The following is a 57671-nucleotide window of genomic DNA, read 5'->3' as shown; positions in this document are numbered from 1 at the left end:
CAGCAGGGCGGCGGCCGGCACCGGCTGCCCGCGCGGCCCCGCGCTGCGGATGTCGATCACGGAGCTGGACCCGCCCACGCACACCGCCATCCGCACCCTGGTGGGCGGGTCCTTCTCGGCACGGCAGGTCGAACGGCTGCGCCCGCGCGTCGACGACCTCGCCGACCGGCTGCTCGCCCGCCTTGTCGACAGTGGACGGACCGTGGACCTGGTCGCGGACTTCTGCGCCCCGCTCACGTTCCACAGTCAGTGCGCGTTGCTCGGCGTGCCGGAACACTGCCGTGCGGCGATCCGCCGGCGGTCGGACCAGCGGATCGGCCTGCCCGGCGCGACCGCGGCCGACACGTATTCCGCCGAACTCCTGCTACACGACGAGGTCGTCAGGATGATCGCCGACCGAGACCGGCCACCGGGCGGCCTGATCGCCACGCTCATCGCGGGGCACCTTGACGAGTCGGCGCTCACCGGGCTCGTCGCGTCGCTGTTCTTCGACGGCCACCTGCTGTCCGCCGCGCAGATCGCCAACACCGTGCTCCTGGTGCTCACCCACGGCCTGGTCGACCGGCTGCGGACCGACCCGGCGTTGCTCGACGACGTCATCGAGGAAACCTTCCGGTACTGCCCCTCGGTCAACCTGAGCATGCCCCGGGTCGCCACCGCCGAAGTGTCGCTGGGTGACGTCCAGGTCCGCGCGGGCGACCGGGTGGCCGCCGCGATCACGCTCGCCGACCGCGACCACGCGATGTTCGCCACCCCGGACCGGTTCGTGCCCGGTCGGCCCACCCGGCACCTGGCATTCGGCTACGGAACGCACCACTGCATTGGTGCGCACCTGGCCCGGGTTCAGGTCCGGGCCGCGATGCTCGCCCTGTTACGCCGCACGCCGAACCTCGCCCTGGCCACTCCCGAACAGGAGCTGGCCTGGGTCGTCTCGCCCACGGTCCGCAGGCTGTGCCGGCTGCCGGTGCGTTTCCGGTGACGTCCTGAGGGCGACAGCCAGGTATCCGGCCGTCGCCCCCAGGACCTATGGCTCAGTCGACCGCGGTCGCCTCCAGCAGGACCTTCAACTGGGGCGCCGCCAGCCGCGCGACACCGAGCACGCTGGTCGCGAACCGGTTGCCGCCGAACCGCTCGGTGATCAACGGGAAGTGCTTGAACAGCTCGTCGACGTCGGTGCTGTACACGTTCAGCCGGACGACGTTGGCCAGGGTCATCTCGGCGCCGTCCAGGACTTCCTGCAAGTTGTCCATGGCCAGCTCGATCTGCGCGGCCATGTCGTCCGGATGCAGTGGGGTGCCGTTGGCGTCCACCGCGTCCTGGCCGCTGCACACCAGCTGCCGCCGGTGCCCCTCGACGAGGGTGGCCTGGTCGAATCCCAAGGTGACGGACCACGACCAGGGATTGATCGGCGTTCGCTCCATCTGGATAACCTTTCCCATGTGGACAAATGACGCTGCCGTACAAATGTCACTGTTTCGCCGGCGCGGAGCACGGGCGAGCGAAAGTGGCTCAGTTCTGTTGAGTCCGTCTCATCGTGGCACTGTCACGCCGAGCCGGCTACTTCGAGATTGCTCTCCTGCAGCGCGTCGCCTTGTGCCATCCGGCGCAGCGCGGTGATCGCGGCGTCGCCCAGCACAGTGCCGACGACCATCTCCTCCGCGAACCCGCCGAACGACCGGATCTCGACCCCGGCGAAGTCCGCACAGGCCACCGCGTACTTGTCGATCAACGCGAGAAAGTCCTTGCGTCCCAACTGCGCGGCCGTGACCAGCACACCGGCCAGCGCCCGCGCGGACGGGTGGTCGACACGGATTCGCCAGCCACGGCGGGCGATCAGCTGCGCGACCGCCGCGTCCGCCCAGTTCCGTGTCCCGTCGTCGGTGCCCGGCGGCACTGTGACCACCTGCATCTCGCTGAGCATGGTGTGGACGTCCGCCGCGGTCAGCAGCCGCCGTACCGCGGCGATCGACAGGCCGCCCACCTCGATGAGCGCGCGGACAAGGCGAAGTCGCCGTTCGTGCGTCTCGTCGTAGGTCGACTGGTTTCGGCTCGTGTGCGCACCAGCAGCCAGCAGCCCTTCACGCAGGTAGAACTTGATCGTCGGCACGCTGACCCCGGACCGACGGCTCAACTCCGCGATACGCACCAGGAAAGCCTGCGGTCACCGCTCAGCGGGCGCTTCTCCCAGCGTGCCGGGTTGGAACCGGCGGAGGCGCATGCTGTTCGACACCACGAACAGCGACGAGAACGCCATGGCGGCACCGGCGATGAGCGGGTTGAGCAGGCCCAACGCGGCGACCGGGACCGCCGCGACGTTGTACCCGAACGCCCAGCCGAGGTTGCCGCGGATCGTTCGCATCGCCTTACGGGACAGGGCGACGGCGTCGACGACGGCGGTCAGGCTGTCCCGGACGAGGATCACGTCGGCGGCGGCCAGGGCGACGTCCGTACCGGTGCCGATCGCGATGCCGAGGTCGGCCGCAGCCAGTGCGGGGCCGTCATTGACGCCGTCGCCGACCATCGCGACGCTCCGGCCCGCGGCCTGCAGTGTTCGGACCAGCTCGACCTTTTCGTGCGGCAGCATTCCCGCGTGCACCTCGTCGACGCCGATCTCGTCGGCCACCGCTCGCGCTGTCGCGGCGTTGTCGCCGGTGACCAACACCGGCTTGAGCCCCAACGCGCGCAACTGGCGCACGGCCTCCGCCGCGCTGGGCTTCACCTCGTCGGTCAAGGTGATCAGGCCACGAACCCGCCCGTCCCAGCCGACCACCACCTGGGTCTCCACGAGATCGTCAGGCACCACCCAGTCCCGCTGCCGGAACACTTCAACCCGACCGACGAGCACATTGTGCCCGTCCACCACACCTTCGGCACCCAGACCGGGCAGCGCCCGAAAATCCTCCACAGCAGGAAGATCTCCGCACTCGACGCGGGCGTACTCGGTCACCGCGTGCGCGATCGCGTGTTCCGACGCGGACTCCAGCGCACCCACCAGCCGCAACAAAGACGACCGGTCGGTGCCGACCAGTTCGACTTGGCACACCTGCATCTTGCCCACGGTGACCGTGCCGGTCTTGTCCAACAGCACAGTGTCCACCGCGCGGGTGGCTTCCAAGGCTTGCGGCCCGCGCAGGAGTATGCCCAGCTGCGCGCCGCGGCCGGTGGCGACGAGCAGCGCGGTCGGTGTCGCCAGGCCGAGGGCGCACGGGCACGCGATGATCAACACCGCCAACGCGGCCGTAAAACTGTCCTGTGTGGACCCACTGGCCACCAACCACACCGCCAGGGTGACGGCCGCGAGCACCAGGACCACCGGGACGAACACCCCGGCGACCCGGTCGGCGATCCGCTGCACCCCGGCCTTGCCCGACTGCGCCTGTTCGACGAGCTTGGCCATCTGCGCCAGCTGGGTGTCCGCGCCCACACCCGTCGCCAGGACCAGCAGCCGGCCGCTCAACGACACCGAGCCACCGACCACGGCCGTCCCCGGCTCGGCTTCCCTGGGCACGTGCTCGCCGGTCATCATGCTCGTGTCCACAGCGGAGCGTCCCTGTTCGACGACACCGTCGGTGGCGATCTTCTCGCCGGGCCGAACCACGAACCTGTCCCCCACGCGCAACGCCTCGACCGGCAGCAACGTCTCGACGCCGTCCCGCAGGATCGTGACGTCCTTGGCGCCCAACAGGGACAATGCCCGCAGCGCGTCACCCGCCGTGCGCTTCGCCCGTGCCTCGATGTACCTACCGGCCAACACGAACGTGGTCACACCCGCGGCGACGTCCAGATATATGCCACTTCCCGCATCGGGCGTCGCGAAGATCGCGTACACAGACCAACAGAACGAGGCGAGCACACCGATCGACACGAGGGTGTCCATGGATGCCGTGCCATGCCGGGCGTTCTTGACCGCGGCCCGGTGGAGTGGCAGCGCCGAGTAGAACACCACAGGCACGGCCAAGGCGAAGCAGACCCACTGCCACCCCGGGAACCGCACCTGCGGCAGGAACGACACGGCGAACGACAGGTCGCCCAACGGGAACGTGAACACCACGGCGATCACCAGCCGCCGCCACAACTGGCGAACTGGGTCGGCCGCTGGTGACCGCTCCGCACGGACCTCCGCCGCGGTGTAACCGGCATTGGACACCGTATGCACAAGGTCGTCAATATCCACAGTGGACGAAACGTGGACACTGGCTCGTTCGGTCGCGTAGTTGACCGACGCTTGCACGCCGTCGAGCTTGTTCAGCTTCCGCTCGACGCGGGTGGCGCACGCCGCGCACGTCATCCCGCCGATGACGAGCTCCACCTGCGATGTCTCGGTCACTGTCTCCTGCTTTCGGCGAGCTTGGCCAGCATCGCGTTGTAGGCCGCCAGTTCGTCGTCCGAGCCGGGGCTGCGGTCGTGCCGCCGCGCGGCTCTCTCGTCCGCACGTGACCACTGCACAAGCAGCGCGATCACCACGACGAGCACCGGCAGTTCCCCGGACGCCCAAGCGATTCCGCCACCCAGGCGTTGGTCGGCCAGCAGGTCGCCGGACCACGGCAAGGACAGCGACCGGTAGAAGTTCTCCGCGATGACGTTCTGCGACGACATCAGGATCACCCCGAAGAAGGCGTGGAACGGCATCACCGCGAACAACGTGCCCAGCCGGCCGAGGTGCGGCAGCCGGCGCGGCCCGGGATCGATGCCGATGACCACCCAGTAGAAGACGTAGCCGGTGCCCAGGAAATGGATGTTCATCAGCACGTGCGCCCAGTGATACCGCAGGGCCGACGCGAACAGGTCGGTCATGTACAGCGCGTAGTACGATCCGACCAACAGTACACATGCGACAAGCGGATGAGTCACCTCGCGCGCCACCCGGCTGTGCAGCAACGACATCAGCCATTCCCGTGGGCCAGGTGGCAGCACTCTGAGGGCGAGGGTCGCCGGGGCGCCGAGCACCAGCAACGCCGGAATGAGCATGTTCAACAACATGTGGGTGACCATGTGGATGCTGAACGCTCCCGGCGCGTACCGCCCGACACCGGAGGACGTTGTCAGCAGCAACACCAAGCATCCCAACAGCCACGACACTGTGCGACCGCGCGGCCAGGCGTCGCCGCGACGACGCAACGCACGGATACCGGCCAGATAGCCGACGGCGAGCACGATGGCCGCGGTGCCGAGGACGAGGTCGAACCGCCACGCCGTGAGCAGTTGCCAGAATCCCGGCGGCGTCAGGATGTCGTAGCCGATCAACGCGTCCAGTGCGCTCTGCTCAGTGCTCACGAAGGCGGGCGGCGGCTGGCGCACCATCGCGACCGACACGCCGAAGGTCACGCCGAGCAGCAGGATGTCCACACCGGCCAACCGCCAAGGCGACGGTTTTGACATCACAGCCCGGCGGCGCGCCCACACCCCGACGACACCCAACAACCCCAGCAGCACGACCTTCCCGAGCGACATCAGTCCGTACCGTGTGGACAGTACGTCCGACAACGGTACGAGCACCAACCCCTGCACCACTCCGGTGAACGCCAGGACGACCCAGCACACCAGCGCGACAGTGCGATACCGCCGGCAAGCCAGTTCCGCGTACTCGGTGCCGCGACGCACGTGTGCCACCAAGACAACGAGCGTCCCCGACCAGACAGCCGCCGCCACCACGTGCCCGATGGCCGCGTTGGTGGCCAGGTCATGGCCGTTGCCGACCGACACGTGCCCGGCCACCACTGGAGGCAGAAGTCCCACCGCGGCCACGACCGCCAGCCCGACGACCGACCGCCACGACAACGCCACTCGGCAGCCGATCACCACCACCAGGGCGAGCACGGCCGTGACCGCCCACGCCTTCGGCGTCTCCAACGCCTCGAACTGCCCGGCCACCCCGCTGGCGTCCATTTCGGACAGTGGCTTCCCGGAGGCGTCGGCCGTGTCCAGCACGATCATGGCGGCCGACGTGACCAGCCACAGCACCGCCGACCATCCCGCCGTGCGAACCGCCGCGTATCCCCCGACCCGCAGAATCCCGTCCCGCCTGGACGGAACAAGCAGCGCGGCGAACACGAGAGCACCCGTACACACCGCGCCCGAGGCGTCCGCGAGCACCCGCACCAGCCCGGCACCGAAGCGCACGAACGGCCCTGGATCGGTGTCGCCGAGGAGCGCGTGCCCGGACGTGCCGATCACCGCGACCGCGACCGTCACCACAACGACGGCCGCCAGCCCAGCTATGGCCACCCAGACCCACACGCGCACACCCACCAGTCGGCAGGCAGCGCCAAGAAGTTCCCGCTGTGACAGTAGTCACGCTACATATGCGGGCCGGGTCAGCACCCACTCGGCCCGCATTTCCACGGCTCCACCAGCGGCCGCTCGGTGCCGTGCCGGGTGACGGACACGTTGAAGGCGGGAAGCGGTGCGGATCGGCAGAGCGAGAACCTGGTCGACAGTCATGTCGGGCGGTGGCGCGGGTTTGTCGAGACAGTGCCAAGCGGCGCAGCCGCCTTCCACACCGTAGATCCGCACACTGGGATCCGGAGACGACGACTGGGCCGCGTCCTGCGATCTCGTGAACCACACTATGACCGCCACATCGCCGGCCCCGGACCGATGTGACACGTACGGCCATTCGGGCTAACCGCATGCCGGATCGCCAGGCCCAGCCGGGCCTGGCGATCCGGTGCGAATCACCGGACGGAGTTGACCTTGCCGATGAAGTCCGCGGTCTGCTCACGCAGCGCGGACGACGGCACCGCGGCTGCTGCCGCGGCCTGGGCGCGCGGCTGCTTCACCGGGCCCGCAACCGGGAAGACCTGGGTCTCACCCGGCAGCGGAACGCCTGGGCAGAGCGAGTTGCCCGGCCGCGAGTTCCGCAGCAGGTACACGTTGACCATGCCGTCGACGCACGGGTTGCCCTGGATCGCGTACTGGCCGTGGAACGCCGAGTCGTCCACCGACACCAGGCTCACGCCGGGTGCCGCCCGCACCGCCGCCTGGGCCTGCTCGTAGCCGGTCTGCGGGTCGAACTCGCCCTGGATCACCAGGACCTTCCCGGCCGCCTGGGGCGGCAGGTTCGGCAGTGTCTGCTGGGGCGCGTCCGACCAGAAGCCGCACGCCTCCGACAGGCCGTACAGCCAGCCGAACAACGGATAACGCGGACCCTGCTGGTCGCTGAGGCGCTTGTAGAACGCGGACGACTTCGTCGGCTGGTCGCTGCACGCCACCGCGTACCGGGTCAGGCCCACCGGGATGTAGTCCGGCTGCAAGGCCGCGGCGATCTTCGCGACGGTCAGCTGTTCGAGCGGAACCCCGTACGTGGCCCGCGCCTCAGCGTCCAGCTGGGCCTGCAGGTCAGGCGACTGGGCCGTGACGGTTCCGCCCTTGAGCCCCTTGGCGCCCTCGGTGAGCACCAGTGCCGCGTTCCGCCAGCTGTTCGCGTTGCCGTTGCCCACGAAAACGACGTCGTAGTCGTCACCCGAGACACCTTGTGACTTGTAGAAGGCGCGGACGTCCTCCCAGGTCTTCTTGGCCGCGTCCGGGGTGCTGCCGACCAGGTCCGGGAACTGGCGGCTGGCCCACGGCAGGAACACGTCGTCGAGCTGGCGCTGGTCGGTCACGGGGAAGAACTCGAACGCGGCGTCCAGCCGGCCCTGCCAGTTGGTGCTGGAGTCCAGGATGATCTTGCCCGCGCTGGCCGGGAACAACGACGTGTACTTCGCACCGAGCCACGTACCGTACGAGTAGCCCAAGTAGTTCAAAGTGGACTCGCCGAGCAGGATCCGGATGAGCTCCATGTCGTGCGCGGTCTGCCACGTCGTGATGTACGGCGTCACCGCGACGCTCTGGCACGCCTCGGCGATCGCCCTTGGCGCTTTCTGGTGCTCGGCGATGCTGTCCGCGGACCGGTCCCGCGCGTCCAGATCGGTCCGCGTCGACAACCGACCGGTGGGGATGTTGCATACGGACGGTGTCTGCCCAGGCGCCGTACCGCCCGCGAATCCGGTACCCCGCGGATCCATCCCGATGAAGTCGTAGACCTGGCTGACCGAAGGCTCCAACGCGGCCAGCAGCCCGGCCAGCGGGGTGCCCTGTCCACCCGGCCCGCCCGGATTGGTCAGGATCACCCCGGTGTGCTGCCGGGTGGCCTTCACCCGGCTGATGTTGACCTGCAGATCCACCCCGGAGTCCGGCCGGGCCCAGTCCCGCGGCACGGTCACCGACGCGCACTCGGCCACACTGGCCTGCGGGCTGGGTCTGAACAGGCAAGGTCCCCAAGCCAACTGCTGGTGGCTGTAGGTGTCGAACGGGTCCGTGGCGGCTTGGGCGACCACGGCGGACTGGGCGACAACCAGTCCCGCGGTCAACGTCGTCACCACGGTTCTGACGAAGCGCACGGCACTCCCTCCGAGAAAGTGTTGTTGACCCAGTTGATCCTGTTCACACCGAACAGTCGCAGCTACCGCCTTTGGTAGGTATTCACCAACCCAGAAACGCCCATCCAGGACCAGTTGGCATCGGCGGGTGCTGTATGTTCAGCCGCCGACAAAGGCACCTATGTGATGTTGATCTCTTGGGGAGGCGACACATCATGTCGAGCGCGGCGGAACCACCGCTGGACGACGGCGACCTGTTGTACATCGAGAAGACCCTGCGGCACGCCCCGACGGATCTGTTGCTGGACGACTATGTCTCCGGTGAGATTCTGCGGACGACGTGGTGGCGGTCGGTCAAGGTGGCCCTCGGCACGTTCGTCCTGTTCGCGTTCATCTGGCTGGGCAGCGGCGGCGGCCCCTTCGCCCGGTCGGCGAAGGACGAGAGCAGCAGCGTGCTGGTCATCGGGCTGCTTCTCGGCATCGCGCTGTTCGCGGTGACCTGGATCAGGTTCCTGCGGAGCGAGAAAAAGGAAGCGGTCGGCGAATGGAACACGTTGCTCGCGGGCAAGGCCGGCGCGGCGGACTCGGTGTACAGCCATATCGCCGGCCGGTTGCGTGACCGCCAGCTGCCGATCCACAATTATCTGGTCAAACGAACGCCGACCACCTTCGGCACCACGGGCAACCGCCTGGTCCTGATCGACGGCTACCACCATGTCTATGTCTCGGTGTTCGCGTACGGCACCGGCCTCTATCTGGGTTGGACAATGTGGCGGATCCGCCGGGGAAGCGTGTTGTTCCAGCAGTACTTCAACATGCCGGGACGCGGTGACAACTTCGACTCGGTCGGGAGAATCCTGAACCTCGAACGCCTCAAGGCGATGCGTGAGGCGGTGCACGCCGTGTGCCGCGAGGCACTCCACACCGCGGTGAAAGGTATCGCGGTGGCCGAGACCTACGGTTTCCCGTCCGGTATGCCGGCTATCGAGCGCCTCCCGTTCACCAGCGCACCGCCGGCCGTCGGCCCGAACGCCCACGCGCGACCGCGAACCGGCCCATGACGGGTGTGGTCGCCGCGTCGGGTGGGGACACGTGGTGGGCTTGGGCGGCGAGCCATCTCATGCCGGCCGGCGTGTCCCCCAACGCGGAAACCCCTTACGCTGTCCCGTCTCCTGAGCCGGCCACCGTCCATAATCAACACACCGGACCGGCCCACAACGTCGTGCAGGCCGGCCAGATCCACAGCCTGCACATCCACGGTCCGCAGCAGGCGCCGGACGACTCGGCCTGGTTGCGGTCGTGCTGGGACATCGTGGCCACGGCCGGCGCGACCGTCGAGATGCGGTATCTCACGCGAGACGGGAAACGTCTCGACGGTTTCCTGCTCGTCCGCGTCGAAGGCAGGGACCGCGACGAGGTCGGACATCGGGTCGCCGCGGTACGTGACCAACTCGGTGCCATGCCCGGTCACGTCCGCGCGGCGGCCGTCACGGACGAGGCCCGGACCCGCTGGATACTTGAGCCGTTCCAGCCGCACCACGAAGGAATCGTCGAAGTCCGCAAGCGACTGACCACCCAGCGGTCCAGCCGTGCCGACGCCCACCACCCGTGGCTGGCCGCGGTCACCCCGTTGATCCACCGGCGACAACCGTGGCAACCGCTGTGGTCGGCACTCGCCGACCTGCCGTTCCCCGCCATGCTGTCGGTCGGGCTCGCCCCCTTCCAGGTCGGCCCCGGGCTGCGGTCACACCTCACCGCGCGGGCCGCCGCGCTCACCCGGCTGGCCCAGCAGGGTCCGCCCGCCACCGGCCTGTGGAACGTTCCCAGCCCGCCCGACGAGTTCGCGATCGCCGCGCTTGCCCTCGTCTCGGACGCGGTGCGGCGATACACCGACCGCGCGTTCGTCGCCCGGATGTCCTTGGCCGCGGCCGGCCCGGTTCCGGGCCTCCTCGCCGAACTGCTGGCCGAGACGGTGTCGGCGCGGACCGTCAACCAGGGTTTCGCCGGCGCCGGTCCCGTTGTCGTGCGGCCGGATCCGGCGGACATGCCGACCGCGTCGAGCAACCTCTCGACCCTCAACTTCGCGCCGTTGGCCGCCTACGCCCAGGGCAACCTGCCGGACGCCGTCGGCGAACTGGAACGGGTCCTCGGCGCGATCGTCGATCTCGACGAAGCCGCCGCCGCTTTCCGCCTGCCTTACGAAAGTGCGGTCTTCGGATAGCTGGACTGGGCACACCCGACAACCGAACAATGGTCGGATGCCACGGCCGGAGCGTCCGCTGGATTCGGACAACGACGTTTTGCGGGAGTTCGCCGCCGGCCTGCGCCATGTGCGCGAGGACGCCGGCCAACCGACATATCGTGAGCTCAGCCGCCGGGCCCACTATTCGCCGGCCACGTTGTCCGAGGCCGCTTCCGGGCATCGGCTGCCGAGCCTGGCCGTGACTATGGCGTACGTGCAGGCCTGCTCCGGCGATACGGCCCTGTGGAAAGATCGTTGGCATCAGGCGTCCGACCTGCTGGCCGATCACGCCGTCGCCATTCGGGCCAATGACGCGGCGCCATATGTCGGCCTTGCCGCTTTTCAGGTGTCGGACGCGGACTGGTTCTTCGGCCGGGACCGGCTGGTCGCCGACATTCTCGACCGAGTGCGGGAACGGGGATTTCTCGGTGTTTTCGGCGCTTCCGGCTCCGGGAAGTCGTCGATTCTCCGGGCCGGGGTGGCGGCTCGGTCCGGCGCGGTGGTCTTCACGCCGGGACCGCATCCGGTCGACGCGTACGCGGCCGCTGGAACAGCGGATCTGGTGGTGGTCGACCAGTTCGAGGAAGTCTTCACGTTGTGCGCCGACGAAGCCGAACGGGCGCGGTTCATCCACCAGTTGCTCAGTGCCGACACAAATGTGATCATCGGTGTGCGCGCGGACTTCTACGGCCATTGCGGCCAGTACCCGGACCTGGTCGCCGCGCTGGGTGACGCGCAGGTCCTGGTCGGGCCGATGACCGTGGACGAGTTGCACGACGCGATCGTCCAGCCGGCCACGGCCGCGGGCTGCCGGGTGGAGGCCGGGCTCGTGTCGCGGCTCGTCGCCGACGCGGCCGGACAACAAGCCGTGCTGCCGTTGATATCCCACGTGCTGCTGGAGACCTGGCGGCGGCGACGCGGGATGACCATGACGGTCGCGGGATACGAGGCCGCGGGCGGCATCCACCACGCCATCGCCCGGACCGCCGAGGCCGAGTACACGTCGATGGACGCGACCCAGCGGCAGCTCGCCAAGGAGACGTTCCTGCGACTGGTCGCCGCGGGCGACACCAAACGACGGGCCAGCCGGGCCGAACTGGACGACCCGGTCGTCGAACGGCTCGCCGCCGCCCGGCTGCTCACCCTGGACCAGGACGACGTCGAGATCACCCACGAGGCCCTGATCCGGTACTGGCCGAGGCTGCGGACCTGGCTGACCGAGGACGGCGACAGCTTACGGGTGCGTCGCCAGCTCACCGAGGCCACGGACACCTGGGAGTCCCTCGACCACGACTCCGACGTGCTGTACCGGGGTATCAGGCTGGCCGCGGCGCAGGACCTGATGGCCGGCGGCGCCAAGATCACCCCGCGCGAGCATCGGTTCCTGGACGCCAGTGTCGCCGCTCAACGCCGCAAAGTCAGGCGGCTGCGGCAGTTCGTCTCGTTGGCCGTCGTCCTCGCGTTGGCCGCCGGCGCCGCTTTGGTCTTCGCGGTACGGTCCCAGCTCGCCGCCGACGAGCAGCGCACCCTCGCCATCTCGCAGAAGCTGATCGCGCAGGCCGACGCGCTGCGGACCGCGAATCCCGCACTGGCCGCCCAGCTCAGCCTGGCCGCGTACCGGCTCGCCTCGACCCCGGAGTCGCTCAGCGGCCTGCTCAGCACGCCGGCCGCGCGGTACGCCACCATCCTGGACGGGCACACCGACCGCGTCCACGGTGTGTCGCTCAGTCTGACGGGCCACATGTTGGCCACCGCGAGCGAGGACGGCACCGCCCGGCTCTGGGACGTCGCCGACGCCCACCATCCCCATGAGCTGGCCACCCTGACCGGGCACACCGCGACCGTGTACTCGGTGGCGTTCAGCCCGGACACGCGGCTGCTCGCCACGGCCAGCTGGGACAGCACGGTCCGGCTCTGGGACATCACCGACCCACGGCATCCCCGGACCGTCGCGGTCATCTCCGGGCTGGACGACCGAATGTACGGGGTGTCGTTCAGCCCAAGCGGGCACAAACTCGCGACAACCGGTCGGGAAGTCCGGGTGTGGGACGTGGCCGACCCACGGCACCCGACTGTCCTCAGTGTCCTGTCGGGGCACACGGACACCGTGTTCTCGGCGATGTTCAGTCCGGACGGTCGGGTGTTGGCCACCGCGAGCGCCGACCACACCGCCCGCCTGTGGGACCTGGTCGACCCACGCCATCCGACGATGCTCAGCGTCATCACCGCACACGCGGACGCCGTCAACGCGGTCGCGTTCAGCCCGGCGGGAAACGTGTTGGCCACAGGCAGTTCCGACCACACGGCCAAGTTATGGAGTTTGGCGGACCTACGGAACCCCAAGGAGTTGGCCACGCTGAGCGCGCATACCGGCGCGGTGCTCGCGGTCGCGTTCAACGCGGACGAGGACACGCTGGCCACAGCGGGCGACGACCGGACCATCAAGCTGTGGAACATCTACACCGCTGGTCGCCCACAGGCGGTGGCCACCCTCGACGGGCACACCAACACCGTCGCCGGACTGGTTTTCAGCCCGGACGACACGTTCATCGCGTCCGGCGGTTTCGACCACACCGTCCGGCTGGACGACCTGCCGGAGCCAGCGGTGACCGGCCATCTGGGCGCGGTCACGTCGGTCGCCTTCAGTCCGGACAACCAGACACTCGCCACCGCGAGCGCCGACTGGACAGCACGGCTGTGGAACATCACAGATCCGCACCGCCATGCGCAACTGGTCACCCTCACCGGCTACACCGGCGCCGTGTCGTCTGTCGCGTTCAGTCCCGACGGCCGGCTGCTGGCCACCGCGGACCAGCAACTGCGGGTGTGGGACGTCAGCCGCCCGAACTGGCCCGTCACCGTCCTTTCCGGACAGGGCAACGAGATCACCTCGGTGGTCTTCAGCCCCGACGGCCGGCTGCTGGCCGCCACCGGCGGCGACAACACGGTCCAGCTCTGGCGGGTCACCCCGCCGGGGCGGCTGGTCGTGCTCGCCGGCCAGGCCAGGCCACCCACCGCGCCGGCCAGTGTGTTCACCTCGGCCGCGTTCAGTCCGGACGGCCACATCCTGGCCACCGGCAGCGACGACTACACCGTCCGGCTCTGGGACGTCACCGACCCGACCAGGACCGCCGTGCTGCCCACCCTTTCCGGGCACGGCAACACCGTCCGGTCGGTGGCGTTCAGCCCGGACGGGCACACCCTTGCCAGCGGCAGCGACGACCACACCATCCGGTTGTGGAACGTCACGGATCCCCGCCGGCCGAGCGAACTGGCCACTCTCGTCGGCCACACCAACACCGTTCGCGCGGTCGCCTTCAGCCCGGACGGGCACACCCTGGCCTCGGCCAGCGATGACCGGACCGTCCGCCTATGGGACGGCGTAACACCCACGGCGGTTCTCACCGGTCATTCCGCCGCCGTCAACGACGTGACGTTCAGCTCCGACGGCCGCACCATCGCCACGGCGGGCAGTGAGGGCACTGCCCGCCTGTGGTCGATCGACCCGACAGCCGTCGCGGCCGACATCTGCGACCGCGCACAGCCACGGATCACCCAGGCGGACTGGGACCGGTACCTGCCGGGCATCCCGTTCCAGCCGCCCTGTCAGTGAGCGTGTCAGTGCCCCTGGAACGCCTCCTCCAGCCACCAGGAACCGTGGTCGGCGGTGACTTTGGCGTCGATCACCACTGGCTTGTCCCTGGCCCCGGCCAGCCAGGCGGTCAGTCCGGTCAGATCCTCGGGTCGCCGCACGGTCAGGCCGTCGCAGCCGAATCCCCGACCGATCGCCGCGATGTCCGTGTCGGGGAACCGGACGGTGTCCAGAACGTGCCCTTGCGGCCCGAAATGGTGCACTTCGGCGCCGTAGCCAGCGTCGTTGTAGACCACGATGACCATCGGCAGGCCGAGCCGGACCACGGTCTCGAGGTCGGCGATGCTCATCAGGGCGCCGCCGTCGCCGAGCGCGGCGACGGGCAGGCGGTGCGGTTGGGCGAGGGCCGCGCCGATGGTGGTGGCCAGGCCAAGGCCGATCGACTGGAACGCCTGGGTGAAACAGAAGCCGAGCTCGTCCGGCACGGCCAGGTACCCGCTCGGGTAGCCCATGAAGTTGCCCGAGTCGACGCCGACCACGCGGTCCGCCGGCAGCAGGTCGTCCAGCCGGATCGACAGGGTCCGCGGATCGATGCGGTCGCCGTCGGACTCGTCGGTGAACGGCACGTCCCGCCAACGTCCTTCCTTGGCGAGCCGGGCCGCCACTTCGGCCGTCCGGTAGCCGGGCGCGGGGGCGACAACGTCCAGCAGTGCCTCGGCGACCGCGCCCACGTCGCCGACGACACCGACGTGCACCGGCCGATGGGCGCCGATCGCGTCGGGATTCACGTCGACCTGAGCGACCCGCGCGTCCGGGCCGATCAACGTGCCGTGCCGCATGGTCCACATGTTCAGCCCGCACCCGAACCCGACGATCAGGTCGGCCCCGGTGATCAGCTCCACCGCGAGCGGCGTGGCGAACCCGCCCGAAATGCCCACTGACCACGGGTTTCCAGCGAACAGGCCGTTGGCGACCGCCGAAGTCGCCAGCAACGCGCCACAGTGCGACGCCAGTTCCGCCAGTTCCGCGGCGGCGTGCCGGGATCCTCGCCCTGCCACGAACACCGGCCGTTGCGCCTTTGCCAGCAACGAGGCCAACTCCGTGACGTCCACTGGCGAGCGTGTGGCGACCGGCAGATCCGGCAGAGTCCCGGCGGCGGGCTCCCGCTGGACGTCCAGCGGGAGATTGAGCAGTACTGTCCGGTTCTCCCGGGCCAGCCGAACCGCCCGCGCGACATCCTCGTACACGCTCTCCGCTCGAACCCGGAGCGGAACCGCGCCGACCGCGGTGGCCAAGGAAGCCTGGTCCACGAAGAAGTTCGAACGCCGCGCGGTCGCCTCCGCCGCCAGGACGATGAGCGGCGTCCCGCTCTTGGCCGCCTCGGTGATCCCGGTCATCGCGTTGGTCAGCCCGGGGCCCTGGTGCACCGACAACACACCGAGCTTCCCGCTGGTGCGGGCGTACGCGTCGGCCATCGTCGCCGCGCCGCCCTCGTGCCGTGCCGCCACGAACCGCGCGCCACCGGCCACAAGGGCGTTGGTGACGTGGAAGTTCCCGCTGCCGACCACGCCGAAGACGTGGTCGACACCGAGCTGCGCGAGCGCCTTGCCGACCGCCTCCGCGACCGTCATCGCTCGACCAGGGCCAACACCCGTGTCGGGCTGCCCGAGCCGCCCACGATCGGCAGCGGCGCCGCGAGCACCACCACGCCGGTCGGCGGCAACGCGGCCAGATTCCGTAGCTGGGTCAGGCCGTACTTGCCGGCCCCCAGCAAGAACGAGTGGCACGGGAACGCGGGCTCGAACGAGTGGGCGGCGCCGGCGTCCGTGCCGACCGTCTCCACACCGACACCGATAACCGGCGTCTCCTCCGCGAGCCACTTGGCGCACGCCACCGAGATCCCCGGGCTGTGCCCCTGGTTGAGGAACTCCGCCTGGTCCTCGCCGCGGGCGTCCCACCCGGTCCGGTACAGCAGCCAGCCGCCGGCCGGCAACGCGCCGTGCTCGCTCTCCCAGGCCTTGACGTGCTCGATCTCCAGCAGGAAGTCCGGATCCGCGGCGGCCTGGTCGGCGAAGTCGAGCACCGCCGCGGGCGCGATCAGGGTACGTGGCGAAACCTGCGACACGTCCTGGCCGTCCCGCGCGGTCACCCAGTGCACGGGCGCGTCGAAGTGGGTGCCGGTGTGCTCGCCGGTGTGGATGTCGTTCCAGTACCACGCCGGGCCGCGGTCGTCGTACCGGCTGATCTCCTCCAGCCGGAACGAGATCGTGTTCGCGAACGGCTCGGGCAACTGCAGCAACGGGGTCCCCGAGTGCAGCGGGGCGGTCAGGTCGACGACCTCCACCTGGCCGGTGCCCAGTGCGTCGAGCAGGTTCTCGAGAACTGCCATGTGTCGCTCCTATCCCAGTTGGCGAAGCCGGAAACGCTGGACCTTACCGGTGGACGTCCGCGGCAGGGCGTCGAGGAACCGCACCACGCGCGGATACTTGTACGGCGCGATCCGTTGCTTGACGAAGTCCTGCAACTCCTTGACCTTCCTGTCGTCGCCGGTCACTCCCGCGCGGAGCACGACGTACGCGGTCACCAGGCTCCCTCGCTCCTCGTCCGGCATCCCGACCACGCCGCACTCGGCCACGTCGGCATGCCCCAGCAGGGCCTCCTCCACCTCCGGCCCGGCGATGTTGTACCCGGACGAGATGATCATGTCATCGCTGCGGGCCTGGTACCAGAAGTAGCCGTCCCGGTCGCGGACGTAGGTGTCGCCCGTGATGTTCCACCCGTCGCGCACGTAGTCGCGTTGTCGGGGGTCGGCCAGGTACCGGCACCCGGTCGGGCCTTTCACCGCCAGTCGCCCCGGCATCCCGTCCGGCACCGGCCGGCCGTTGGCGTCGAGCACGGCGGCTTCGTAGCCGGGGACCGCGCGGCCGGTCGAGCCGGGCCGGATGTCGTCGTCGGCCGCGGCGATGAAGATGTGCAGCAACTCGGTGGCGCCGATCCCGTCGATGAGCCGGATTCCGGTGGTGTCGAAGAAGTCCTGCCACAGCGAGCGGGAGAGCGCCTCGCCCGCGGAAACGCACCGGCGCAGGCCCGTGAGCCGGTCCGCCAACCCGTTGGCCAGCATCGAACGGTATGCGGTGGGTGCGGTGAACAACACCGAAACGCCGTTGTCCCGCACAGCTTCGGCGAGCTCGGCCGGGGTGGCCCGCTCCAGCAGCAGCGTCGCCGCGCCCACGTGCAGCGGGAACACCACCAGGCCGCCAAGGCCGAACGTGAACGCGATCGGCGGGGTGCCGGTGAACAGGTCGTCCGGTTCGGGTTTGAGGACATGACGGGCGAACGTGTCCGAGTTGGCCAGCACGTCCCGGTGGAAGTGCATGGTCGCCTTGGGTTTCCCAGTGGTGCCCGAGGTGAACGCCAACAACGCCACGTCGTCGGCCGCGGTGGCGACCGGCTCGAACTCCGCCGGCTTGTCGGCGCATCGAGCCGCCAGCTCGTCGAAGTCCAGCAACGGCAGGTCGACACCGTCGGTGAACCGCGGATCGCACAACGCCAAGGACGGCCGGCAGACCTCCGCGATCGCCCGCAGCTCGCCCGACCGTAACAACGACATGGTGGTGACAGCGACCGCGCCGGCGCGCAGCACGCCGAACCAGCAGGCGACCAGCCACGGGTTGTTGGGCGCCCGCAACAGAACCCGGTTGCCGGGGACGATTCCGTAGTCCGCCACGAGGACGTGCGCGACCTGGTTGGCGTGCCGCAGGAGGTCGCCGTACGACCACGTCAGCTCGGGCGACACCAGGCACCGCCGGTCCGGTCCGAACCGTTCGATGGTGTCCTCCAACAACACCCGTGCGCAGTTCAACGTGTCCGGATAGGACAGTTCAGGCAGGGCGAACCGGAACTCCGGCCACTCGGATCGCGGTGGCAGGTGGTCCGCACAGAAGGTGTCGACGTGCGCGGTCATTACTCGACCGGGATGTTCTGCGACGGGCTGCCGGCCGGGGTGAACACGCCGAGCAGCCGGAGGAACCCGGTGTCCAGGTTCTCGACCCGGTGGTGCACGCCCGCGGGCAGGTAGAAGCAGCTGCCGGGGGTGAGCGTGGACGTCTCCCCGGCGATCTCCACCCGGCCGGACCCGCCCACCACGAACGCCATCTCGCTGTACGGGTGGTAGTGCATCGGCGTGCGGATCGTCGGGATGTAGCCGAGGAACTGCGTCACGCCTGAGCATCCGACAGCCGGGTCGAACAGCACCTGGTACTCGCGCTGGCTCACGGCGTCCTGAGTGGACTGGTCGGCGAGGTCCACGGTCGCCCGGTAGTCGCCGCACTCGACCGACGGCTGGACGTCGGCGGACACCGACACCAGCACCATCTCTTCGAGAGCAGTGATCTCGTACGAGTCCTTGCCGACGATGAGCGACGCCAACTCCGGCCGCAGCGGATGGTCACCGTCCTCGCGATGCAGCGTTCCCGTTCCAGACAGCACGTACAGCGTCTCCAGGCGTCCTTCGCCGGGTGACCGTGAACTCGACCTGCCCGGCAGGCACCGGTAGATGGCCTGATGTAAGCCGTTCGCATCGTCTTGGTGTGTCTCGTGCACGGCGATAGTGTCTACTTGAGACGGTGTGACGTCGCGGTAGTGGAAGACCTTGCTCATGACACCTCGACCTTCAGGGTGACGTCGGCGTTGTAGAGCAACCGGACCGGGCAGGTGCGTTCGGCCTGCTCGGCCAGCTCACGAACGACCTCGTCGGCCAGTCCGGGCACGCTGACCGTGCAGGACAGCTCGATCGTGGGGATCCGGAAACCTTCGTCGGTCTGCACCAGGTGCACGAGCGCGGTGGCGTCGATGGACTCGGCCGGCGTTCCCCGCTCCTCACACAGGTTCGCCAACGACATCGCGAAACAGCCCGCCAGCGCGGAGCCGAGCAGCTCCTCCGGGTTGGTCGCCGGCTCGTCGCCGACCCGGCTGCGCAGGCTGAACGGCAGGTCCGGGCCCCGCCGGCCCAGGCTGAGCGTGCCGGACCCGGTGGAAGCCGGCCCTTGCCAGCGGGCCCTGGAGGTCTTGCGGACGTGCAGCACGGGTTCTCCTCAGTTCTCAGTACGGTAGTCCGCGATCGCCGCGCACACGGCGTCCACATCGGACTCGTTGGTGAAGTAGTGGAACGACAGCCGCAGCACGTTCCCGCGCGGCGCGGTCGCGATCCGGCGGCTGGCCAGGTAGCCGGCCAGTCGGTCAGGGTCGTCGTCGACCAGGGCGACCTGCGGGCCCAGTCCGGTCGGCGGCGCCCACAGCCGTTCGCCCGCCGCGAGCAGCCGTTCGCCGGTGAGCCTGGCCAGGTCGACGACGTGCCCGCCGACCTCCTTCATGTCCACTCTGGACAGCAGGCGCATGCCGGCGTTGGCCGCGTACACGGCCGGGATGCCCGGTGTGCCGGTCTCGAACCGGCGGGCCTGGGTCGGGTAGTCGACCGTCCGCGGGTCGAACCGGAACGGGTCCACCCGGCCGAACCAGCCGGTCAGCTGCGGCGGCAGATCGTCGGCGACGCCGTCCCTGGCGTAGAGGAAGGCGACCCCGGGCAGGCCGAGCATGTACTTCAACGCCCCGGACACGAGGTAGTCGCAGCCCAGCTCCCGTACGTCGACCGGGAGCACCCCCATCGCCTGGTAGGCGTCGACGAACACCTTCGCGCCCACTTCACGCGCACGGGCCACCGCGGCTTCGACGGGCATCCGGGCGCCGTTGCGGTAGGACGCGATGGGCACCGACACCAGGCCGGTGCGTTCGTCGATCGCCGCGACGAGTTCGTCCGGGTCGACCGTCGCGGCCCGTTCCGGAACGTGCACCACCTGGGCGCCACGGGCCGCCTGCGCCACCCACACGTGCCCGACCGACGGGAACTCCATGTCGGTGGTGACGATCGTGGGTCGACTCGACCAGTCCTTTGTGGACGCGATCTGGTACGCGCCGTCGGACGCGCAGTGCACGATCGCGATCTCGTCGGGGGTGGCGCCGACCAGGTCGGCGAACCGGCGGCGGGCCTCGTCGACCTCAGCCATCCACTGCGCCCACGGCGCGCCGTGCTCCCGCATGCTGTAGGTCAGCTCGGACAGCGCGGTCAGCAGTTCGCCGGACAGCGCGCCCTGGCTGCAGCTGGCCAGGTGGACCGTGTCGGCGAGAACAGGGAAGTTCTCCCGGAACTGGTCGCTGGTGAGTTTCGCGATCATCAGCCCTCGCTAAAGACATTTAGTAGGACTAAACGATGGTAAGAACCGCCTCCCAGTCGAGTCAAGGTGAACCGGGTCAGTGAGATCAGTAACTCGGCGGCGTCACGGCCAGCAGGAACCGGACCGGCTTGCTCGTCTCGTTGAGGTAGCGGTGCGGGTTGCGGGAGTCGAAGGTGGCGCTGTCGCCGGTCTTCAGGTCGTACCGGGTACCGTCCACTTCGACCACCAGACGCCCGGTGAGCACCACCACGCACTCGTCGGACGGGTGGCTCCAGCCGGTGTCCGACGACGCCGCGCCCGGCTCCAGTAGCCCCTCCAGCACCTCGATCTTGCCCGCGCCGGACGACACCCGCTGGTACACGATGCCGCCCTGCGGGGACCGGATGTCCATCCTGCGGTCCCTGCGCACCACCGCGACCGGCTCCGCGTCGACGTCCTGGAACAGGCTGAACACCGGGGTGTCCAGCACCCGCGCGATCCGCCGGACGGTCTCCAGGCTGGGGTCGGTGATCCCCCGTTCCACCTGGCTGATCATGCCGACCGACACGTCGGCCGCCTTGGCCAGTTCGGTCGCCGTCATCGACTTCGCGGTCCGGAGCTCGCGAATCCGTTCGCCGATCATTCCACTCCCCTGTCTCCCGGGCGCTGACGAGCGGGAACACTAACGGTCCCGGTGTCCGCGCAGCGCCGGCAGGACCTCCGTGCCGAGCAGCCGGATCGCCGCGGCCGGGTCCGGCCCGAGCGGACCGCCCAGACTCAGCTCGGTGACGCCCGCGTCGATCAGCCCGGCCAGGCGGGCGCCGACCTCGGCCGGCGTGCCCACCACGGCCAGCCGCAGCATGTCGTCGGTGACCAGCCGGGCGGCGGCGTCCACCCCTCCGGTCCGCATCGCCGCCGCGACCGGGGCGAAGTCCGCCTCGGTGAGCCCGGCCAGGGCCAGGTCCCGGCCGGACAGGTACGGGCCGAAGAACGCGATCGTCGGCCGGATCAGGTCCCCGGCCACGGCCGGATCGTCCGCCACCGACACCCACACACAGCCAGACACCACGGCCTCCCCGCCGGCGCGTACCCAGCGCACGATCTCCGGCGCGGTCTCCGGCGGGAACAGGATCGGCAGCACCCCGTCGCCGTAGCCGCCCGCCTCGGTCAGGAACTGCTCGCCGTACGCGGTGACGTACAACGGGATGTCCGCCCGTGGCGGTGTGAACCCCAACGCACACCCCGGTTCCCACCGGAAATGTCGGCCTTCGGGCGGCTCCTTACCCGCCAGCAACGCCCGTACCAACCCCACCGCCTCCGCTGTCCGGGCCGGGATCTCGGCGCCGTCGACACCGAGCCTGGGCACCATGTCAGCAGTGTGCGCGCCGATGCCCGCCAACGCACGGCCGCCGGACAGCAGATCGAGCGTACCCAGGTATGCGGCGATCTCGGACGGGTCGATCGTCGCCGGGTTCATCCCCAAAGCGCCGATATGGATCTGACTCGTGGTTTGCGCGACCGCCGCGCACAGCGCCCACGTGTGCAGCATGAACGGGTCGCTCGCGAACCACACCTGGTCGAACCCCGCCTGTTCGGCGGTGACCGCGAGATCCACCAGTTCGGCCGGGCCGCCGACGAACTGGGTCAGCCGGATGCCGACGACCACTGTTTCCGTCCTTTCCGTTGAGGGGACATCAGGTCCTGCACGGTGTCACCGAGCACGGTGAACGCCAGTACCACCAGCGCGATGGCCAGTCCGGGGAACAGCGAGTACCACCAGGCGTCCAGCAGGAACCCGAGGCCGTCGCTGGTCATCACGCCCCACTCCGGGGTCGGCGGCCGGGCGCCGAGCCCGAGGAACCCCAGGCCGGCACTTGCCAGAATGACAAATCCGACATCCATGGTGGCCAGGACGATCACCGGGCCGGCGGCGTTGGGCAGCACGTGCCGCAGCAGGATCCGACGGGTCGGCGCGCCGAGCACCACCGCGCTCGCCACGTACGGCGACTGCCGGACGGACGCGACCTGGCCACGCATCAGCCGGGCGTACGCCGGCCACCACACCACGGCCAGCGCGATCGTGGTGTTCACCAGGCTCGGCTGCAACGCCACCACGACCACCATCGGCAGCAGGATGTACGGCACCGACAGGAACACGTCGGTGATCCGCATGATCACCTCGTCCACCCAGCCGCCGCGGAACCCGGCGATCAGCCCGAGCAGCCCGCCCACCACGGTCGAGAACAGCACCACCGACAACCCGATCGGCAACGAGATCCGGGCGCCGTGCACGATCCGGCTGGCGATGTCCCGGCCGTTGTTGTCGGTGCCGAGCCAGTGGTCACCGGACGGTGGCCGCAGCGCCGCACCCAGGTCGATGGCGTTCGGGTCATACGGTGCGATCACGTCCGGAAGCAGTGCCGTGACCAGGGCCAAGGCGAGTACGACGAGCGCGAACCAGGTGGCCCACTTCGGCCGTGGGCGCCTCCGCAACCTCCGTGGCGCGGTCACGCGAGTCGGATCTTCGGGTCGAGGTAGGCGTGCAGCACGTCCACCAGCAGGTTCACCACGAGGAAAGCGATCGTCGCCACGAGGGTCACCCCCATCACTGAGTTGTAGTCCAGCACGGTGATCGACTCGTACGCGTACCGGCCGATCCCCGGCCACTTAAAGATCTTCTCCACCAGCACCGAACCGCCGAGCAGATAACCGAACGCCAGGCCGGTCACGGTGACCACCGGCAACAACGCGTTACGCAACGCGTGCCGGTACACGACCCGCCGCTCCGGCACGCCTTTCGCCCGCGCGGTCGCCACATACGGCTCGGCCATCGCCTCCAGCATCGCCGACCTGGTCGTCCGCATCACCCTGGCCAGGGTCGGCAGAGACAACGTGAACGCCGGCAGGACCAGGTGCTGCAGCACGTCCAGGAACCCTTCGCCGTCGCCGCGCAGCGCGGTGTCCAGCAGGGCGAAGCCGGTGACCGGGTCGCCCGGCACGCTCGCCTGGCCCTCGCTGGGCAGCCAGCCGAGTTCCGCGTAGAACACCACGACCAGCACGATCCCGATCCAGAACACCGGCATCGCCACCCCGACCAGGCTGATCAGCCGGCCGAGGTGGTCGACCAGCTTCCCGCGGCGGGTGGCCGCGAGCACGCCGAGCGGGATCCCGATGGCGAGCGCGATCACCAGGGACGCGACGGTCAGCTCGATCGTCGCGGGCAGCGCGTCCAGCAGGTTCGCCGCGACCGGCCGTTGGTTCGTCAGCGAGTCACCGAGGTCGCCGCTCAGCAGCCGGCCCAGGTAGTGTCCGAACTGGACGATCAGCGACTGGTCCAGGCCGTACTGCTCGCGGATCCGCTGGACCGCGTCCTCGCTCGCGTTCAGGCCCGCCAGCACCCGCGCCGCGTCCCCTGGGACGATGTGCGTCAACAGGAACGTGATCGCGGCGACGGCGAACAGCAGCGGGACGGCGATCAGGATCCGCCGCAGGACGTAACGACCCATCGGCTACGGCTCTCCCGGCAGCCAGAGACCGCGCTCCAGCGGCTCCCAGTAGTCAAGGTCCACATTGGTCAGAAAGGGCTCGTACGGGTCGACCTTCTTGTACTCGGCGTACGGCCCGGACCAGTCCTTGCGCCGCTCCTTGTACTCGCGCCGCGCCTGCTCGGAGTGATACTCGAACAACATGGTGTACCGGCCTGTCGGCGCCATGTCCGGCTGGTTCACCTCATGGTAGTAGGACGCGGAGCGCCACTCGGGGAACAGCTCGGCGCGGTTGTCGGCCACCCAACGGAACCAGGTCCGCATGCCTTCGTGGTACTCGGCCGGGTCCACGTCCGCCCGGACGTTCCACGACTCCACCTCGAAGATGCTCACAGTACCTCCACTTAGGACTTCTCAACGGCGAACAGGTCGGGCCGGGACAGCGAGGATTCCTTGTAACCACGGATGTTCTTGCGCACCGCGCGCCGGTCCACGTCCTGGTACAGCGGCAGCCACGGCACGTCCTTGCTGATCCGCGCGGACGCGGCCAGCCAGTCCGCGTCCTGCGCCTTGCGGTCGGTCTCGCCGCGGGCGCGGTCGAGCAGCTGATCGACCTCGGCGTTCTGGTACCGCGCGATGTTGCCCTCGACCGACTGGGTCGCCTTGCCGTGCAGCTTGGTGTACAGCATCGCGTCCGGGCTGGCGTAGTTCATCGAGGACTTCCAGGAGAAGAACGGCAGGTCGCCCTTGCCGACCTTGTCGATGATCGTGCTCAACGGCAGTTCGCCGACCGAGCACTCGATGCCGGCGTCCTTCAGGTTCGCCTGCATCACTTCGGCGATCTGCTTCAACGTGCCGTAACCCGGAACGTAGGTGCTGTCGATCTTCAGGCCGTTGGCGTAGCCCGCGTCAGCGAGCAACGCCTTTGCCTTGGCGACATCACGTTTGTACACGGCGATCTCGGACGCGTTGTCGTAGCCGTCGATCAGGTCACGCGGCAGTGGGCCGCGCAGTGGCACACCGCTCTCCTTCACGACGTTGGCCATGATCGCGTCGTGGTCGATGGCGTAACAGATCGCCTGGCGGACGCGGACGTCGTTGAACGGCTTGCTCCCGGTCTGGAACACCCAGTACGTGGTGTCCAGCAACGGTGTCGACAGGATGCCGACGTCCGCCAGCCCGCCGAGGCGTTCGATCAGGTTCGCCGGCAGGTTCCCGGCCACGTCCAGGTCGCCCCGCTCGACTTGCAACGCGGCGGTGGACGGCTCCACCGGCGAGTTGAACAGCACGCCGCCGAGTTTCGGCCGACCCCGCCAGTGCCCCTCGTTCGGCTTCAGCTCGATCACCTGGTTGGGCGTCCAGCGGACGAACTGGAACGCGCCGCTGCCAGCCATGTTCCTGGCCAGGTACTTGGCGGCGGTCGGGTCGGCCTGGGTCTTGTTGGCCGCCACCACGGTCGGGTTGACCACGGATCCGACCGCGTCCAACGCCAGCGCCCGCAGGAAAGGCGCGAAGGGCGCGTCGAGCGTGATCACGACCGTGCCGGCGTCCTTAGCCACGATGTTGCCGGGTTTGACGTGCTCGGTGAGCAGGAAGCTGGCGCCCTGGCCGACCTCCATGGTCCGGCGTAAGGACGCCACGACGGCGTTCGCGTCCAACACGCTGCCGTCCGAGAACTTCACACCTGACCGCAGCGCGAAGCTGTACGTCACGCCGTCGGGCGAGATGTCGTACCGTTCAGCGAGGCCTGGGGTGACGTTCTTGGCGTCGGCGGTCAGTTCGACCAGCCGGTCGTAGACGTTGTGGATCACGATGCCGGAGTTGGACTCGGTGGTCGTCGCCAGGTCGAGCCCTTTGGGTTCGGCCGACATCGCGTACTTCAGCACGGCATTGCCGGACGCGGCGGGCTTGCGCGTGTCCGCGCACGCCACCGCGAGCGGGCCGAGCACGGCAATACCGCCCGTGGCCCTGAGGAAGCCTCGACGGTTCATGTTCGCTCCTTCAATCTCGGCACGGCGGCCAGCAACGCCTGGGTGTAGGGGTCGGTGGGGGCGCGGAACACGTCGTCCGCGGTGCCGGTCTCGACGATCCGGCCCAGGTACATCACCGCGATCCGGTCGGCGATCTGCCGGACCACGGCCAGGTCATGGCTGATGAACACGTAGGCGATGCCCAGATCGGCCTGCAACTGCCGCAGCAGCGCGATGATCTGCGCCTGGACGGACACGTCCAGCGCGGACGTCGGCTCGTCGCACACCAACACGGCGGGATGCGGCGCCAACGCCCGCGCGATGGCCACGCGTTGCCGTTGCCCGCCGGACAGGTGGTGCGGGTGCCGCGCGGCCATGGTCGGGTCGAGCCCGACCCGTTCCAGCAGCTCACCGACGGAACTCCGGGCGTCCGGCAGGCCATGCACCTGGTACGCCTCGCCAACCAGGTCGCCGACACTCATCCGCGGGTTGAGCGAACCGAACGGGTCCTGAAACACCATCTGCACCCGCTTGCGCAACGGGCGACGCCGTCGTTCCGGCAGCGCGGTCCAGTCCGTGCCGTCCAGCAGCACCCGGCCGGACGTCGGTGTCTCCAGGCACACCAACGTCCTGGCCAGAGTGGATTTCCCGCTGCCGGACTCGCCGACCAACGCCAGGGTCTCGCCGCGATCCAGGTCGAAGCTGACATCGTCCACGGCCCGCAGCACAACCCGCTTCCGTCCATTGCGGACAGCGAAGTCCTTGACCAGATGCTCGGCCGTGAGTAAGTGCTCACTCACCGGCGACCACCTCCGCGTGATGGCACGCGGCCAACGTCTCGTCCGCCAGCACCCGCAGCTCGGGCACTTCGGCCCGGCACAGGTCGTCGGCGAACGGACACCGCACCGCGAACGGGCAACCTTCGGGCAGCGCCGCCGGGTCGGGTGGGGAGCCCGGGATCGACCCGAGCTCCTCCACCCGCCTGTCCACCCGCGGCACGGACTGCAACAACGCGATCGTGTACGGGTGCCGGGGCCGCTGGTAAAGCCGTTGCAGCGGGCCCGTTTCCACCACCTGGCCGGCGTACATCACCACGCCCCTCGTCGCGATCTGTGCCGCCACGGCCAGGTCGTGGGTGATCAGCAGGAGCGCCGTCCGGTACTCCCGCTGCAAGTCCTTGAGCAGCGCGATGATCTGCGCCTGCACAGTGACGTCAAGCGCGGTGGTCGGTTCGTCGGCCAGCAACACGTTCGGCCCGAGCGCGACGGCCATCGCGATGATGATCCGTTGCCGCATGCCACCGGACAACTGGTGCGGGTACTGCCGGGCCCGGTGCGCAGGCTCAGGAATACCGACCCGTTCGATCAGCTCGACCGCCCGGCTCAGCGCCTCCCGCTTGCGGGTCCCTTGGTGCACCTGGAACGTCTCGGCGATCTGCGCGCCCACCGAGTACGCCGGGTTGAGCGCGCTCTGCGCGTCCTGGAACACCATGGCGATCTCACTGCCGGCCAACGAACGCCGCCGGGCCGTGGGCAGGTCAAGCAGGTTCTCGTCGCGGTAGCCGATCCGGCCGGTCACCTCGGTGCCCGGCTCAAGCAGCCCCATCACCGCCCGCGCGGTCGCCGTCTTGCCGCACCCGGACTCGCCGAGCAAGGCCACGGTCTCTCCTGTGTGGACAGTCAATGAGACGCCGCGCACCGCTGGTACTGGACGAGCACCCTGGTACGTCACGTGTAGGTCCTCGATGGCGAGGGACGGGGTGTCGAGAGTGGACCCGATCATCTGTCACCTCCCGGCGACGGTTTTCGAGTACGCTAAATTCGTTTAGTCACGCTGTCAACGCGTCGGCCGCCGTGACTTCCGGACGGAACCCACCCGGACCGTGGTGATCATTGCCCGAGACGTTGACAGGACCTCGCCGGGGTCGCACACTGCCTAAAGCCTGTTTAGCCTCACTGAAGCGGCTGGGGTGTTACATGACGGTTTCCCCGTCCACTGCTCAAGGTCTGCGGCGCACGCTCACCGGGCGGCAGCTCAGCATGATCGGCCTCGGCGGCGCGATCGGCACCGGGCTGTTCCTCGGCTCGGCGCTGGCCATCTCGCAGGCCGGTCCCGCGACGATCCTGGCGTACGCGTTGTGCGCGCTGGTCGCGTTCGTCATCGCCTGGGCGCTGGCCGAGATGGTCGTGGTGCACCCGGAAGCCGGGTCGTTCGGCGCCGTCGCGCAGCGCTATCTCGGCCCGCTCGCCGGCTTCGTCCAACGCTGGACCTATTGGACCATCCAGGTCATCGCGGTCGGCGGCGAGGTCGTCGCCGCCGGGCTGTACGTTCGCTTCTGGTGGCCACAACTGCCGCTGTGGGCCCTCGTCGTGTTCTTCTCCGCGGTGGTGCTCGGCGCGAACGCGTTGGCCGTGCGGTTCTTCGGCACCGTTGAGTACTGGTTCGCGATGATCAAGGTGGTCGCGATCGTCGTGTTCATCGGGCTGGGCCTGGTGTTGATCATCTTCGGCCTGCCCAAGTCGCCCGCGACCGGGCTCACCAACCTCACCGCGGACGGCGGCTTCCTGCCGCACGGCATGCAGGGCCTGTTCCTGGCCATGGTGTTCGTGCTGTTCAGCTACATCGGCACCGAAGTCGTCGCGGTCACCGCCGCCGAGTCCGAGAAACCCGAGCGTGACATCCCCCGCGCCGCCCGCCGCATGGTGCTGCGGCTGGTGCTGTTCTACGTCCTCGCCATCGCCATCGTGCTCGCCGTCGTCCCGTGGACCGTGACAGCGCAGGGCGGCACGGTCGACACCAGCCCGTTCGTGCGCGTCTTCGAGAGCGCGGGCATCCCGGCCGCGGCCACGATCACCAACTTCGTCGTGCTCACCGCCGCGCTGTCCAGCGCCAACACGAACCTGTACCTGACCACCCGGATGCTGCACTCGCTCGCCAGTGACGGGTACGCGCCCGCCTGGACCGGACGGCTCAGCAAGGCCGGCGTACCCCGCAACGCGCTCGTCCTGTCCGCGCTCGGGCTGGGCCTCGCCGCCACGTTATCGGTCACCTCGGCGGACAGCGCCTACATCGCGTTGTTCGGGATCTCGGTGTTCGGCGCTCTGCTGGTGTGGATCATGATCCTGGTGACGCACTGGGCTTTCCGGCGTGCCTCGGCCAGTGCTTCGTCGGTCCGGCTGTGGGGCGCGCCCGTCACGTCCGGCCTCGCCGCGTTGTTCCTGCTCGCCGTGATGGTCTCCACGGCGTTCATCGACGGCCTCGACACCGCGTGGATGGCCGGATTGCCGTTTTTCGCGATCCTGATCGTCGCGCATATCGTGATCACTCGACGACGATCACTTTCGGGGAGCAAGAATGCTGAACGCCATCGGGGTGACAGGTGACGAGGAGCAGGTCTATCGGCTGATCGTGGGCACGTTCGACGCCAGGCCGGACCAGGTGGCGGGACGGCTGGGGCTCAGCCCCGGCCGGGTCGCCGCGATTCTCGGCTCGTTACACGCCAAAGGCCTGGTCAGCCGGGTCGCGGCGGACGAGCCGAGGTACGCGCCGTCGCCACCGGACGTGGCGTTCGGCCCGCTGCTGATGCGCGGCCAGGAGTCCCTGGAGTGGGCCCGCAGCGCGGTCAGCCAGCTGGTCGAGGAGTACCGCGGCGGAGCCCGGCGGCGGGACGCGAACCAGCTGGTCGAAGTGATCACCGGGCGGGCGGCGATCCGCCAGCAGCTGACCACCCTGCAGGTGGGTGTCCGGCACGAGATGCGGTGGTTCTGCCGGGCCGGGCACATCGCGATGGCCTCGGGCGAGAACTCCGAGGAGTACGAGGCGCTCGCCCGTGGCGTGACGTACCGGGTGATCTACGAGCGCGCGATGCTCGAGGAACCGGGCATGATCGAGAACGTGGACACCGGGATCCGGGCCGGCGAGATCGCCCGGTCGGCCACCACCCTGCCGATCCGGATGGCGATCGCGGACGACACCATCGCGCTGTGCCCGCTGGTGCAGAACCTGGACGGCAGCGGCGAGCCGACCGCCGCCCTGGTCCGGGAGAGCAGCCTGCTCGCCGCGCTGATCGCCCTGTTCGAGAGCTACTGGGAGCGGGCGTGGCCGCTGCGGGCCGGCGAGCCCGAGGCGGCCGAAGCCGTCCCCGAGACCGACGAACGCCACCTGCTGTCGCTGCTGGTCGCGGGCGTCACGGACAAGGCGATCGCGACCCGGCTCGGAGTGAGCCACCGGACCGTGCAACGCCGCATCCACGACCTGATGAGCCAGATGAACGTGCAGACGCGGATGCAGCTCGGCTGGGAGGTCAGCCGGCTGGGCTGGCTGGACGAGCCGGTTCCCGGCCCCGTCGGGACCGGGAACCGCTGACCGCTACGCCAGGCCGTAAGCCCGCAGCACGGTCTGTTCGACGGAGTTGCCGCCCGCGTCGACGGCCCGCACGCGCAGCGCGACGAACCCGTTAGTCCGGTCCAGCCTGGGGTGGTCGACGACCGCCCGGAACCGGCCCTGCCCCTGGTTGACCAGCCTCAGGTTCGTCCACGTACGACCGTCGTCATAGGACACCGAGGCGGTCATCCGCTCGACCTTCGGCCCGGCCAGCCCGTCCTGGTGGCGCGCGGTCAGGTCGATCGCGGTTCGCCGGCCCGCCGGGGCCTTGTTGGCCAGGTCGGTGGGCACGCCGTAGTCCAGTTGGAGCAACGGGAGCAGCTGGTCCTGGCCCGCCGCCGGGCGCTGCGAGCGGAACGTCCACGACGTGTCCGTGTGCGTGCCGAACTGCCAGTTCGGCGTGGTCCGGGACACCGACAGGTCCAGCCGGTAGGTCGCCGGATCGGGCGACACGGGGAACGCGCCCCACGCCACCGGCGCCTCCTTCAGCAGCCTGCCGTCCTGGTAGAGCCGCGCCACCTCCTGGTCGGGTGTGGAGTCGATCTCCCCTTCTGTGAACGCGTAGTGCGTGGCCTCGGCGTCGACGAACTCCGGTACGCGCAGTGACATTCCGTCACCGGACCGGGACGACTGGAGGCCCTTAGGGATCGCTGGCCGGACCACCGGCGCGAACCAGTTCTCGGTCGACTCCCGCCCCGGCTGGTAGGTGCGTGGCGCGTCGACCATGCCGCCGTTCAGCGGGTTCATCTCGTCCCAGCTGTAGTAGTGCTTCACCCGGTGCTGCCAGATGGTGTCGTCCGCGGTGACGACCTCCTCGCGGACCCGCCCGGTGGGCATGAACCGCTGGTACTGGTTGACCGCGTACGTCTCCCACGGCCGCCAGCTGAACCGCTGCTCCTTCGCCCATTCGGCGGCTCCGGTCTTTCGGTAGCCGGTGATCACGGTCGCGGAGTTGCGGTCGGTCACCCGGTGCACGACCCGGTCCGGCACGCGATCCTTGGTGACCTGCTCCACGTCGTACAGGTACGGGCTGACCGGCATGCCGCACAGCAGCAGGCTCGTCCAGACGCGCGCCGCGCGTTCGGCGAGTCGCTTGCCCTGGTCGCGGGTGATCAGGGCGGTCGGGATCGGCAGCCGGTCACCTTGTGGACGCCACTTGGTGTACGTCGACCATCCCGCCGGGCTGGTGATCACCACCATCGCGGCGCCCGCCTTCGCGGCGTCGGCGGCGGCCTTCTCCACGTCGTAGCTGTTCTCGTCCGGCGCGACCAGGGCGATCTTGCCGCGGACGTCCACCCTTCGGTAGTCCGTGACCGGGACCACCCGCAGCCACCGCACCCCGGAGAACACGGGCGACGACCCGTAGTAGAACAGCTCCGCCTGGAGGTCGAACGACGGCAGCACGGTCGACGTCAACATCGGCGCGGTCATCTGCCATCGCGTGCCGAACTCGAGGGTGCCCTTCTTGACGCGCTCGGTCGGGGTGACGTAGACGCGCCGGGTGCCGTCGAAGTCCATGCCGTAGTCGGTGATCCTGCGGCTGCCGAACTCGCGGTGCGTGAAGTAGCTCAGGATGCCGTTCTGCACCGCGGGCCGAGGTGTCTGGATCTCCACCGGCACGGCCTTGCGCGCGTCCAGGACCACCGTCATGTCCTTGGTGACCTCGAACTCGGGGAGGATGACGTGGGTGGTCTCCTCGTCCGGCGCCAGCCCGTCGTGGGTCGAGCCGTGGATGTAGTAGGCGCCTTCGCCGACCTCGAACGTGTAGGACCCGAAGATGTCGCCGACCGCGTCGAACCTGTCGTCCTCGCCGCGCAGGGTCATCCCGTACATGGTGCCCTTGCCGTCCCGGCCGATGCCCTTGACCGTCAGCTTGTGCTTCGGCGCCTCCTTCACCAGCCCGAGCGTGGTGTGCACGCCACCGGCCACGAGGCGGCCGGTGTAGTTGCCGCGCACCAGCCGGGCCGAGTCGACCGTGATCGTGACGGTCGCACTGCCGCCGGCCGGAACGTCCACTGTGGACTTGTCCGGTCGGACCGCGTCGCCGGCCGTGCCGCCGTCCGGCCGGCGCAGGTCGAGCTGCAGGGGCAGGCTCGCCGACGCGGACGTGGTGTTGGTGTACGTGACCGTCTTGCGGATCGGGCCCGAAGTGTCGTTGAGCGGCCCCAAGTTCAGCGTGCCGGTGGCGTAGACGCCGGTGTGCGCGGCCGCGGCGGCGACGTCGACCCGGCCGCCGCCCTGCTCGAACACACTCAGCCCGTTCGCCGCTTTGGCGGTGCTGGCCAGCCCGTCCTTGAGCTGCTGACCCGTCCATTGTGGATAGCGCTGGGCCAGGATCGCGGCCGCGCCGGCCACGTGCGGCGTGGCCATCGACGTGCCGGACGCCGCGGTGTAGTACTGGTCCACCGGGGTGCCCATCGACGTGCCAGCCGCGCGGGCGGCCACGATGCCCACACCCGGCGCGGTGATGTCCGGCTTCACGGCCAGATCGCCCACGCGCGGGCCCCGGCTGGAGAACGGAGCGAGCGCTTCCTGCCGGTCCACCGCGCCGACGGTCAGCGCCGCGTCCGCGCTACCGGGCGTGCCGACCGTGGACGCGCCTTCCTCACCGTCATTGCCGGCGGCCACCACGAACAACGTGCCGGTGCGCGCGCTGATCTCGTTGAGGCCGACGCTCAGGTCGTCGGTGCCGTCGGTCGGACCACCGCCCAGGCTCAGGTTCACCACCTTCGCGCCGGACGCTGCCGCCCACTCCATCCCCTGCAGGATCCAGGAGAACTCACCACTCCCCGTGTCGTCCAGCACCTTGCCGACGATCAGCTTCGCGCCGGGCGCGACGCCCTTGCGGGTACCGCCCGCCGCGGCCCCGGTGCCGGCGATGGTCGCCGCGACGTGCGTGCCGTGGCCGAACTTGTCGCTGGTGTCCGGGCTGGGCGTGAAGTTCGCCGACCCGACCACCTTGCCGGCGAGGTCGGGGTGGGTGGCGTCGTAGCCGGTGTCCAACACCGCGACCGTCGTCCCGGTGCCGTCGAAACCCGCGGCCCACGCCTGCGGGGCGCCGATCTGCGGCACGCTGCGGTCCAGCGAGGCGCGCACCTTGCGGTCCAGCGAGATCCGCTCGACCCCACCGGCCATAATCTGCGGGCCGCCGAACGCCTTCCAGAACTCGCCGGCGCGACGCTTCTCCTCGCGCACCGCCCGACCGTGCAGGCTGGGCAGCTCCGGGCCGGGTTCGGTCGCGGCCAGCGAGGGCACGGCCGCGACCGAGATCCTGTCCGAGTACCGCGCGATCAGCGGCAGCGAACCGCTCTGCTCGTCCGCGTACCCCTGGGCGATCAGGTCGGTGACGTTGAACAACGCCTTGTCGAGACGATTGCTCTGCAGGTACGGCATGGCGTCGGACGGGATGACCGACAGCTTGCCGTCGACCTCGTCCTGCCGGAACCGGATCGACTCCCGGCCCGCGCCGGGCACGACCTGCGCGACCTGGCGGCCACCGGGCTGGCCTTCGACCTGGACCACGTCACCGGTGAGGAGCGTGACCGTGTGCCGCTCGCCCGGGATCCCGGGGGCGGCCGATGCGGCGCCGGGTGTGCCGGCCGTCGCGGGCGCGGCCTGGCCGAGCCCGATGACCAGGGCACCGGCGGAGCCGAGAGTGATGAATCGTGATCTCCACGTCATCGCCCCAGGGTCGGGCCGGTGACGTGACGCGTCACTACCTCACCGTGTCGCGGTTATGACATGTCGTAACTGGGACACAGACGCTGGCGCTGTCAGAACCAGTGCACGCAGTGCGGGGCACGCTCGCCTCGGAAAAGGTCGTCGGCGAGGGCGGCCGCGCCCGAACGATGGGCCCGGATGTGTCCGGCACGCACGAGTTTGCTCGGGGCGGTGCCGCCGAGGTAGATCGAGCCCAGGTCGCTCACGTCCAGGGACAGGTCCGGCTCCCGGTCCGTCGGGGCGCAGTCGGCCTTGCCGTCCCGGATGGTCAGCAGGTAGCGGCCGTGCTCGCCGAGGAACGGGTCGTCGACGTCGAGGACGAGCTCGCCGTCCGTCAACCAGCCGCGCGCGGTCAGCGCACGCGGGACGTCCAGCAGCCGCACCCACAGCCAGTCGGTGTCGTCGCTCACCTCACCGGCGCGGAAGTCCGCGAGCTGCCAGCGCAGCGGGTGGTCGGGCGGGACGTGCCTGACCACGACGTCCCTGACCAGGTCGTGGCCGAGCACGTACCGGGCCAGCGCTGTGCTGGCGGCGTCGTCGGTGGCGATGGTCTCGTCGACCGTCAGGGTGGCGGACTCGAGCGAATAGCTGGCGTACCCGTCCGGCACGCCGTCGGCATCGCGGTGGACGGCGACGTAGCGCGGCGCCGGAGAGATCGGAGGGTGCCCCGCTTCGGACGCCCACCAGCGGTGCGGCCGGGACAGCGCGCCGGGCTGTGCACGGCGGTACCGGTCGTAGACCTCTTCCAGTATCTCGCGACACTCGGTACGCCGCAGCACCTCGACCGAGCCCGTCGCTGAGGTGTCGCCCGACCGGGGGACGGCGAAAGTGGCCTGGTTGCGCGGCACCGTCACCCGCTGTGTGTACGTTGCCGGTCCGTAGCCGAACCTGCGGTAGATCAGGGCCTCGGAGGCCAGCAGTACGGCGACGAACTCCCCTCGCGCGCGCACGTCGTCGAGCTGATGCCGCATCATCGCGCTGAGCACGCCCTGGCGTCGGTGCGAGGGAAGGACGCCGACGGCGGTCACCCCAGCGGCCGGCGCGAGGATCCCACCGGGCAGGGTGAGCTCGAAGGAGTACGCGGCGGAGGTGCCGACGGGCCGCCCGTCGGCGGTCATGGCGAGCAGGCCGCGGTCCATTTCGAGCGCCGCCCACCAGACCCCGCCGCCGTCCTCGGTCGGGGTTTCCGGGAAGCGCCCGAACGCGGTATGGACTGTGTCGACGAAGACGTCGAGGTCCTGGTCGCTCGTGGGACGGATCTCCATTGCTGCCGCTGCCTCCTCGGGATACCGCGCTGTCGCGCCACAGTGCAGCGGCGACCCGAGGCAAGATCAAGCGAATTACGGCCGGCCGGAAAATCGGTTCGGCGTCCACTCAGGGGTCGCTACAGTCCTCGCGTACCCGCGACGAGTGAAGGGAGGCCGGCCGTGCGCTGTCACGATGCCGCCGTCCTCCGGTCGCGGTACGAGGTGATCCTGATGTCTTCGGTGGTCCGGTGCCGGCCGCGCGGCCGGCTCCGGACCCGGTGACGAACACCCGGCTCCGCTGATCCGTCCGCTTTCGTGCGGCCGGGGTGGGTTGTTCGCGCCGCGAATCGCGCTGACATGTCCGCCGGTTCACCTTGAAAGGCCATGTGCCGTGCGTCAGCTCACCCAACCCATGACCGACGTCCGCAACCTGGGCATCCTCGCCCATGTCGACGCCGGCAAGACCACTATCACCGAACGGATCCTCTACACGACCGGGACGACCCACAAACGCGGCGAGGTCCACGACGGGACGACCGTCACCGACTTCGACTCCCAGGAACGCGACCGTGGCATCACCATCTTCGCCGCGGCGGTGAGCTGTACCTGGGACGGCCACCGGATCAACCTGATCGACACTCCCGGGCACGTGGACTTCTCCGACGAGGTGGAGCGTTCGCTGCGAGTGCTCGACGGCGCCGTCGCGGTGTTCGACGCCGTGGCGGGTGTGGAGCCGCAGAGCGAATCGGTGTGGCGGCAGGCTGATCGGCACGGCGTTCCGCGGATCGCGTTCGTGAACAAGATGGACCGCGCCGGCGCCGATCTCGACACGGCCGTGACGTCGATCCGGGACCGGCTGCATCCGGTGCCGCTTGTGGTGCAGTTGCCGATCGGCCAGGAGGACGGCTTCACCGGCGTGGTCGATCTGCTCGGGATGCGTGCGTTGTCCTGGGTGGACGGTCAGGAAACCGTTGTGGAAGGCGCGATACCGGACGCCTTACTCGACGAGGCGCGTCGGCGTCGCCGTCGTCTGGAGGAGACGGTGGCGGAGCTTCACCCGGCGGTGCTGGAGGAGTTCTGTACGGCGTCGGCGGTGTCCGCGTCGACTCTGGCGTTGGCGTTGCGCGACCTCACCCGCAGTGGCGAGGGCCTCGTGGTGCTGTGCGGCTCGGCGTACCGCAACCGCGGGATCGAGCCGTTGCTGGCCGCCGTCGTCGCGTACTTGCCGTCCCCTGTGGACGTTCCGCCGGTGCGTGGGATGCGGCTCGCCGACCCGACGGCACCGGTCGTGGCGCTGGTGTTCAAGGTGGTCGCGACCGCCACGGGACGGTTGACGTACGTGCGGGTGTACTCAGGAACGATCCGGAAAGGAGTGGAACTGCTGGACGTCGGCGCGCGACGCACGGAACGGGTCGCGCGGATCCTGCGGGTGCGGGCGGACCGGCACACCGAGCTGGACGAGGCGTCGGCCGGCGACATCGTCGCCCTGGTCGGCCCGAAATCCGCTCGTGTCGGAGCCAGCCTCTGTGCGCCAACGGATCCACTGCTGCTGGAACCGCCTACAGTGGCGGATCCGGTCGTGTCCGTGGCGGTCGAAGCACGCAAGGCCACTGACAACGAACGCCTGACCGTGGCGTTGGCTCAGCTGGTCGAAGAAGACCCGTCGCTGACGGTGCGGACTGACCGGGAGACCGGGCAGACACTGCTGTCGGGCATGGGTGAACTGCACCTGGAGGTCGCTGTGGAGAAGGTCCGCCGGAGCCGTGGCCTGGAGATCGCCGTCGGCCGACCCAAAGTGGCGTACCGTGAAACGGTCGCGCGTGGCGTGTCCGGCCTGCTGTACCGGCACGTCAAGCAGGACGGCGGCGCTGGCCAGTTCGCCCACATAGTCCTCGACGTCCACCCCATGGCCGACAAGGACTTCGTGTTCGACTCAACAGTGGTCGGCGGCCGTGTCCCGCGCGAGTACATCCGCGCGGTCGAAGCCGGCTGCCGCGACGCCCTCACCGAAGGACCGCTCGGTGGCCACCCGGTCACCGGCCTGCGGGTGACCCTCACCGACGGTGCGACCCACCCCAAGGACTCGTCGGACCTGGCGTTCCGGACGGCGGGCCGGCTCGGTCTCCGGGAAGCATTGCGCGCCTGCGCGATGACACTCCTGGAACCAGTGTCCGAGGTCGCGGTCACGGTGCCTGAGGGCGCCGTCGGCGGCGTGCTCGGTGACCTGGCGATGCGTCGCGGCCGGGTCACCACCTCGGCCACGCGCGCCAACACGGTGACCATCACCGCGACGGTGCCGCTGGTCGAACTGTTCGGCTACGCCAACCGCCTGCGCAGCCGGACCCAGGGCCGTGGATCCTTCACGGCCCAGCCCGCCGGCTACGCCTCTGCTCCGGCGAGCTGAGCACATGATGGGTCCCGCTCGCGACTGCGAGCGGGACCCATCAGCAGACTGGATCAGTGAAGTCGCAATTGTCCGGTTGGTTGCCGGTGAAGACGATTCGGTTGCGGAACTCGACGGTCGCGCTGGAGCTGAGGGCGCCTCCGGTGCCGCGACCGCCATCCATTCCGTCTCGGCCGCCTGGGTTCAGGGTCTTTCCGCCGTGCCCGCCCACTCCGGTGATGTTGGTGAAGTACCAGCCGGTGTCGATGGTCAGGGATCGCTTTTTGTCCACCCGGACACCGCCACCGTTGCCACCGAGGCCGCCGTCGCCGGCCAAGCCGTGCCTTAGGTCCACTGTGCCTTTGCCGCTGTCGGCGCCGTCGCCGCCGTGGCCCGTGGCGTTGCCTTCGAAGAGGACGTTGGTCAGGGTGGCGCGGGGGGTTGCCGGGCCGGTGATGAAGTCGATGCCGGCGCCGGACCCGCCAGCGCCGCCCACGGCTCCGCTGCCGGCGAGGCCGTTGGGGGCACCGCCGTTGCCGCCGTGGCCGCCGCCGGCGCCGTTTCCGGTTCGGTTGTTATGGAAACTGGTGGCGATCAAGGTGATCACGTCCGTGCCTGCGGCGAGACCGCCGCCTCTCCCGCCGTCGCCTGAATACGTCGCCTCACGGCCGCCGAATATTCCACCGCCGGCACCGCCGGTGATTCCGTTGCCGCCGTCGCCTGCGTGGCCGGTTGGACCGCCGTCGCCGGTTACGTTGTTGTTGATCTCGGTGCCGGATGAGCTCAACGCGCCCGTTGTGCGGATTCCGCCGCCGTCACCCCCGGAGCCGTTGAACCCCGCGGCCTTACCGCCGTTACCGCCGTGGCCAGTGCCGCCGTCACCGCCGCGTCCGCCGGAGCCGCCAAGGCCTCCGTTGCCGGTCGTGTTGGCCGCGACCAAGCTGTTGATCAACTCCAGTTGGCCGCCGACGCTCGCGATACCGCCGCCCGCGCCACCACTGCCACCGACGCCTCCCTCACCGCCGTCGCCGCCGTCGACAGGCCCGTCGACGCCCCGCGCACCGTCACCGCCGTCACCGCCCCGGCCGGTGACATTGCCCTGGACGACCGATTTGTGCACGCCGACCCAACCTCCGTCGTTGTACACCGCCCCGCCCCAGCCACCGTCACCGCCGGGTGTGCCGTCGCCGGTTCTGTTGCCGTACACCGAACTTCGGCTGATCGCGGTCCGGCCGGAGTTGTAGATCGCGCCTCCGCTGCCGCCCGCGGCGGTGTACCCGCCGGTCAGCGACACGCCGTCGAGAGTCAGCAGGCCGCCCGCGGCGACCTGGAAATGCCGGAACCGTGGCGCGTTCGGGTCGCGCGCGATCACCGTGTTCGAGCCCTGCAACCCGATGCTGCCGGTGACAATCGGGAACCCGTTGTCCCCCAACGGTTGCGTCACCACATAGGTGCAGTTCACGTGCAACTGGAGCTGAACGAACCCGCCTGCCGTGTTCGCGTCGGTGATCGCCTTGATCAGACTCGGTGTGTCGCAGGGAAGCTCGGCCGCGGACGCCGTCGGCGCCGTGCCGACACCCCATCCGAGCGCCAGCACCCCTGCCACTGCCTGAAGGCCGTACCTGTGCATGCTCCGCTCCCCACTGTCGCGTGCGAGTGGCCTACCCTTCCCCTTCGACCCCACCGCCGCCGGCCCCGATCGTCGGAACGGCCGAACCCGCTACGGCAAGCCGCCGTCTTTCGGAGGTGGCAGACGGGGCCGGCGCGCGATGGAATGGACCTTGGTCCGGTGGACGACGGAGGTGTGTCGAGGTGCTGCGAACACGGGTCATGGCAGCGGTGGCGGGGGTGGTCCTGCTCGCCGGGACGCCCGCCTGGGCCGACAACAACGGCAACAGCGGCAACAGCGGCAGCGGGGTGCCGGACGACCAGCCGTTGCCCGGCTACACCGTGAACAACCCGCCGCTGCCGCCGCTCGTGATCGGCGGACAGCCGACAAAGGTGTTGCAGGGCATCCGGCAGCACGCGGCGTACATCATCGAGGTGCCCGCGAAGTGGAACGGCCGCTTGGCGATGTGGGCGCACGGCTTCCGCGGCAACGGCAAGGTGCTCACCGTCGACACGCCGCCCTTCGGCCTGCGCGGCCAGATGCTCAGCGAGGGGTACGCGTGGGCAGCCTCCTCGTACTACGACAACGACTACGACGTCCGCGCGGGCGTCATCACCACGCATGACCTCGCGCAACGGTTCAGCACGCTCGTGGCCAGGCCGAAGCAGGTCCTCATCGCCGGCGCGTCCATGGGCGGGCACGTCATCGGCCGGTCCCTGGAGCAGTATCCCGGGTTCTACGACGGCGCGTTGCCGATGTGCGGTGTCCTCGGCGACCAGGACCTGTTCGACTACTTCCTGAGCTACCAGCTGACCGCCCAGGCGCTCGCGGGGATCCGGGCGTACCCGCCGCCCCCGGACTACCTGCCCACCATCGTGCCGCGGATCCAGGACACCCTCGGCCTGACCAAGCTCGTCCCGGGCGGCCCGGACACCGTGACCGACCGGGGCGCCCAGTTCCGCGCCGTCACCACCGAACTCTCCGGCGGGCCACGCCCCGGCGCCACACCCGCCTTCGCGGTCTGGAAGGACTTCCTGTTCAACCTCGCGGCACCGGTCCCGCCGAACTCGTCCCTGGCCCGCGACCCCATCCAGGTGGCGACCAACCTGTTCACGCGGTACCGCCCGAACTCCCCGGTCGACCTGAACCGCGAGGTGCAACGGGTCGCCCCGCGCGACTGGCTGTCCCGCCTCTCCCCCGCCCTCACCGCGGTGCCGAAGATCGCGGGCCGCCCGATGGTGCCCGTGCTGACGCTGCACGGCCTTGGCGACATGTTCGTCCCGTTCGCGATGGAGCAGGACTACCGAGCCGACGCCGCCCGCAACGGCCAGACCAGGTTCGTCGTGCAGCGCGCGATCCGCACGGCCGGGCACTGCGAGTTCTCCGACAAGGAGGCGGGCGCGGCCTGGAACGACCTGGTGGCGTGGGTCGACCACGGCCGCAAACCGGCCGGTGACGTGATCGACGACCGGTCCGCGGTCGCCGCGCCGGACTTCGGCTGCCGGTTCACCGACAAGAGCGCGTACAACGGCCCAGGCACCCGGAAACTGTTCCCGGCCTGCCCTTAGTTGCGGATCATCAGGGCGCCGGAGCGCTTGGCGCTGCGCATGATGGGGGCCGTTTCCACCTGCAGTACGCCGCGCAGCGCGCCGACCTGGGTGGCCAGGTAGTCGTAGAGGGCGTCAGGGTCGCGGCACACCACGAAGGCGAACATGTTGGTGGGGCCGGTGACGGCGGCGGCGAACGCGACCTGGGGGTGGCGGGCGAGGTCGGTGGCGACGGCGGTGAGTTCCGTGGGGGCGACGGTCAGCCAGAGGGCGGCTTCGGTGGTGTAGCCGAAGAGCAGGGAGTCGACGTCGACGTCGAAGTACAGGACGCCGTCGTGGCGCAGCTCCGCCAGTCGGCGGCGGGCGGTCGATTCGGGGATTCCGGTGGCGGCGGCCAGGTCGGGGTAGCTGGTGCGGCCGTCCTTGGCCAGTTCCGCGACCAGTCGGCGGTCCGCGTCGGTGAGGTCGACCGGCGCGCCGGATGCGCAGGTGACCGGGCTCAACTGGTCGATCTGGTCGGGAGTGAGCGCCGCTGTGCGACCGTGCCAGCCGGATGTTCCGGCGACCGCGCGCAGCATGCACTGCGCGGTGACCGACACGATCCGCGGCCCGCGAGGCAGTTTCCGCAGCAACGGCGTGCCCTGGTGATGGGTGTGGGTCACACACGTGACCTCGGTGCCGCCGGAGGTGAGGCTCACCCACGATGTGTCGTTGCGGTGGGCGAGGGTGGCCGCGACCGCCAGGGCCGCGTCTGGGGCACATTGGATGCGCACCAGCCAGTCGACGCGCCCGACCCGGCGACTGTCCAGCAGGCCGATCACCCGCACCGCGCCCGCTGACCGCAGCCGGTGGTAGCGGCGGGCGATGGTCCGGTCCGAGGCGCCGAGGACCTCGGCGATCCGGCTGAACGAGGCCCGGCCGTCCACCTGCAACGCATGGACAAGCTGTTCGTCAAGGTCGTCCAACGTGAGTGAATCCACCAGACCGAGTCTAGTCATGTCGGAATCCGCAGCAAGTCGGCTTGAAAGCGACGGGCGCTGGTGTCCTTTGCCAGGCTCGTCCCATGGACACGACAGTCACCGAAGGGCAACTCAGCGGGTTCCGGCAGGGCACTGTCACGGCGTTTCTCGGCGTTCCGTACGCGGCCCCGCCGGAACGGTTCCGCCCGGCCCAGCCGCCTGAGCCGTGGTCCGGGGTCCGTGACGCGACGCAGGTCGGGCCGGCCGCACCGCAGCCGCGGTCACGGTTGGCGCACGTGATGGGCGACCGCACGCTCGACCAGTCCGAGGACTGCCTCACCCTGAATGTCTGGACGCCGGGCGGAGCGTCGAAACCGGTGCTGGTGTTCCTGCACGGCGGCGGGTTCACCAGCGGCTCGGGCGGGTTGGACTGGTACAACGGCGCCGAACTCGCCAGCCGGGGTGACATCGTCGTGGTCACCGTCAACTACCGGCTGGGTGTGCTCGGCTTCCTGCGCCTGGACGAGGGCAACCTCGGTGTCCGCGACCAGATCCAGGCCCTGCGTTGGGTGCGGGACAACATCGCCGCGTTCGGCGGCGACCCGGCCGCGGTCACCGTCGCCGGCCAGTCCGCGGGCGCGATCTCCATCGTCACCATGCTTTCCGGCACGCGCGGCCTGTTCCATCAAGCGATCCTGCAGAGCACACCGGGGATATGGCCGCAGACCGCCGAGGAAGCCGACGCCAGGGTCGGCGAACTCGTCAACGTGCTGGGTGTCCAGCGCGACCGGCTCCGCGACCTGCCGGTGCCGGAACTGCTTGACGCGCAACAGGAAGTCAGTCGCCGGAACGCGCCCAAGCTCGGCCCCACGCCCGCGTTCCAACTGGTCGCGGAGGGCACAGTCGCCGACGACCCGATCGCCGCCGCCGGGGCGTGCGGCGTCCCTGTCCTCATCGGCACCACCCGCGACGAGGCCAGCGCATTCCACCTCGACGCCACGGTCACCGAGTCGCTGTTCCGCGAACCCGCGGCCCGGCTGGCCAAACTGCTTGCCCGGCACGGGAATCCGGCATGGACGTACCAGTTCGACTGGAGCCCGCCCGGCAGTCCGTTCGGCGCCTGCCACTGTATCGAACTCCCGTTCGTGCTGGGCAACCTGGACGCGTGGCGAGACGCACCCATGCTCGCGAACGCCTCCCCCACCACCCTGCGGGCCCTCGTCGACATCGTGCAACCCAGGTGGATCGCCTTCGTCCGCACCGGAGACCCCGGCTGGTCCCACCAAGAACCAGTACATCTGTCTACAAAGGATTGACATGAGCACGCTCTACACCAACGGAAAGATCGTCACCGTCGACAACGACTTCTCGATCGCCGAAGCGTTCACCGTGGCCGACGGCAGGATCGCCGCGGTCGGGCCAAATCAGGGCGCCAGGGTCGTCGACCTCGGCGGGCGAACAGTCCTCCCCGGCTTCGTTGACGCCCATGCCCACACCGTGTACCGCGGCATCGCCGACGCCGCGTACCCCTCGCTGGTCGGCTTGACCTCGATCGCCGCCATCGCCGAGCGGATCCGGGAGGCCGCAACCGAAACCAAGCCCGGTGAGTGGATCGTGACCTCGTCCATCGGTGAGCCGCCGGACTTCTTCGGCCTGCCGAAGGGGCTGGCCGAGGGACGCTGGCCCACCCGCGCCGACCTGGACGCGGCAGCGCCGGACCACCCGGTCTACATCCCGACCCCCGCCTACTGGCCGATCCCGTCGGTGTTGAACAGTGCCGCGTTGGCCCTGCTCGACATCACCCGCGACACGCCTGACGACGCCGGGGTGCGGATCGTTCGCGACGCGACCGGCGAACCCACCGGTGTCGTCCACGGCCTGATCTTCTACAACGCGCGCAGCAGGTTGTTCGGCAGGCTGATGTCGTTGCTGCCGCACATGTCGGAGCAGACGACCCGAGACGCGATCGCCCGCGCGCTCGCGGAGAACATCACCCTCGGTATCACCACCATCTACGAAGGACACGGAAACACCTTCACGAACGAACTGCTCGCGCTGCGCGACGAGGGACGGCTGGCGTGCCGGATCGTGGCGACGACCGAGGCGCCCGTGGGCAGGCCAGGGGTGGACGTCGCCGCCTGGATGTCGGCCGTGCCGGACGTCCCCGGCGACGACCTGCTCACCGTCTCGGGCGTGACCCTCTCCCTGGACGGCCCGACCCATTTCGGGCGGGCCGCGATGAGCGAGCCGTATCTGAACCCGTTCGGCGAACTGGACAACGGCTCGTCCGTACTGTCCACATCGGACCTGGCCGACATCGCCCGCCTGGCCGTGCGGCACGACCTGCGGCTGAACATTGTGGCCAGCGGCGACCAGGGCTGCGCCATCGCCGTCGACGCGCTCGAAGCCGTGCACCGGGAGACCCCGCTCACCGGCCGGCAGTGGGTGGCGCAGCACTTCCACCACGTCACGCGGGACCAGATCGGCAGGCTCGCCGCGCTGGGCATGGTCGCCCAGGTGTGCGCCGGCGTGGACTACGCCAGGGGCGAGGAGGTGTACGTCAAGCGACTGCCCGGGGACCTGTGGGAACACGTCACGCCGCTGCGCTGGTGGATCGACGCCGGCGTGCCGGTCGCCCTGGCCAGCGACAGCGCGCACCCCGATCCGCTGTTCCAGCTCTGGACGGCCCTTCAGCGCGTCGACGCCCGCAGCGGCCGGAGCCTGTTGACGCCGGCGAAGACCGTCAGCCGCGCGGAGGCCATCCGGGCGCACACCGCCGGCGGCGCCGCCGTCCTCGGCCGAGCGGACCGGATCGGCTCCCTCGAACCCGGCAAGCTGGCCGACTTCGTCGTGCTGGACCGGGACATCCTGACGTGCCCGGTGGACGAGATCCGCGACGCTCGAGTGCTCATGACCGTGCTCGGCGGTGAGGTCGTGCACGAAACTGCGCCAACCGAGTGAAGATCAGCAGGAGTTCGATATCTCGATCGGGCGGCGAATCATTTCGTTTTAGATTCGCCGCTAACGGGACAACTCCGAAGGGCGACTGCATCTAGTGGTTGCGACCGGAGGTTCGCTGGGGGTATTCGGCGGATCCAGGTTTCCGCTGGGCGTGCGGCCGGAAGGTCCTCGTACCGGGTTGTACTTGGGCTTTTCGGCCGTGCGTCCAGCGGGAAGCTGGGCCGTCGAGACCCCCGACGAACTTCCGGTCGTGACCACTGGTGCTGTCGATGGTGCGACCCAGCGCGCCCGAGAGGGGTGAGGGACGATCAGTGAATCCTTCGGCCTGGACGCGTTCCCGTTCGCACGGGTTGCCGACTGGCTCGCCAACGGGGAAATCGTTCCGTTCGTCGGCGCGGGCGCGTCCCGGGTGCGCTGCGCGTCGCCCGACCACCAGCTGCCGGACAGCCGGGGGTTGGCCCGGGAACTGGTCAGCATGATGGAGGGCGCGTATCCGCAGGGCACCGCGGACGAGCTCGCCAAAGTGGCGCAGGTCTTCGAGTACACCGTCTTCGACCGCGAGGCCCTTTACAAACACCTGTACCGCCGCTTCGAAGTCGAACAGAGCGACCAGCAGCCCAGTGACGTCGCCACCATGCTCGCCGAACTGCCGAACCGCCAGCAGAACCTCTTCATCATCACCACCAACTACGACTCGTTCATCGAGCGCGCGTTCCACACCGCCAACCGCCCGATCTGCACGGTCACCCAAGGCATGCGGGCCACCGACAACAACGAGCAGAAGATGCTCGGCCTCGAACTGATCCTGCCGGACGGCAAGTCCCAACAGATGGAGAGCAGGGACTTCTCGGTGAACGACTTCCCCAGGGGATGCACGTTCCTGTTCAAGATGCACGGCTCCGTGCACGAACCCGCGCAGGACGGCCCGGACAACGTCATCATCACCGAGGACGACTACGTCGACTTCATCGTCAACTCGGGCGGCAGCGTGTCGCCGTTCTTCCCACCGCCCGCGCTCACCAGGGAATACAAGATGCGACGGTTCCTGTTTCTCGGGTATTCGCTGTACGACTGGAACTTCCGGGCCTTTCTGCGGGTGCTCGCGTTACGGAACGCCTTGTCCGGACGGGAGAAGCGGCGGCACTGGGCGGTGCAGCTGAACCCGGACCCGATCGAGGTGGATCTCTGGCGGCACAGGAACGTCAACGTGCACAACGGGGATCTCGCGGAGTTCTGCGAGCGCCTCAGGCGGGCCGCGAACCTGGAGGTGTCATGACGAACCCGTGGGTGGGACTGCGGCCGTTCCGGACCACCGAGGCCGACCTGTTCTTCGGCCGGAGCCGGGAGGTGCAGATCATCTCGAACCTGGTGGCCACCCTGCCCACCCTGATCGTCTACGCGCCCAGCGGCACCGGGAAGTCCTCGCTGATCAACGCCGGCCTCCTGCCCATGTTGCTGGACGACGACACGCACGTCCCGGTGACCATCGCCGGCCCGCACGACGACATCCTCGCCCGCACCCGGACGACCCTGGCCGAGGCCGGCTGGCCACCGCCGGACGAACTGGAACTCCTTGAGCTGCTGGAACAGCACTGGCTGGAGACCGACCGCCGGACAGTCGTGATCGTCGACCAGTTCGAGGAACGGATCAACGCCGGCGCGCCCACCGAGGCTCTGTTCGCGGCCATGGCCAAACTCGTGCACAGCGGCACGGACGCCGCGTGCGTGTTGATCAGCGTCCGCGAGGACTACCTGGCGAGCCTGGAACCGTTGATGCGCCGGGTTCCCGGGCTGCTCAACGGCAGCTACCGGATCCCGCCGCTGTCCCGCGAAGCCCTGGAGGAAGCGGTCTACGGCCCGTTGCGCGCGGTCGACGCGAGCATCGAAGTCGATCGGCGACTGGTCACCCGGACCATCGACGACCTGGAGGAACGCTCGGCCGGCAGCCAGGAACCCGGCGAACAACGCTTCGAGCCCGGGTTCTTCCAGATCATCTGGTCCACGATGTGGCGCACCGGCGACGAGTCGAAACCACCGCGCCTGGACATGCGGACCTACGAGAAGCTGGGCGGCGCCGGCCAGATCCTGCGGAACTTCACCTCGGAGATCCTCAACAACCTGGAACCGGCGCAGACCGCGATCTTCTACGCCGTCTCCCGGTACCTCGTCCTGCCGACCGGCGCGAAAACCGCGCTCACCGTGCACGACCTCACCGAACTCCTGCAGTGGTCGGACTTCCTGAACTCGTACGACGAAGACGGTGGAACATGGGTGGCCCGCCTGCCGCACGAGGAGTTGACCAGGCTGATCCGAGGGGTGATGGGCAGGCTCACCGCCAGCGGTACGCCGATTCTGCAGCGGGTGATCCGGTTGGATCGCGAGGAGTTCGAACTCCTGCACGACCTGCTCGGTCACATCATCCTGGCCTGGCGCGAGGAGTACCGCACGTCCCAGCTCCAAACGGCGGAGAAGTTCAAGAACTCCATCAAGGACTCGGTACGGGAGTTGACCCGCCAGCCACGACCGTTGACCGCCTCCCGACCGCCGAAAAGCGATCTGGTACCACACCTGGCGGACGAAATCCTCCACGAGGCCGACACGCTGATCTGGCTGCTCGACAAGAATCTGACCGAAGACACGGCTGACCAGGCTCTGGCGGCGGTACGACGGCTGCTGGTCCTCCGTTCGGCCTTCCGCGAACTACTGGGCCAGGCGGTGTATTCCAGCGGCTCGAAGGCCGATCAACGCATCGAGCACAGACTGACCGTGGTCGGCGGAGAAGTGATCCACGCCGCCCTGAACCACGAGAGCGAACTGGTTCGAAGCCGGCTCCAAACGGCGACCACGTACTTCAGCTCCGCCATCCGGGTGGTACTGCCGAACCAGCACCCGACCTCATGGCTGACCGTGCTCGGCACGTTGGTGGGCATGGGACTGCCGGCCGTCGGCTCCCTGGTCGCCGCCGAGCTGGTCTTCCGGTCGGCCATCGACAGTCTCGGGATCTCCTACCATCTCCTCACCATGGCCCATGTGGCGATCCTCGCCGTCGCCTTCTACTTCGCCCTGTGGGACGAGGCCAGCCGCCTGTCAGCGGCTGGAAAGCTCCTGGCCACGGCGATTCCCTTCGCGGACGACTGGGATCCTCGAAAGCTGGTGCTCACCTTTCCACTGCCGACCCTGGTGTTGGAGGGCGTGGCCGTCGGCACCGCGTGGATCTTCCAGCTCCTGGGCTGGGCACCGACCGCCGGGTTCAACGAGGGCGTCCTGCTCGGGCTGGTCGCGGTCGGCGGGCTCGTCTTCTTCGCACTGGAGTGACTGACGTGACCGCAGCGTGGATCGTCTTCCTGGGGATCACCGTCGGCTGTCTGCTGGTGGGGCTGACCCCGTCGATGGTGGGGCGGCGGCACGCCCTGCTCACGTTCGCCTGGTTGTGCGCGGCCATCACCACCACGATCGTGATCTTCTCGCTGTTCCCCGACTCGACCGTCACCGGGTCGACGCTCGGGTTCTCGCTGGGCGGGGCGGCCGCGTTCGTGGTCGCCATCCTCCTTGTCGCCGTTCGGGTTCAGCGCAAACTGTCCGAACAGGACACCGCCGAGCTGTGGACGAAGGCGAAGGACGACCGGATCGCCGACCTGGAGCGGCAACTCGACCGGCTCCGGCAGCAGTTCTCACCGCACGCCATCGACGCCGTGCGGGTCCACTACTACCACCTCGGCCGGCGCGACCGGGACCGGATCGGCATCGTCACCGGCGACCTGCGGCACGTCGACTTCGTCGACATCTGGGTCAACTCCGAGAACGTGGACATGCAGATGTCCCGGTACTACGAGAAGTCGGTGTCCGGGCTGATGCGGTACGAGGGCGCGAGGCACGACGCCGCCGGACGGGTGACCAACGACGTGATCGCCGACGAGTTGGCTCGCGCGGTCGAAGGCCGGACCCCGGTCATCGCGGGCACGGCCATCATGACGTCGGCGGGCGAACTCACCGCGAAGAACCACGTCCACCACGTCATCCACTCCGCCGCGGTCCAGGGCGAACCTGGCTCCGGGTACCGGCAGGTGCAGGGCCTGGACCGGTGCGTACGGGAGGCACTCCGGCTCGCCGAACAGCTCGGCCACGAGCCGCGGTCGATCATCTTCCCCCTGCTCGGCACGGGTGAAGGCGGCGGCGAGCCGTCCGCGACGGCCCGGACGCTGATCGGCGCGGCGGTCGACTACCTGAAGGGAACGCCCACGAGCAGGCTCAGCACGGTGTTCTTCCTGGCGTACACCGACTGGGAGCTCACGGCCTGCCAGGACGCCGTCAAGTCGCTCGGCCTGTCCGCGTCCCGCGAGAGCACGACGGCGATCCGGCGATGAGGCCGTTGGGCGACTGTGGCCGGCCCACAGCCGCCCAACGGCTCAGAGCAGCCCGCGTTCGCGGGCGACGGAGATCGCGTCCCTGCGTTGGCTGACGCCGAGTTTCCGGTAGATGCCGCGGAGATGGGTCTTCACTGTGTTGACGGACACGAACATGGTCTCGGCGATCTCCCCGGCGGTGCGCATCGACGGCAGTTCGGTGAGCAGTTCCTGTTCGCGTTCGGTGAGTCCGTCGGTGACCGTGGGCACGGACACCGGCAGCCGGTCGCGCACGTCGGTGGCGAACGGTTCGAGCCGGCCGAATCGTCCGGCGTCACGGACGAGCAGGTCGCGGACCGAGTAGCCGGCTTCCCGGAACGGCCGCATCACCCGGTGGGGCGCTGCCAGCGTGAGGGCTCGGCAGAGGGCTTCGTGGGCGCGGTTGGCCATGTCGCAACGGTCGGCCAGGTGCGCTTCCAGCAGCCACGCGTCAATGAGCGTGCTGGTGAGCAGGACTCTGGTCTGTCCATCCAGGACGGGAGCGAGCAGCCGCCGGGTGGTGCTGATCCTGCCTTTGTGCGCGTTCAGTATGGCTCGCAGCAACGCGCTCTCGCCGCGGGCCGTGGTCAAACTGTCCATGTGGTCGATGACGTCGATGGCCCACTGGGTCTCGCCGACCCGCAGCGCCATCCGTTGCCGGGTGGGTGCCGTGTAGGCGACGAGGGCTGGCGACACCGCTTTGCCGTCAAGCCGTTGCCAGAGTCGGTGCAGGGCGGTCGCCACCCGGTGCGGGTCCTTCGCGGCGTCGTAGCTGATCATCGCCCACAGGGTGCATGTGGACAGGTCGATCGTGGGGTCGACGTTCGGCGCCATCAACTCCATGGCCCTCGCAGCGTGTCTTCGCGCGCCTTCGTCGTCCAACCGTTGGTACGCCTCGACTCCGAGCAAGGTGTACAGGTAGGCGCTCCGGGACGTGCCCGTCCACCCGCGTGCGGTCGCCAGTTCGAGCGCGGCCGTGGTGTGGCCGCGCAGCTCGGTCAGGTCTCCCCTGACGACCGCCATCCCGGCCAGGTGCACCTGGCACTCCAGTGCGATCGCGTCCCGTTGCTCGGCGTTGGCGACCGTCAACGCGCTCCGAAGGTCGGCGTCGGCGGGCCCGTGACGTCCGGTCCAGGCGTGGGCGATGCCGCGGTTGACCAACGCGAGCAGGTCGACGTCCCGGTCGCCGGTCCGCCCCGTGTGGGCCTGCACATCGGCGGCGTCGCCGAGCAGTCTCGACCGGTGGACCTGGACAGCGGCGTGTAGGGCCTGAAGCCGCCGGGTGGGCAGCTTGCCGAGGCCGCGCAGGAATCGTTCGGCCGTCGCGACGTCACCGCTGTCCAGGCTCGCCGCCGCCGCGACAAGCGCGACCGACGGACGCCGGCCGACGTGCTCCGGCACGGTCCGAACGATCTCGCACAGCCGGCCAGACTGTCCTTTAAGGACCAGTTCGAGGCCGGTCTTGGCCAGCAGCCGGGACGCACGGTCGTCATCTCCCGCGGCGATACCGTGTTCAACCGCGCCCAACGGGTCGTCGTGGCCGGCGAACCACCCGGCCGCGACCCGGTTCTGGTGCTGCTGCGCGGCCGTACCCCGACGACCCAACTCGGCCCAAAGATAACCGCGCAGCAGCGGGTGATAGCGGTACCACCCCGGCGCCATGCCACGGTCGGGGACCATGATCCCGGTGCGATCCAGCAGGTCCAGGACCTGACCGGCGTTCTGCTGGCCCGACAGCGCGACCGCGAGGTCCGCGCTGACCGCGCGGCAGGCACTGGTGGTCAGCATGAACCATTGGACGTCACGGGATTGACGGCCGAAGATCTCCGCCGTCAGGTACTCGGCCATCGCACGATCGTCCTCGGCGACACCGACGCTCGCGTCCGCGGCGGTCAGCACGGCCACGCGCAACGCGGCCGCCCACCCCTCGGTGCGTTCCATCACCAGGTCGAGCGCGGTCTCGGTCAACCGGACGCCTTCGTTCGCGTACAGCAGCCGAGCCTCGTCCCGGGTGAAGGTGAGCTCGTCCGGTCCGATCTGCGCCAGCCGGCCCTCCAGCTTCAGCCGCGGCAGCATCAGCGGCGGCGGGAACCTCGTGGCCAGCACCAGGCGCAGCGTCGACGGCAGGTGCCGCAGCAGCAGGTCCAAGGTGTGCACGGCGTCCGCTGACCGGACGTCGTGCACCCCGTCGACCACCAGGATCATCGGTTTGTCCAGCCCGTCGAACGCGGCGATGACCGCGTTGACGAAAGCCGCGTACGATTCACCGTTCGGTGGGATCAGCCCGTCCAGCGGGCATTCGTCCCGCCACGCGCCACTGCATTTCAACGCGCGCAGCAACGCCAGCCACAGCAACGCGGAATCGTTGTCCTCGCAGTCGACCGACATCCACGCGACGTACATGTCACCGCGGTCCATTCGCCGTCGCGCCCAGCCCGCAAGCATTGTCGTTTTGCCAGTCCCGGCGGGCGCGCACACCACGGTCAACGCGCGACGCGCCACGGCGGCGTCGACAAGAACCTCCAGCCGGTCGCGGATCACCATGGTGGACGCGGTGACCGGCATCGTCACCTTCGCCGAGGCCACCGAGATACGCAGATGCATTCTTCTCCCCGATACAGGCGCCCTGAATTGGTCGTCCCCGACACGCACTTCGCCCGAACATTCAGCGAGACGTTCATTCGGTACGGATGGCGATCCCGATTTCGCCCACCCGAACGCCGTCGGCGAAAAGACTGAGCGTGGCGGCATTGCGAAGCGGTCGGCAATGCTACTACCCGACCACCCCGGCGGTTCTTCGCCCGTGCCGGGTGATTTCATCCGTGCGGATGGTCCAGGGCGTGGTCGAGGGTGACGGCCGCGTCAATGAGCGAGAGGTGGGTGAATGCCTGCGGGAAGTTGCCCAGCTGTTCGCCGGTCGGGCCGATCTCCTCGGCGTAAAGGCCGAGGTGGGTGCCGTAGGTCAGCATCTTCTCGAACACCAGCCGCGCCTTGTCCAGGTACCCGGCGCCGGCCAGCGCGTTGACGTAGTTGAAGGTGCACAGCGAGAACGTGCCCTCGTCCCCGGGCAGGCCGTCCGGCGAGGCGTTCGGGTCGTACCGGTACACCAGGCTGTCGGCGACGAGGTCCTCCTCCATCGCGGTGAGCGTGGCGAACCACTTCGGATCGTTCGGTGCGACGAACCCGACTTGCGCCATGCGCAGCAACGACGCGTCCAACACGTCCGAGTCGTACCGCTGGACGAACGCCCGCCGGCCCGGATGCCAGCCCCGACGCCAGATCTGGGCGTAGATCCGGTCCCGCTGGGCGCGCCACCGGTCCACCGGACCGGGCCGGCGCAACGTTTCCGCGATACGGATGCCGCGGTCGAACGCGACCCAGCTCATCAGCCGGGCGTAGGTGAAGTCGGCGCGGCCGCCGCGGGTCTCCCAGATGCCCTCGTCCGGCTGGTCCCAGTTGTCGCCCAGCCAGTCGAGCACGCCGCTCAGCGCCTGCCAGCCGCGGTGCCCGGCCTGCAGGCCGTGCTGGTGCGCGTGGTAGACGCTGTCGAACAGTTCGCCGTAGATGTCCAGCTGCAACTGGCCGGCCGCGCCGTTGCCGATCCGCACCGGCCGGGAGCCGCGGTAGCCCTCCCAGTGGTCCAGCGTCACCTCGGCCAGGTCGCTCGAACCGTCCACTTTGTACATGATGTCCAGCGGAGTGGCGCCGCCGCCGCGCCCGGCCTGGTACCGGTCGGCCAGCCACCGGGCGAAGTCCGCGGCCTCCTCGGTGAACCCCAGGCCCAGCAGCGAGTACACGGCGAACGACGCGTCCCTGATCCAGGTGTAGCGGTAGTCCCAGTTGCGCCCGCCGCCGATCTGCTCGGGCAGTCCGGCGGTGGGCGCCGCCACGATCGCCCCGGTGGGCGCGTACGTCATGAGCTTGAGGGTCACCGCCGACCGGTTGAGCGTCTCCCGCCACCGGCCCCGGTAGGTCGACTTCGCCAGCCAGCCGCGCCAGAACCGGGCCGTGTCCTCGAAGGCCCGCACGACCTCGGCGGGACGTATCGATCTCGGCGGGCCCTCGGCGCCGGACTCGAGGACGAAACCACGTACCTGCCCCGCGCTCAGCGGCAACCGGGCGCGGACCGCGTTGTCGTCGGTGACCCGCATTTGCACGAGTCGCTCGTCGTCAGGCTCGCGCACCGCGTGCAGGGTCAGCGTGAACGGCGCGCTGTCGAAGATGACGCCGTGGCCGGTGGCGTGCGTGGTGTGCTCGCGGCGGCCGTAGTCGAACCGCGGAGCCACCTCCACGTCGAAGTCGACGTTCCCGCGAACGCACCGGAGCATCCGGTACAGCCGGTGGTTGTCGGTCGCCCGGGTGGACGCCGGTGGCATGAAGTCCACGACCTCGCCGGTGCCGGACGGGGTCATGAACCTGGTGATCAGGATGGCCGTGTCCGGGAAGTACAGCTGCCGTGCGGTGTACGGCCCCTCGGCGGGACGCACCCGACAGTGCCCGCCGCGGCGGTGGTCGAGCAACGCGCCGAAGACGCTCGGCGAGTCGAACCGCGGGCAGCAGAACCAGTCGACGGTGCCGTCGCCGCTCACCAGCGCGGCTGTCTGCAGGTCCCCGATCATTCCGTGGTCGGCGATCAACGGGTACGGATCCACTCGCGCTCCTTCGTAGTCCGGCGGCGTTCCTTCGGCACACGCTGCCGACGTGCGGCACCGCGGTCGTCCTCCCCGCTGGATGACTTCGGCCGGCTCCTCCGATGTGGACCACAGCCCGAAGTCACCCAGCGTGGGCGAAGAGACGCGGTGCGCGAACTGGCCAGCATGGCACCGGACAATCAAAGGAGCGCACCAGATGTCACGTGAATCCGGCCGGCCGAGGGCGCGCAGACTGGCTCTACTCGGCCTTGTGCTGTTCCTCCTGCCGACCGCGGCCGGGCCGCGGGACCGGCCCGGCTGCCGGTCCATCGGCTCGCCGCTGGCGACCTTGCTCTGCGTCCCCGCCGACGTGCTGCGGACGGTCGGGCCGCTGGTCCGGTTCCTGCTCGCCGACATCCGACCGGCCGGATGAGCCCCGCGCCGGGCCAGGAGGACGCGGACGCGCCGGCCAAGCTGCGTGTGCCGTCGACCACTGTCGAACCGCTGCACCGGGCTCGGCTGTTCGCTCTGCTCGACGGCGAGGAGGGGCGGAACCCGGTCGTGGTGGTGTCCGGTCCCGCCGGGTCGGGCAAGACGACCCTGCTGGCGACCTGGGCTGCCCAGCGATCCGACGCACGGGTCGTGTGGGTGACCGTGGACGCGCGGGACGACGATCCCGCCGAGTTCTGGCCGACCCTTCGCCGGGCGCTCGGCCCGGAGCCGGCAGCGGACTTCGCGGCGGCGGTCCACGCGGCCGACACGCCGGTCGTCCTCATCCTCGACGAGGCGGACCACCTGCGGGATCCCGGGATCCTGGCCGGTCTGGAGACGCTCATCCGGCAGCCGCCCGACAAGTTGCGGCTGGTGCTGGCCGCGCGCACGCCGCCCCGGCTGCACCTGTCCCGGCTTCGGTTGGAGAGCAGGCTGGTGGAGATCGGCCCGGCCGAGCTGGCGTTCACCCGCGCGGAGACCGAGGCCTTGTTCGACCGGCTGCACGTGCGGCTCACCCCGGCCGAGCTCGACCAGATCCTGCGGCGGACCGAAGGCTGGCCGGCCGGGCTGCGGCTGGCGGCGATGTCGTTGGGTGAGCGGACCACCCGCGCGGCGCGGCTCGCCGCGTTCCCGGCCGACGACCGCGCGGTGGTCGACTACCTCACCGAGGAGGTCCTCGGTCCGCAGCCGCCGCACGTCCACCAGTTCCTCCGGGCCACCAGCGTCTGCGACCGGATCTGCGCCGACCTGGCCACCGCGTTGGCCGGGCAGGCCGAGTCCGGCGAGATCCTTGACCGGCTGGAGCGGGCGAACGCGCTGGTCACCCGGACCGACGAGCCCGGCGGTTGGTACCGCTACCACCCGGTGCTGCGGGATGTGCTGCGGGCCGAGCTGGACCGCCGTCATCCCCTGGTCCGGCGCCGGCTCAACCACATCGCCGCGGAGTGGTTCCGGGACGCCGGCCGGCCGTTGGTCGCGCTCCGGCACGCGGTCGCCGCGGACGATCCCGGGCTGGTCGACGACCTGCTGGCGGCGTTCGGACTGCGGGAGATCCTGAGCGGCCGGGCGGCCGAGCTGCACCGCCTGGTGAGCCGGCTGTCCCCGGACACCCTCGCCCGGCCGCTCAACGCGCTCATCGCCGCCGCAGCCGCGCTGGACGTGTCCGAGATCTCCGACGCCGACCGTTGCCTGTCCATAGTAGACAGATCGGAACAGCCGCTGCGCCCGGGACGGGTCCGTGCCCTGCACGCGGCCGTGGTGTTGCAGCGCGCCGGAACATTCGACGCATTGTCCGCCACCGCCGCCGGCAAGACGGGCGACGACGACCTGGACACGCTCACGCTGCTCAACCGGGGTGTCGCCGTGCTGGCCCAGGGAGACCACGCCGAGGCCGAGGACGTCCTGCTGCGCGCGCTGCAAATCGCCGCCCACGGGAAACGGGAACACGCCGTGCTGCTGTGTCGGATCCAGCTCGCGGCGGTCAGCGGCGCCCGCGGTGAACTGTCGCGAATGGACGAACGAGCGGCCGACGCGATCAGCTTCGCCGCCGAACGAGGCTGGGCCCGGACACCGCACTGCGCGCCGGCGTACACCATGCGCGGCGCGCTCGCCTACCTGCGACTCGACCACGACGAAGCCGTCAGGTTCATCAGCTTGGCAAAGGAAGTCCAGGCGTGCTCGCCCGCGGCCCTCGTGACACACCTGATCGACGCGGTGATCAGCCATGGCACCAGCCCGTCGGCCACTACCGCCGACCAGGTCCGCGATCACTGGCGCCGGCTCGCCGACGCCCCGATCCCGCGGCACGTGGCCGCCTATCTGGCCACGACGGTCCACCGGATCGCCCTGACAACCGGCCAACTCGACTGGGCGTCGGACGTCCTGCGGCGCGTGGCGGAAACCCTCGGCGGGAGCGGGGAACATGCGGTACTGCAGGCAATAACGTCCGCGCACCGGGCCAAACCCGGGCAGGCGCACCGGTTGCTGGCACCGGTGCTGACCGGTGACATTCCCGTGACGGCCGTCACCACACCGATAGACGCGTGGCTGCTGGAGGCGAGCCTGCTCAGCCGGGCAGGAGATCCCCACCGCGCACACAGCGCCATCACCAAGGCGTTGACGCTCGCCGAGCCGCTGTGGGCGGCTCAGCCCTTTCGTGCGGCCGGGGTCCGGGACCTGTTGGTCAAGGGGACCGGCCGGTTCGGCAAGCTCGACCGGTTCGTGTCCGCCATCCTGGCCGCGTTGCCGGTCGACCCGGACGTGCCGGTGGACCGGCTCACCAGCCGGGAACACGACCTGCTGCTGGAACTGCCGTCGATGCGCACGACCGAGGAGATCGCCGACTCGCTCTTCGTGTCCGTCAACACGGTGAAAACCCACCTGCGCGGGATCTACCGCAAGCTCGGCGTCAACCAACGAAGAGACGCGGTCACCGTGGCGCGGGAACGCGGCCTGCTCTGACACCTCATCCGGCACGGAGGACGCGCCGGGCCGCCCGGCCGACCACAGTTCTGTCCCAATGTCACCCCAAGGAGGAAACGGTGGAACCGAGCCAAGTCCGGCTGGAAGACCTCATGGCGGACATCCTCGCGGCGATGGCGCAGGACATGCCCTGGCTGCTCGGCGCGGACATCACGGCGTACCGGCAGGACACGCCCATCGTCTTCGCCACCTACGGCGTCGGCGCCGCCGTACAGGAGGTGCAACAGCACTACCAAACAGGCCCGACCCGCGACGCGGCGATCACCAACGGCCCGGTCACCTGTGACGACCTGTGGAACGACCGGCGGTGGCGGCGACTCGACCTGACCCAGGCATGCGTGCTGCATCCGCAGCATTCCCGTGTGTTGCAGAAGGTCCGACGCGTCGCCGCGTTACCTGGCCTGCAGGACGACACCGGGCTCGTGGTCATTTCGGCTTACCTGGGCGAAGCGTCGACCGACGAAGCCCTGGACATCCTGACCCGGTACGAACGGCTCGTCACCGCGGACGTGGCCGTCCTGTCCACTGTGTCCGGTACGGACCAGCGCACCAGCCGGGTACTGGCCGCGCTGCACCGCCGGAACATGGTCGAGCAGGCCAAAGGCGTCATCATGGCCGCCTGCCGGACCGACCCGGTGATGGCGTGGCTGCTGCTGCAGGACGCCTCCCGGCGATCCCACACCACCCTGCAGGCCCTGGCGGGCGAGTTGCTCAAGCAGGTGCAGGACGACCCCGGCGAGACAGCGAAGTCAGCGACCGGCCAAGCCGCGCGGGACCTGTGGTCCGCGCTGCGGCACATCCACACGTCCACCGAAGGCTGACAGGCAAAGCGAGGACGGTATGACGGTATCCCGAAGCTCACCGGCTGACACGCGGCCCTGGCACGGCCCGCCCCGCCCGTCCGTGCGACGGGTCGCCGAGCTGCCGATCTGGACCATCCGGCCGCCGACGGCACGCACACTCAACTGTGTCCTGATCACCGGCCCGGACGGGGCGGCCCTGGTCAACACGGGCACCA

The 57671-nt window shown here is 69.5% G+C and carries 42 protein-coding genes (2 of these 42 running past the window's edge); 17 read left to right on the top strand and 25 right to left on the bottom strand.

The features are described 5' to 3' along the window. Positions 1-979 carry the 3' portion of a cytochrome P450 gene (locus tag EV192_RS49205; RefSeq protein WP_132125704.1) on the top strand. 176 nt of this gene lie to the left of the window's left edge, so 979 of the gene's 1155 nt are visible here — the last part of the coding sequence; its start codon lies beyond the left edge, outside the window; its stop codon occupies positions 977-979. Between the two features lie 52 nt (positions 980-1031). Here the strand turns inward: EV192_RS49205 and EV192_RS49200 are convergent, their stop codons facing one another. The 5 genes from EV192_RS49200 to EV192_RS49180 all read right to left on the bottom strand — a co-directional run bounded on the left by EV192_RS49200 (position 1032) and on the right by EV192_RS49180 (position 8381). Continuing rightward, complete coding sequence (locus EV192_RS49200; RefSeq protein WP_132125703.1) at positions 1032-1421, bottom strand: RidA family protein; 390 nt, start codon at positions 1419-1421, stop codon at positions 1032-1034. Between the two features lie 122 nt (positions 1422-1543). Beyond that, complete coding sequence (locus EV192_RS49195; RefSeq protein WP_132125702.1) at positions 1544-2146, bottom strand: MerR family transcriptional regulator; 603 nt, start codon at positions 2144-2146, stop codon at positions 1544-1546. 15 nt (positions 2147-2161) lie between these two features. Beyond that, positions 2162-4288: a heavy metal translocating P-type ATPase gene (locus EV192_RS49190; RefSeq protein WP_132125735.1), complete on the bottom strand. Its 2127-nt coding sequence runs from the start codon at positions 4286-4288 to the stop codon at positions 2162-2164. Positions 4289-4323: 35 nt separating this feature from the next. Further along, positions 4324-6243: a bifunctional copper resistance protein CopD/cytochrome c oxidase assembly protein gene (locus tag EV192_RS49185; RefSeq protein WP_243727570.1), complete on the bottom strand. Its 1920-nt coding sequence runs from the start codon at positions 6241-6243 to the stop codon at positions 4324-4326. 431 nt (positions 6244-6674) lie between these two features. After that, on the bottom strand, positions 6675-8381 hold the full coding sequence (locus EV192_RS49180) for an alpha/beta hydrolase (RefSeq protein ID WP_243727569.1): 1707 nt from the start codon (positions 8379-8381) through the stop codon (positions 6675-6677). A 194-nt stretch (positions 8382-8575) separates the two neighbouring features. Here EV192_RS49180 and EV192_RS49175 point away from each other — a divergent pair, with 194 nt between their 5' ends. From EV192_RS49175 to EV192_RS49165, 3 genes are read left to right on the top strand one after another with little or no spacing between them, the layout of a single operon-like run. Next, a complete protein-coding gene (locus tag EV192_RS49175) occupies positions 8576-9421 on the top strand; it encodes a hypothetical protein (RefSeq protein WP_132125701.1) in 846 nt (281 codons plus the stop codon). Further along, complete coding sequence (locus tag EV192_RS49170; RefSeq protein WP_132125700.1) at positions 9418-10581, top strand: hypothetical protein; 1164 nt, start codon at positions 9418-9420, stop codon at positions 10579-10581. The genes EV192_RS49175 and EV192_RS49170 overlap by 4 nt, the downstream gene beginning before the upstream one ends. 37 nt (positions 10582-10618) lie before the next feature. Next, complete coding sequence (locus EV192_RS49165; RefSeq protein ID WP_243727568.1) at positions 10619-14215, top strand: nSTAND1 domain-containing NTPase; 3597 nt, start codon at positions 10619-10621, stop codon at positions 14213-14215. Between the two features lie 5 nt (positions 14216-14220). Here EV192_RS49165 and EV192_RS49160 read toward each other — a convergent pair whose 3' ends face one another. From EV192_RS49160 to EV192_RS49095, 14 genes are all read right to left on the bottom strand, one after another. Further along, a complete protein-coding gene (locus EV192_RS49160; protein ID WP_132125699.1) occupies positions 14221-15825 on the bottom strand; it encodes a thiamine pyrophosphate-binding protein in 1605 nt (534 codons plus the stop codon). After that, a complete protein-coding gene (locus tag EV192_RS49155; RefSeq protein WP_132125698.1) occupies positions 15822-16583 on the bottom strand; it encodes a cyclase family protein in 762 nt (253 codons plus the stop codon). The genes EV192_RS49160 and EV192_RS49155 overlap by 4 nt, the downstream gene beginning before the upstream one ends. Before the next feature lie 9 nt (positions 16584-16592). Next, positions 16593-18158, bottom strand: coding sequence for an AMP-binding protein (locus EV192_RS49150; RefSeq protein WP_132125697.1), 1566 nt, complete (start codon positions 18156-18158; stop codon positions 16593-16595). Continuing rightward, entirely contained in the window at positions 18158-18853 is a 696-nt protein-coding gene (locus EV192_RS49145) for a cupin domain-containing protein (RefSeq protein WP_132125696.1), read from the bottom strand. Before EV192_RS49145 ends, EV192_RS49150 begins: the two co-directional genes overlap by 1 nt. Next, a complete protein-coding gene (locus EV192_RS49140) occupies positions 18850-19278 on the bottom strand; it encodes an OsmC family peroxiredoxin (protein ID WP_132125695.1) in 429 nt (142 codons plus the stop codon). The genes EV192_RS49145 and EV192_RS49140 overlap by 4 nt, the downstream gene beginning before the upstream one ends. A 9-nt stretch (positions 19279-19287) precedes the next feature. Further along, a complete protein-coding gene (locus EV192_RS49135) occupies positions 19288-20424 on the bottom strand; it encodes an aminotransferase class V-fold PLP-dependent enzyme (RefSeq protein WP_132125694.1) in 1137 nt (378 codons plus the stop codon). Positions 20425-20509: 85 nt separating this feature from the next. Next, a complete protein-coding gene (locus tag EV192_RS49130) occupies positions 20510-21046 on the bottom strand; it encodes a helix-turn-helix domain-containing protein (RefSeq protein WP_132125693.1) in 537 nt (178 codons plus the stop codon). A gap of 39 nt (positions 21047-21085) precedes the next feature. After that, positions 21086-22069 carry an LLM class flavin-dependent oxidoreductase gene (locus EV192_RS49125; RefSeq protein ID WP_132125692.1) on the bottom strand — a complete coding sequence of 328 codons (984 nt, stop codon included), beginning with the start codon at positions 22067-22069 and terminating at the stop codon, positions 21086-21088. Next, a complete protein-coding gene (locus EV192_RS49120) occupies positions 22048-22914 on the bottom strand; it encodes an ABC transporter permease (protein WP_132125691.1) in 867 nt (288 codons plus the stop codon). The genes EV192_RS49125 and EV192_RS49120 overlap by 22 nt, the downstream gene beginning before the upstream one ends. Continuing rightward, positions 22911-23909: an ABC transporter permease gene (locus EV192_RS49115; protein WP_132125690.1), complete on the bottom strand. Its 999-nt coding sequence runs from the start codon at positions 23907-23909 to the stop codon at positions 22911-22913. Before EV192_RS49115 ends, EV192_RS49120 begins: the two co-directional genes overlap by 4 nt. 3 nt (positions 23910-23912) lie before the next feature. Beyond that, positions 23913-24281, bottom strand: a complete 369-nt coding sequence (locus EV192_RS49110; RefSeq protein WP_132125689.1) for a hypothetical protein — start codon at positions 24279-24281, stop codon at positions 23913-23915. An 11-nt stretch (positions 24282-24292) separates the two neighbouring features. Next, positions 24293-25879: an ABC transporter substrate-binding protein gene (locus EV192_RS49105; protein ID WP_132125688.1), complete on the bottom strand. Its 1587-nt coding sequence runs from the start codon at positions 25877-25879 to the stop codon at positions 24293-24295. Beyond that, entirely contained in the window at positions 25876-26658 is a 783-nt protein-coding gene (locus tag EV192_RS49100; RefSeq protein WP_132125687.1) for an ATP-binding cassette domain-containing protein, read from the bottom strand. The genes EV192_RS49105 and EV192_RS49100 overlap by 4 nt, the downstream gene beginning before the upstream one ends. Continuing rightward, on the bottom strand, positions 26651-27640 hold the full coding sequence (locus EV192_RS49095) for an ABC transporter ATP-binding protein (protein WP_132125686.1): 990 nt from the start codon (positions 27638-27640) through the stop codon (positions 26651-26653). Before EV192_RS49095 ends, EV192_RS49100 begins: the two co-directional genes overlap by 8 nt. 194 nt (positions 27641-27834) lie before the next feature. On the opposite strand from EV192_RS49095, the gene EV192_RS49090 reads away from it, so the two are divergent. Together EV192_RS49090 and EV192_RS49085 are read left to right on the top strand one after the other, a co-directional pair. After that, positions 27835-29241 (top strand): amino acid permease, encoded by a 1407-nt coding sequence (locus EV192_RS49090; protein ID WP_132125685.1) that lies wholly within the window; start codon positions 27835-27837, stop codon positions 29239-29241. Next, a complete protein-coding gene (locus tag EV192_RS49085; protein WP_132125684.1) occupies positions 29213-30223 on the top strand; it encodes a helix-turn-helix transcriptional regulator in 1011 nt (336 codons plus the stop codon). Before EV192_RS49090 ends, EV192_RS49085 begins: the two co-directional genes overlap by 29 nt. Positions 30224-30226: 3 nt before the next feature. On the opposite strand, the gene EV192_RS49080 is transcribed toward EV192_RS49085, so the two are convergent. Together EV192_RS49080 and EV192_RS49075 are read right to left on the bottom strand one after the other, a co-directional pair. Then, a complete protein-coding gene (locus EV192_RS49080; RefSeq protein WP_132125683.1) occupies positions 30227-33922 on the bottom strand; it encodes a S8 family peptidase in 3696 nt (1231 codons plus the stop codon). 92 nt (positions 33923-34014) lie between these two features. Next, complete coding sequence (locus tag EV192_RS49075; RefSeq protein ID WP_132125682.1) at positions 34015-35226, bottom strand: GNAT family N-acetyltransferase; 1212 nt, start codon at positions 35224-35226, stop codon at positions 34015-34017. A 394-nt stretch (positions 35227-35620) separates the two neighbouring features. Between EV192_RS49075 and fusA the strand changes: the two genes are divergently transcribed. Further along, positions 35621-37612, top strand: a complete 1992-nt coding sequence (gene fusA / locus EV192_RS49070; RefSeq protein WP_132125731.1) for an elongation factor G — start codon at positions 35621-35623, stop codon at positions 37610-37612. Positions 37613-37652: 40 nt separating this feature from the next. Here fusA and EV192_RS57055 read toward each other — a convergent pair whose 3' ends face one another. Then, positions 37653-39221 carry a hypothetical protein gene (locus tag EV192_RS57055; RefSeq protein WP_207926892.1) on the bottom strand — a complete coding sequence of 523 codons (1569 nt, stop codon included), beginning with the start codon at positions 39219-39221 and terminating at the stop codon, positions 37653-37655. A 182-nt stretch (positions 39222-39403) separates the two neighbouring features. Here EV192_RS57055 and EV192_RS49055 point away from each other — a divergent pair, with 182 nt between their 5' ends. Further along, positions 39404-40768 (top strand): alpha/beta hydrolase family protein, encoded by a 1365-nt coding sequence (locus EV192_RS49055; protein ID WP_132125680.1) that lies wholly within the window; start codon positions 39404-39406, stop codon positions 40766-40768. Here the strand turns inward: EV192_RS49055 and EV192_RS49050 are convergent. Next, positions 40765-41727, bottom strand: coding sequence for an Lrp/AsnC family transcriptional regulator (locus EV192_RS49050; RefSeq protein WP_207926883.1), 963 nt, complete (start codon positions 41725-41727; stop codon positions 40765-40767). The genes EV192_RS49055 and EV192_RS49050 overlap by 4 nt on opposite strands. An 83-nt stretch (positions 41728-41810) precedes the next feature. Between EV192_RS49050 and EV192_RS49045 the strand changes: the two genes are divergently transcribed. The 5 genes from EV192_RS49045 (at position 41811) to EV192_RS49025 (ending at position 49031) form a co-directional block, all read left to right on the top strand. Next, complete coding sequence (locus EV192_RS49045) at positions 41811-43022, top strand: carboxylesterase/lipase family protein (RefSeq protein WP_132125679.1); 1212 nt, start codon at positions 41811-41813, stop codon at positions 43020-43022. 1 nt (position 43023) lies between these two features. Further along, on the top strand, positions 43024-44667 hold the full coding sequence (locus tag EV192_RS49040; protein WP_132125678.1) for an amidohydrolase: 1644 nt from the start codon (positions 43024-43026) through the stop codon (positions 44665-44667). A gap of 409 nt (positions 44668-45076) precedes the next feature. Continuing rightward, positions 45077-45943, top strand: a complete 867-nt coding sequence (locus EV192_RS49035) for an SIR2 family NAD-dependent protein deacylase (protein WP_132125677.1) — start codon at positions 45077-45079, stop codon at positions 45941-45943. After that, the gene (locus EV192_RS49030) at positions 45940-47982 is read left to right on the top strand and encodes an nSTAND1 domain-containing NTPase (RefSeq protein ID WP_132125676.1); all 2043 of its coding nucleotides are present in this window, start codon (positions 45940-45942) and stop codon (positions 47980-47982) included. The genes EV192_RS49035 and EV192_RS49030 overlap by 4 nt, the downstream gene beginning before the upstream one ends. Before the next feature lie 5 nt (positions 47983-47987). Beyond that, positions 47988-49031, top strand: a complete 1044-nt coding sequence (locus tag EV192_RS49025; RefSeq protein ID WP_132125675.1) for a macro domain-containing protein — start codon at positions 47988-47990, stop codon at positions 49029-49031. A gap of 42 nt (positions 49032-49073) precedes the next feature. Here the strand turns inward: EV192_RS49025 and EV192_RS49020 are convergent, their stop codons facing one another. Both EV192_RS49020 and EV192_RS49015 read right to left on the bottom strand, forming a co-directional pair. After that, positions 49074-51653 carry a winged helix-turn-helix domain-containing protein gene (locus EV192_RS49020; RefSeq protein WP_132125674.1) on the bottom strand — a complete coding sequence of 860 codons (2580 nt, stop codon included), beginning with the start codon at positions 51651-51653 and terminating at the stop codon, positions 49074-49076. Between the two features lie 212 nt (positions 51654-51865). Then, a complete protein-coding gene (locus EV192_RS49015) occupies positions 51866-53701 on the bottom strand; it encodes a glycoside hydrolase family 15 protein (protein ID WP_132125673.1) in 1836 nt (611 codons plus the stop codon). A 196-nt stretch (positions 53702-53897) separates the two neighbouring features. Here EV192_RS49015 and EV192_RS49010 point away from each other — a divergent pair, with 196 nt between their 5' ends. The 4 genes from EV192_RS49010 to EV192_RS48995 all read left to right on the top strand — a co-directional run. Then, positions 53898-54113, top strand: coding sequence for a hypothetical protein (locus tag EV192_RS49010; RefSeq protein ID WP_132125672.1), 216 nt, complete (start codon positions 53898-53900; stop codon positions 54111-54113). Continuing rightward, on the top strand, positions 54110-56632 hold the full coding sequence (locus tag EV192_RS49005) for a winged helix-turn-helix domain-containing protein (protein WP_132125671.1): 2523 nt from the start codon (positions 54110-54112) through the stop codon (positions 56630-56632). The genes EV192_RS49010 and EV192_RS49005 overlap by 4 nt, the downstream gene beginning before the upstream one ends. A gap of 80 nt (positions 56633-56712) precedes the next feature. Further along, on the top strand, positions 56713-57474 hold the full coding sequence (locus EV192_RS49000) for an ANTAR domain-containing protein (RefSeq protein WP_132125670.1): 762 nt from the start codon (positions 56713-56715) through the stop codon (positions 57472-57474). A gap of 19 nt (positions 57475-57493) precedes the next feature. Continuing rightward, positions 57494-57671, top strand: the start of a protein-coding gene (locus EV192_RS48995) for an MBL fold metallo-hydrolase (RefSeq protein WP_132125669.1). 509 nt of this gene lie beyond the right edge of the window; only the first 178 of its 687 coding nucleotides appear in the window; its start codon is at positions 57494-57496; its stop codon lies off the right edge, out of view.

It is taken from the genome of Actinocrispum wychmicini (genome assembly GCF_004345645.1).
Taxonomy (GTDB): Bacteria; Actinomycetota; Actinomycetes; order Mycobacteriales; family Pseudonocardiaceae; genus Kibdelosporangium; species Kibdelosporangium wychmicini.
Note: the sequence above shows the minus strand (reverse complement) of the source record. Positions and strands in the feature narration are given on the sequence as shown.

What these genes read in the sequence shown, in the direction of transcription:
- EV192_RS49005 (WP_132125671.1), top strand. Translation starts at nt 54,110, where the DNA reads ATGAGCCCCGCGCCGGGCCAGGAGGACGCGGACGCGCCGGCCAAGCTG.
- EV192_RS49150 (WP_132125697.1), bottom strand. Translation starts at nt 18,158, where the DNA reads ATGACCGCGCACGTCGACACCTTCTGTGCGGACCACCTGCCACCGCGA.
- EV192_RS49080 (WP_132125683.1), bottom strand. Translation starts at nt 33,922, where the DNA reads ATGACGTGGAGATCACGATTCATCACTCTCGGCTCCGCCGGTGCCCTG.
- EV192_RS49175 (WP_132125701.1), top strand. Translation starts at nt 8,576, where the DNA reads ATGTCGAGCGCGGCGGAACCACCGCTGGACGACGGCGACCTGTTGTAC.
- EV192_RS49095 (WP_132125686.1), bottom strand. Translation starts at nt 27,640, where the DNA reads ATGATCGGGTCCACTCTCGACACCCCGTCCCTCGCCATCGAGGACCTA.
- EV192_RS49200 (WP_132125703.1), bottom strand. Translation starts at nt 1,421, where the DNA reads ATGGAGCGAACGCCGATCAATCCCTGGTCGTGGTCCGTCACCTTGGGA.
- EV192_RS49155 (WP_132125698.1), bottom strand. Translation starts at nt 16,583, where the DNA reads ATGGCAGTTCTCGAGAACCTGCTCGACGCACTGGGCACCGGCCAGGTG.
- EV192_RS49145 (WP_132125696.1), bottom strand. Translation starts at nt 18,853, where the DNA reads ATGAGCAAGGTCTTCCACTACCGCGACGTCACACCGTCTCAAGTAGAC.
- EV192_RS49135 (WP_132125694.1), bottom strand. Translation starts at nt 20,424, where the DNA reads ATGATCGCGAAACTCACCAGCGACCAGTTCCGGGAGAACTTCCCTGTT.
- EV192_RS49090 (WP_132125685.1), top strand. Translation starts at nt 27,835, where the DNA reads ATGACGGTTTCCCCGTCCACTGCTCAAGGTCTGCGGCGCACGCTCACC.
- EV192_RS49165 (WP_243727568.1), top strand. Translation starts at nt 10,619, where the DNA reads ATGCCACGGCCGGAGCGTCCGCTGGATTCGGACAACGACGTTTTGCGG.
- EV192_RS49030 (WP_132125676.1), top strand. Translation starts at nt 45,940, where the DNA reads ATGACGAACCCGTGGGTGGGACTGCGGCCGTTCCGGACCACCGAGGCC.
- EV192_RS49040 (WP_132125678.1), top strand. Translation starts at nt 43,024, where the DNA reads ATGAGCACGCTCTACACCAACGGAAAGATCGTCACCGTCGACAACGAC.
- EV192_RS49160 (WP_132125699.1), bottom strand. Translation starts at nt 15,825, where the DNA reads ATGACGGTCGCGGAGGCGGTCGGCAAGGCGCTCGCGCAGCTCGGTGTC.
- EV192_RS49130 (WP_132125693.1), bottom strand. Translation starts at nt 21,046, where the DNA reads ATGATCGGCGAACGGATTCGCGAGCTCCGGACCGCGAAGTCGATGACG.
- EV192_RS49115 (WP_132125690.1), bottom strand. Translation starts at nt 23,909, where the DNA reads ATGGGTCGTTACGTCCTGCGGCGGATCCTGATCGCCGTCCCGCTGCTG.
- EV192_RS49105 (WP_132125688.1), bottom strand. Translation starts at nt 25,879, where the DNA reads ATGAACCGTCGAGGCTTCCTCAGGGCCACGGGCGGTATTGCCGTGCTC.
- EV192_RS49190 (WP_132125735.1), bottom strand. Translation starts at nt 4,288, where the DNA reads ATGACGTGCGCGGCGTGCGCCACCCGCGTCGAGCGGAAGCTGAACAAG.
- EV192_RS49085 (WP_132125684.1), top strand. Translation starts at nt 29,213, where the DNA reads ATGCTGAACGCCATCGGGGTGACAGGTGACGAGGAGCAGGTCTATCGG.
- EV192_RS49010 (WP_132125672.1), top strand. Translation starts at nt 53,898, where the DNA reads ATGTCACGTGAATCCGGCCGGCCGAGGGCGCGCAGACTGGCTCTACTC.
- EV192_RS49045 (WP_132125679.1), top strand. Translation starts at nt 41,811, where the DNA reads ATGGACACGACAGTCACCGAAGGGCAACTCAGCGGGTTCCGGCAGGGC.
- fusA (WP_132125731.1), top strand. Translation starts at nt 35,621, where the DNA reads ATGACCGACGTCCGCAACCTGGGCATCCTCGCCCATGTCGACGCCGGC.
- EV192_RS49075 (WP_132125682.1), bottom strand. Translation starts at nt 35,226, where the DNA reads ATGGAGATCCGTCCCACGAGCGACCAGGACCTCGACGTCTTCGTCGAC.
- EV192_RS49170 (WP_132125700.1), top strand. Translation starts at nt 9,418, where the DNA reads ATGACGGGTGTGGTCGCCGCGTCGGGTGGGGACACGTGGTGGGCTTGG.
- EV192_RS57055 (WP_207926892.1), bottom strand. Translation starts at nt 39,221, where the DNA reads ATGCACAGGTACGGCCTTCAGGCAGTGGCAGGGGTGCTGGCGCTCGGA.
- EV192_RS49020 (WP_132125674.1), bottom strand. Translation starts at nt 51,653, where the DNA reads ATGCATCTGCGTATCTCGGTGGCCTCGGCGAAGGTGACGATGCCGGTC.